This is a genomic window from Thermomicrobium sp., from assembly GCF_053493975.1.
In genome coordinates this window covers 1-56,998 of record NZ_JBRBZA010000073.1, presented here as the reverse complement: position 1 = coordinate 56,998, position 56,998 = coordinate 1, and the positions used below count along the sequence as shown (strand labels likewise).

Sequence of the window (56,998 nt, the reverse complement as noted above, 5' to 3'; positions counted from 1 at the left end):
ATTCCCGGCCCGGCCGACAGCGACGATGCGACCGTCCTTGATGCCGATGTTGCTCTTGAAGATGCCGAGAACTGGGTCCATCACGATGACGTTGGTGATGACGAGATCGAGCTTGCTGGGGCCGTGGTCGCGCCCAGCCAGCATGCCGTCGCGAACTGGACGACCGAAACCGACGAGCGGCTCGAAGCCGGGCAGGGTGTCGTCCCGCTCGATACGCGCGTACAGGTTGGTGTCGGCGAGCCGGATACGGTCGCCTGCAGTAGGGCCATACCAACGAACATAGTGTCGGCGTTCGATCCGGATCGGCATGACAGTCGTCACTCCTCCGGTTCGTGACAAAAGCCGCGCGCGATCATCTGTTCGATCAGTGCCTCCAGGTCGACCTCGTCGAGGGGACCATCGACCAAACCGTGAAAACCGCGCACGATCCGCTGGCCGCCGATCGGTACGACCGGGACTTCGACGGTTTCGCCTGGTTCGATGCGTACCGACCAACCGACTGGGAGGTCCGGTCGCATACCGAACCCCTTACGGCGGTCGAAACAGAGTGTGGGGTTGGCCTCGAAAACGTGGAAGTGGGCCGTGAGGTGGACGGGAACGGTGCCGCGATTCGTGATACGCAGCCGGGTGACGGGAAGGCCGGCATCGATTTCGATCGGATCAGGACCAGGGATGATTCCGCCCGGCGGGACAGGATGCTCGATCATCGGATGGGATTCCTGAGGGTCACGAGGCGCGTCCCGTCGGGGAAGAGCGCGTCGATGTAGAGAACGGTGAGCATTTCCGGAACACCAGGGAGAACGTCATCGCGGGTGAGAAGGGAACTGGCATGCGCGACGACCTCCTCGTAGGAGCGACCAGCGCGTGCTTCTTCATAAACTTCGTCGCAGAGAAGGGCAGCAGCCTCTGCATAATTGAGCTTGATCCCGCGTGCGCGGTGACGACGGGCGAGTTCGGCCAAGGTGAACACGGTCAACCGGTCGAGCTCTTTCGGGGTCACGTACATGGCTCGTGCTCCCGCGACGAACGCGCGATTCGGTAGGAGCTGTCTTGCGGGGATGAGGCATCGGTCAGCACTTCCAAGCGAGTTCGATAGGGAATACGGTATTGTCGCATCAGGTTGGCGACATTGACTCGGCGGTAACCGGACGGCAGCAAGGGGACGCGGTGACGGGAAAGAGCGAGCTTGGTCGGGAGGAAACGACCGAGTTTCCCTCGTCGGATGGCTTCCGCGAGAAGATCGAGGTCGGCCCGTCCCGGCACGTCCTCGATAGCAATGTCCGGCGGCCCGGCTAGTGGATCACGCTCGAGCCAAATATAGAGTCGTCGTTCGGCCACGATATGCTCCATCTACCCCGGCACGACGAGAGAGGGCGCGGGTCAGGAGGTGAAGGGAATCCAGGACTCCGCTTTAGGAAGCGGGAGATCGTCGCTCTGTCCGGCAGCAGGCTGCAAGCGAAGCAATGCCTCGATGTCGCTGCGGCGGTACAGACGTTCGCGCCGAATCCCGCGCCGGTAGCTCCGCAGACGACCACGACTCGCGTACGCGTAGAGCGTCTCGCGCTTGACGCCGAGCAGAGCTGCAGCCTCGTTTGCCGTGAGATACTCGACACCATCGATCTTGATCATCGATCGCTCCCGTCATTCCCCGCAGCAGTGCAGTATAGCCATGCTCGCTGTTCCTTGTCCATCGCGGGCTGGTCAAGGGTGTCGTTTCCGTGGGGCGCGGTGTTCCCTTTCGTCTCTGCCTTCTTCCATCCTGCGAGGAAGAATCGCTGGGCTGGACGGTGCTGGGGCGAACGGTGGGCTCGGAAACGGTGTGGACCGGTACCTGATGCAGCTGCCACGAGGTACATGAAAACGAGCGGAGTCGACGGCTCCCGTTTCTCGCGGGATCGGTCAGTCACGCTGGCGCGTTACCCCCTTCTCCTGCATTCTCGGGAGCGGACTCGGGTTGGTGCCGTCCGTGCAGGGCGATACCGAGACCAATGCTCCGTCTGGTGCGTCGAACTCGCGAGAGGGGGACTGTACCTCGACCGTCCACGTCGACCGAGAGTACGCGATGTCGCCGGAGCTACGTGGATCGGCTGGTACCGAGTGAGGTCGGCGTGGAGCAGCTGACGGTCTCGCTTCCCTGCATGCCATCGGGCTGATCGAGCTGTACGTGAGGGCAGCTCTGTGGTAGACTGAGGTAGTGTGCCGGTACGGAATTGCCGTACCAATCCAGTTGCACCGAAGGGGTGTGAGGTCAGGTGGCGAAGTCGGTTCATGTCGAGCTGCGCGAGAACGAGAGCTTCGACGCTCTCCTGAAGCGGTTCACCAAGGAACTGCAGAAGGCCGGGGTGCTCCGTGATTACCGAGCCAAGCGGCATTATGTGAGCAAGTCGGAGCAGCGTCGGGCCAAGATCCGTAAGGCCGAGCACCGGCGGCGGCGCAAGCTCGCGAAGCTCGCCAAGAAGGGCCAACTCGGGCTCTGAGTGTGGAGCGATCTCAGCGAGGCGTGCACTCGCAACCGAGGGGTTCGGCTTGGGAAGGTTTGGTACGCCAGACGTGGCTGTTGCCGTTGGCGACAGTCACGTTTTTCCTTTTCATTGCCGGGTCTATCGCCGCGGTGACGATGTGGTCCGCTGCACCATGGATCATCCCGCTACTGGCGGTCCCATCCCTCATCGTGACGTGGTTGGCACTCGCTGTCGCGCTCGCCGACCTGATGAAGCGTCCGGCTCACCGTTTTCCCGGGGGACGATGGTTTTGGATTCTGCTCGTCGCCTTACTGAACGTCGTGGTCTTCTTGCCGTACTGGCTCCTCGTCGCCCGTCGACCAGCAGACGAGGGCTGATCGCGAGGTCGCCGCGCTTGCCCGGAACGCTGGGAACCGAAGAACGGCATCTGTCGCTGGACGATTGACAGCAGTAACCGCCGAGCTGTGAAGAGTCGCGCTTCCAGCGACGGCGATCGAGTCACGTGCCTTGCGGACGCTTTGCTAGGTTCGATCTTTGCGACCCTGCGCCCATTGAGACGCAGTCTCCGTCCTCGAGCGAGCGAGAACGCGAGAGGCTCACACTGGCCAACCCTCCAAGCGCCAGGCAGCGTCCCAGAACATCCACTCGTAGCGCGCAGTCGTGACGAAGTGAGTCCGGATGGGTTGCCGGCGCGACTCCGGGAGGTCGGTCACCACCTGGTCAGCGACATCCAGTACCGCTTGTACGACAGCTGCGTACTCTTCCGACGCATAGGTGTCGATCCACTTCTGATACAGCGGGTTCGGTGAACCGGATCGTTCCAAGTGCTTGCCCACTTCCCAGTAGATCCAGTAACAGGGGAGCAGTGCACCGATGACCTCCTCGAACGGTCGCTCATAAGCGACCCGCAAAAGGTAGGACGTGTACGCGAGGTTCGTCGGCGCGTACGGCGTGCGTGCGATCTCGTCGGGAGTAAGTCCCCATGCAGCGAAGAAACTCTCATGCAAGGCGCGCTCCACGACCAGCGCCACTTTGGCATGGTCGGCAAAGAGCTCGCACCATGTGTCGCGCGGTGCCTTGGCAGCAGCCAGCGCGAGACAGCGCGCATAGTCTTGAAGATACAGTGCGTCCTGCACGACATAAAAGCGAAAGGCTTCTTCGGGTAAGGTGCCCTCGGTCAGACCGACGAGGAAGGGGTGAACGAGGATCGCCTGGTAGATCGAATCGATCGAGCGCCAGAGTTCCTGGGTGAAAGCGACCATTATCCGCTCCTTTCGCTAGATGGGCCAAGTGGTGCCCGTATAGACCATGTCCCAAAAGAGGTACTCGTAGCGAGCAGTGGTCACGAAGGCAGCCCGAATAGACGGTCGGTCTTGGGTGGTGGCCCGCGCCGCGAGCTGCTCACCGAGCCAGTCGACCCAGGTCGCGAATTGTGGACTCGTCCAGTTTTCGATCCAGCGCGCATAGGTCGGCGCGAGGCCGAGTCGAGCCCTGACCATGGACCAGGCGTCGTAATACGCCTTCTCCGCGCCCCAGAGAACAGCGAGAGATTCGAGCAACGATCCTGTTGCCGCGGTGGCCAGGAGAAAGGACGTGTAGCCGAGACACACCGGCGTCGGCTCGACAGCGAGCGAGAGACCGTGCTGGTGCGCGTACTCTTCGAAAATGGTCAGCTCATTGCGAAAGGCGACGGCTGCGTCGAGCAATCCGCGCCGAAGATCCTCATCCGGCGCGCGAGCGATCAGGAGGGCCAGGAAGCGGATGCCGTCCTGGACGAAGCGGTAATCCTGCTGAACCCAGAAATGGAATCGCTCGCGAGACAGTGTTCCGTTCGCGAGTTCGTGCAGGAAGGGATGCTCGATCATCGCTTGCCAAATCGGTCGTGCTTCGGCGAGCAGTTCGTCGAGCAAGGTGCTGGGCATGGGATACCTCCTGAGCGTGCTGTGTCTTATCTCGTGACCCTGGGGGAATCAGACGGAGCGGGAGCCTCCCTTCGCTGGCGTTACCCAGATCAGGTCGGTGCCGGTCGGTGGCGGAATCCTGAGCCACCCTCTCAGCCCGGTTCACCCGAGCTCCCGGGGCGTCTTGCGCGAAGTGTACCGTATCGTGCTGAGCGGACCGTGTCAAGCGGTCGAGTGCACGATGTGCTTGGTGCCGAGGAGCAGGTGCTGCCAGTGTGTCGTCGCGATCCGGTTGTCGTCAGCCTGGTGGCGTCGCTCACTTGCCCGGACACGGGACGACTGCGCGTTCGAGCGCGACCGGTCGGCGTTTCTCCGCACGAGACATGATGCAGCTCGGAAAGCAGTAATCACCGTCAGCACTCGACAGTGCTACAGGTGGCGAGTGCGTGCCCGCGTCACGACGACTCATCTCGTACCTTCCTTCGGTACACGGATCAGCCGAGTGACCGCCGAGCGCGGAAGAAGCGCCGAACTGGTCGCTATACTAAGGCCGAGGTGCTGTGCCCACCGGCACAGGAAGACGGCGACAGGGGGGATCATGAAGGGGGTCGTTCTCGCGGGAGGACTCGGGACGCGGCTCTACCCGCTGACCTTCGCGACCAACAAGCACCTCCTGCCGGTTTACGACCAGCCGATGATCTACTATCCGATTCAGACGTTGGTGAAGGCTGGCATCGACGAGATCATGGTCGTGACTGGTGGTCCCCATGCGGGTGACTTCTTGCGCGTGCTGCGGAATGGCCGGCATCTCGGTGTGCGGCATCTCGAGTACGCGTATCAGGAAGAAGAACGAGGGATCGCGGATGCGCTCAGTCTCTGCGAGGAATTCGCTGATGGTGAGCATATCTGCGTGATCTTGGGCGATAACACGACGGACGCCGATATTCGTCCTGCAGTCGAGAGTTTCACGGGCGGGGCACTGATTTTCCTCGCGCGCGTGCCCGACCCGCACCGCTTCGGCTGCCCGGTCTTCGATCCGATGGACCCGACGCGGATACTTCGGATCGAAGAAAAACCGCAGGAACCGAAGAGCCCGTACGCGGTGACCGGGCTCTACCTCTATGACAGTCGTGTCTTCGAGTTCATCCGCGAGCTAGAACCTTCCCCTCGCGGAGAACTCGAGATCACCGATGTCAACAACCGCTATCTCGAACTCGGCCTCTTGCGCTGGGTGGAACTCCAGGGCTTTTGGAGCGACGCGGGGACGTTCGAGAGTTTGCATCGTGCGAACCGATACTGGGCTGAGCGCCGCGGCTATCGTGACCCGGATCCTATTCTGCCGTCAGCGAGTCCTGCTGGGCGCAGCACGCAGTGACGTGGAGGAACGATGTTCAAACGCGAGGCAGCACGGGCGGCGGAGCTGATCAACGCAGAACTGGAGGCACTCGGTTACGGTCGTCGGACCTTGGAAATGCGCCCGATTCCGTTTCCTGGCGTCTGGGGAACGTCGACGACCGTCTGTTATCAAATCGCGAACGAACAGTTGGCCGAAGAAGTGGAGCGAGTCGCCGCTGGTCTTTCCAAGAAGGAAGCGAAGCGGCTGGTGCAAGAACGTGTGCGCGAACGGGCGCAGGCGATCGCCGAAGAGTTGGCGCGGCGCTTATCGAGGCATGCCGGATTCGCTCGGGTCGAAGCGATCAACGGCTACCTCAATATCGTTTATGACTCGAACCGCTTCGCGAACGATGTCTTGCGCACCGTCCTCTCCGAGGGCAGCGAGTTCGGGCGTGGCGAGGCTCGCGGCGAACGTGTGATGGTGGAATACTCACAACCGAACACGCATAAGGCTTTCCACGTCGGTCACTTGCGCAACGTGTGCCTGGGTAATGCACTGAGTCGCATTTTGCGCTTCGCGGGGTTCGACGTGTTGGAGGCCAACTACATTGGCGATATCGGTCTGCATGTGATCAAATGCCTTTGGTGCTATCTGCGATTTCACCAAGGAGAAGAACCGCCTCGCGAACGACGTGGGCGATGGCTCGGCGAAATTTATGCGGAGGCTGACCGGCGCCTGAGCTATCGGCAAGATGTCGTCGAACTCTTGAACGAGTTGGCGCGCGAGGATCAGGCCTTCGTGCAAGCCATCGATCGTATGCTCAAGGAGCTCTGGCGGGAACATAAGGTCGGCGAGGACATCGCGTACTTGTTGGGCCAGATCGCGCACGGACGCGAAATCAAGCCCGAGGCATTCTATGACGACCAAACGATCGTCAAGTTCTGGCCCATCGTGGGTCGTCAGCTGGAACAGGAACTGGCCGAGGCGCGCGCGAGCGACGAGGGGGAGAAGGCTGCGGAGCGCATCCACCGATTGGAAGAATGGTACGACCGCTGGCGCCGATTGGCCGCGACGCTCGACTGGTGGCCGCATGTCCCGCAATGGGAGCGCGAGGTCCGGGAGACTTTTCAACGTTGGGAGCGCAAGGATCCGGAATTCGTCCGGCTCTGGGAAGAAACGCGCGCCTGGAGTATGGAGGAGTTCTACCGGATTTACGAGGAACTCGATGTCCACTTCGACGTCTGGTTCTTCGAGAGCGAGGTCGAGGAGGAGGGGCGGCAGATCGTCCGCGAGCTTCTGGAACGGGGTATCGCGGAGATCAGTGACGGTTTGCCAGTCGTCAAGATCGACGAAAAGCTGGGGCTCGAGAAGGAGACGTACCGCACGCTTCCTATCTTGCGGTCGGACGGGACGACTCTGTACTCCACGAAAGACCTGGCCTTGACGAAGCGCAAATTCGAGCAGTACCACGTCGACCGTGCGATTTGGGTGGTGGACGTGCGGCAGACCCTGTATCTGCAGCAGATCTTCAAAGTGATGGAGCTGTGGGGCTTCCAGCAGGCAGCGAAGTGTTATCACCTGGCCTACGAAACGGTCATGCTGCCGAGTGGCGCCATGAGCAGCCGGCTCGGGAATGTGGTGCTGTACGAGGATGTGGCGCGCCAGGTGCTGGAGCGTGCGCTGGAAATCATCGAAGAGAAGAATCCGACCTTGCCACCGGAGGCAAAGGCAGCGGTCGCGCGACAGGTCGGGTTGGGTAGCCTCAAGTACGGAATGCTCTCGCGGGACAACAATCGCGTGATCGTTTTCGATATCGAGGAAGCCCTTTCCTTCGAGGGGCATGCGGCCCCCTATATCCAGTATGCCCACGCACGGGCCTGCCGGATTCTCGAAAAGGTCGATGCGTTGCCGGAGGGACCGTACGCGCTCGATGCTCTGACCCGCGAGGAGATCGATCTCATCGAGCAGATCGCGCTCTTCCCGGACGAAGTGCAGCGCGCTGCGGACGAATACAAGCCGCTCGTCATCGCCAACTACGTGTACGAACTGGCCAAGCGATTCAACGAGTTTTACCGCGTCTGCCCAGTCCTCCAAGCACCGGAGCCACAGCGGTCGGCACGATTGGCGATGGTCGCTGCGGCGCGGCACACACTGGCCAATGGCTTGCGGCTGCTCGGCATCGCTGCACCTGAGGTGATGTGATCCTCGTTGGTCGAGCCATTCAGGGTGTTGGAGTGGCTTCCGGCAGAGGAGTCGCCTGGGGCGGGGTCGATTCCGCGGTCGGCACCACCGTCGGTACTGGTGTGGGCGTCTCGTACGGAGTGGGGGTTACGGGCGGCGGAGTCAGGGCAGATTGGCCCCCTGGGGTCGGCGTGGTTGGAGTCGGTTCGGTCTCGACCGGTGCAGTCTCGGTCGGTTGCGGCGCGGTCGGTGCCTGTACTTCCGGTGGGGGTGTCTGCACGGGCTCAGCGAGATCAGGCGCTACTGGCTGAGCTGGTGGAGCGACCGTGGTGGAACGAACACGCGGTCGTGGCTGGCCCTCGCGGGGCGGGAACATCTCGTCGAGTATCGCCTGGATCGCTGGCCAGTTGGGGATGAGGTAGAAGGGCTGGCCAGGTTCCCAGTAACTGGTCGTCGCCTGGAGCAGCGTGAAGGAGCGGATGCGCTCGCGCGGAATTTCGCTGCCGAGTTTGGCCAGGGCGAGCACTTGCTGGGGGCTCAGATCGGTGCGGACCGTCTCGGCGAGCGCATCGACCAGCTGCGGGGCCTTGCGGAGCAGGTCGAGCCGTAGTCCCTGCTCGCGGAGTGCGCGAAGCACTTGCTGCTGCCGGTAACCGCGCGAGAAATCGTTGTCGTCGTGCCTCGTTCGCACATAGCGGAGCGCTGTCCGGCCATCCATGTGCTGGAGACCGGGAGCGAAGTAGATGCGAGTGTAGGTGTAGTCTTCACCAGGATACTCATCGTCCTTGATCGGTGCGGGAACATCCACGACGACGCCACCGAGCGTGTCCACGATGCGGACGAAGCCCTCGAAGTCGACCTCTGCGTAATAGTGAATCGGAATGCCGAAGTTGTACTCGATCGTTGCCCGGAGCAGACCAGGTCCGGTGAGGGACGAACTCATCCCGAGCGGATAGGCGGCATTGATCTTCTCTTGTCCATAACCAGGGATGGTCACGAGGAGGTCCCTCGGGATGGAGAGCAGCCCGACGTCCTTGGTGAGTGGATCGATCGTCACCACGATGATGGTATCGGCTCGGGGAACGTCTTCTGCTTCGCGGCGATCGACTCCGAGGAGAAGCACGTTGATACGATCTTTCTTGTCCCAATCGGGCAACTGAATCGCTGGGTCGTCTGGTGAGACCAGAACGACTTCCGGTGTCCCTTGGGCGTTGACGATGACGTTGGCACGCGGGACGGGTGTCGTGAACACGCGCTGATAGGCTCGCCAACTAGCCCAGGCGAGCGGGGCGAGGTAGGCACCGATGCCAGCGACGAAAACGAGAAGCAGAGTAGCTGCAAGGGCGGAGAGGGAGACGCGCCGGCGAGATGGTCGCGGCGGGACGCTTACCGGAGCCTCGCCCGGCTCGAAGGATCCCTGTCGAGCAGCGCGCAGTTGCCGAGCCGTGAATCGGGTCGGTGGCAGCGAACCATCAGGTGGACGATCGCTGGTCATGACTTCCCTCGGTTCTCAGCGAGCGCCGTTGCGCCGGGCAGCAGTATAGCAGCCGTCCGGAAACGGGTTCCGGTTGACGCGGTCGCCGTTCCGCACCATACTCGTGTCCGTACGATGACCGTCGCGGTCGCCGAGCATCGAACGGGGGAGACAGATGATCCTGTCGGATCGGGATATCATCGCCGCACTCAAGAGCGGCCGGATCAAGATCACTCCCGAGCCGGACTTGGAGACGCAACTCGGAGCGTGCTCGATCGACCTGCATCTCGGCAATACCTTCATGGTGTTCGAGCATTCGCGCTTCTCCTACATCGACCCGCGGCAACCGCAGTCGATCGGAGACGCGATGCGGACGATCGTGGTACCGGACGGCGAGCCGTTCATCATGCAGGCTGGGGACTTCGCGCTGGCCTCGACGCGAGAGTACATCGAACTCGCTGACGATCTCGTGGGGCGGCTCGAGGGACGGTCGAGCATCGCTCGGCTCGGCATCACGGTGCACAGCACGGCCGCGCTGTTCGAGCCCGGGTGGGCGGGAACCGCTACCATGGAGCTGTCCAATTTGGGACGCATGGCGGTCGCGCTCTATCCGGGTATGCGGATTTGCTCGTTTACGTTCGAGCAGCTGAGCTCGCCGGCAATGGTTCCGTACCGGATGAAACGCGGGAACAAGTACGCTGGGCAAAAGGATCCCAAGCCCAGCCGCCTCGCCGAGGAACTCAGCCTCGAGCAGCTGCGTGGTCGATGATTCCCTTCACGGCTCCTTGGCTGGAGTCGGTGTCACACCAGCCCGGTGATCCTCGTACCGCGCGAGGACGAAGAGCAGCGAGGAGAGCCGGTTCAAATAGGCGAGCAGATGCTCGTTGTGGATGTCCCCGTCATGGTAGAGTCGGGCGACGAGTCGCTCTGCTCGTCGCACGACGGTGCGCGCAAAATCCAATGCCGCACCGGCTACCGTATCGCCAGGTAACACGAAGTGACGCCCGATCGGGACACGAGCGCCCAGCGCGTCGATCGTCTGCTCCAAACGTTGCACGTGCTCTGCGGTGATCCGGTATTTTTCCTGCTCGATCCCGGGGGCGAAAGCGAGTTCCGCCATCATCACATAAAGGTCACGTTGTACATGAACCAAAGTTTCTTTCGTTTCTCCGTCTTGGGCGAGAGCCCGGGCGAGGCCGATCGCACAGGTGGCTTCGTCCAATGTGCCGAACGTCTCGGGGCGCGGTGCATACTTCGGGACGCGCCCCCCCAAGAGGTCGGTATACCCCTGGTCCCCTTTACCGGTATAGAGCACGGTGTGTCCTCCTCTCAGTCCGGTCGAGCGAACTGGCGAGCCGCGACGGTGATGAGCACGAGTCCCAAGCCGAGCACGATGGCTGCATCAGTGACTGGATCGAGCGGGTGCCCGAAAAGCGTGGCACCGAGCTGATCGATGACTGGTTGGGGAACGCCAGATGAGGAGAGGACGACGCGCCTGATCGCATCGATACCGTACGTGACCGGATCGAGACGTGTCAGGATGAGCAACCAGGTTGGTAAGTCGTTGAGCGGGTAGAGCGCCCCCGACAAGAAGAGCAGTGGCGTGACCAGGAAGTTCATGATCAGGCCGAACCCTTCTGTCGAACGCATGCGCGCTGCGATCAACAGCCCGATACTGGAAAGCGAGAAGGCGAGAAGGAAAAGAAGAGGGATCAAGAGGAGGATCGCACCGAGCGAGAGTCTGACGCCGATCACGGGGGCCAAAATGAGCAGAAGGAGCCCTTGAAACATCGCGGTCGAGCTCCCACCGAGGGCCTTTCCGATGACGATCGACCAGCGCGGTATCGGTGCGACCAACAGTTCCTTGAGAAAACCGAACTCTCGATCCCAGACGACGGAAACTGCACTGAAGATCGACGAGAAGAGGACCGACATACCGATGATGCCGGGATAGAGAAACTGCAAGTAGTCCGGGCCGAGCGTCGTCCCGCCGAGGTTACCCATCCAGGGAGAAAGACCGGCACCGAAGATGGCCAAGAACAGCAGGGGTTGAGCGAGGCCGCCAACGATGCGCGCCCGGTCGCGCCAGAAGCGGAGGAGATCTCGTTGCCAGAGCGTGAGCACGCCGATCGAGGCGCGCAGAAGCGGCGAGTGTGGCCGGGCTCGCTCGGCGAGTTCGATCGATGCCATACCGTCGTATCCTTTCGCTTTTCAGCGCCTCGTTCGTATCCGCTCGCGCAGCTGGTCGAGGCTCGAGGCTTCTTCGTCGCGGATCTGTCTACCAGTCAAAGCGAGGAACACGTCATCCAAGCTCGGTCGTCGCAAGCTGATGGAGCGGATCGGTACCGAAAGTTGTCGTACCAACTCTGGAATGAACGTATCGCCCTGCTCCACTTCGATGCGGAGCGACCCATCGACGACGAGGGGTTGGAGAGCGAAACGCTCGCGCAGCTCCGCGGCGGCTCGCGCGTCGTCGGCTGTGACCAGGACGATGATGTCTCGGCCGACGCGTGCCTTGAGCCGGTCAGGCGTGTCCAAGGCGATGATGCGGCCATGATCGATGATCGCTACCCGGTCACATTGCTCCGCTTCTTCCAAGTAGTGCGTTGTCAGGAATAGGGTGACGCCAGTCTCGCGACGCAACGTTTCCAAGTAGGACCAAATTTGTCGGCGCGTCTGCGGATCCAACCCGAGCGTCGGTTCATCGAGAAAAAGGATCTCGGGACGATGAAGCAATCCGCGAACTAGTTCGAGCCGACGTTTCATCCCGCCAGAGAATGTGCGGACGAGCTGGTGGCGACGGTCCCACAGCTCGACCAGGCGAAGAAGCTGTTCTGCACGTTGCCGCCAGAGGGTACCCGGGACTCCATAGACGCGGGCATGCAAAGCGAGATTCTCCCACGCGGTCAACTGGGTGTCCAGACTGGGATCCTGGAAGATGATGCCTATACGTTGGCGAACGCGGTCGGGTTCACGAACGACATCATGGCTCGCGACACGCGCTCGGCCACCGGTTGGGCGGGCCAGCGTGCAGAGGATGTTGATCGTCGTCGTCTTGCCGGCTCCATTGGGACCGAGGAAGGCGAAAAATTCTCCGTGTGCGACCGTGAAGTCGATTCCTGCGACTGCTGTGACGTCTCCGTACCGCTTGACGAGTTCATGCACTTCGATCGCTGCTGTCATCGGCGGTCGCTCCCGGTGGATCGCTTGCACACGCGTCGAAGTGTACCGCCGGTCGATGACCGGATGAGGAAGCAGGTGGCTACTCGAATCGGGAGCGGCCGAGCCGGATTCCCGAACCGTCGGTCAGATTTTTCAGTGGAGAGGGTCCCTGCTTACGGTTGTGCACTGGCGCAAGGAGCGAAACGGTCCTCACGACTCGATCGGCAGTTGGGTTCCTTGGACACCCAGTCGTCGACACCGGGGTCGTGTGCTCCTGAAACCCGATAGCAGGGCGAGCGAATCGTCGGATCGAGCGAACGACTTCGCGCGGTGAGCGAGGAAAAGGCGCGGTAGAAAGCTGGCATGGAATGAAGCGAGTCGCTCGTCGCGAGCCGAAAGGAGAGCCAAGAGCGCGTCGCCAGTGCGCGGCCGGTGGCTGCGAGACGAGGTGGCAGGACAGCGCCGCACTGCAGGGTGGGGGCGCGTCAGCTTTGGCCAAGTTGAGCAGCGATGCATCGCGCTCGCGTCGGAGCAAGCTGGCGCCGGGCGCCCGGGCGGCGGCAATGCCGCCGCTCCGGATGCCGCAGTCGCAGCATCTGAGCGATGGGCTCGACGGCGATCGCCAGCGCGGTGACGTGGGTGTGCCAAAGAACCAGACGCGTGATCCTGTACGCTTCGGTGGACTGCGAGACCACTCGCGAGCAGCGACAGGGTAGGCTCGTAGATCGGGCCGCTCGATGGATCGTAATGATGAGGATTGGGAGCGCCTTGTTACGGGATTGTAACCCGTTTTGTCGACATGTAGGAGATTGTGTCGGTGGAGAACCGGTAGACTACCGGGGGAGGGTAGGATGCAGTGGCGAATCCTCATCGCCTGGCTCGCACTACTCGTCGTGGGCGGAGCCAGCGCGACGCTTTTCTGGTCGAGTTTCAATCGGGTGGTCGGTGGGTTCGGAACCGGGCGTGATTGGCTTGGACTGGTGGGCGGGCTCTTGGGTGTGCTGGTGAGCGCGGTCGTGGCTCGCTGGTATCTCCAGCGTAGCGGCGCCCTGGTCGATGAGGTGGAGAAGCGTACAGTGGGAGGCGTGGCAGGGAAAGGAACGGAAAGGAGGGGACAGCATGGCGGGCGGAGCCGGTCAGAAAGATGAGCGACCCGAGCAGCATCCGGTCGGAACGTTGTTTTTGACACTGCTCATGCTGATCGTGATCGTAGGCATCTGGCTCACCGTCTATTTCGACATGCTGGGACGGGGGTGAGGGATGCGGATCGAGGCGTACGAACGAATCTTCATGATCTTGGCTGGGCTGATGCTCGTGCTGGGCATCGTGGGGATCGGGATCGGTGCACTGGTCGCGGGGGTACACGTTCCGTCGCCGGCTGGGCGGATCGATCCGCGTGAGCTCTCTACGACACCGCCATTCGATCAGCCTGGTCTGCGTGACCTCGGTGGTGGCAAGTACGAAGCAGTGGTGATCGCCCGGGCTTGGCAGTTCCAACCCGCTGAGATTCAGGTTCCCGTCGGGGCGACGGTGACGTTCACGCTCGCCAGTCCCGATGTGATCCATGGTATCGTCCTCACCGGTACGAACGCGAATGTCATGGTGATTCCGGGTCAGATCTCCCAGGTCACGGCGCGTTTCGACCGGCCCGGTGAATATCTGTGGGTCTGCCATGAATATTGCGGCTTCGGGCATCACCAGATGTACGGGAAGGTGGTGGTGCGATGAGCGCGACAGCACGCGCGCGGAGTGTGGCGGGCGGGGGAGCGGTCACTCGCGAGGGAATCTTTCTTGCCGAACAGTTGTGGCCGATCAAGGGACAATTGGCACTCTCGCTGATAGGCCTCGCCATTGGCGGGTTCATGGGCTTGATGCAGGCACTGGACCGGGTGGGAATCGTCATCTACAAAGCGCTGCTCATGCAAACGTACTATCAAGGATTGACGATCCACGGGGTCTTGCTGGCCTTTCTCTTCACGTTCGCCTTCAATAACGCATTCGTGTCGTTGGTGGCGATCCGCGGATTCGAGCGTCCCCTGGCGAGCACATTCTTGGTCCAGGGAGCGTTTTGGACGATGCTGGTAGGGACGTTACTGGCCGCGTATGCGATCTTGACGAATCAAGCGACAGTCCTCTTCACCTTCTATGCACCGCTGCGTGCGAGCTCCCTCTTTTTCCTCGGCGCAGCGCTTCTGGTCATCTCGACGCTGCTCACTGCGCTCAACCTCGTGCTCACGCGCCGTGCCTGGCAGCGCGAGCATCCGGGGGAGCGGACACCGTTGCTGGGGTTCGTCAGCGTGGTGACGTACGTGATGTGGGCGCTCGCCTCGTTGGGTGTGGTGGTACTCGTCGTGTTCTTCCTTTTGCCGTGGTCGCTCGGCTGGCTCAAGACGACCGATCCGCAGTTCAACCGAATATTGTTCTGGTATACTGGCCATCCGATCGTCTATTTTTGGCTGATGCCGGCGTACATTTCGTGGTATCTGATGGTTCCCCGGCAGGTGGGTGGTCGCGTCTTCAGCGATAGCTTGGTGCGGATGGCTTTCATCCTTCTGCTCGTCTTCTCGGTTCCGACCGGGCTTCATCACCAGTATGTCGATCCTGGGATTCCCACGGCCATGAAGGTCGTCCATCTCTTCACGACGTTTTCGGTCGTTTTCCCGAGTCTGGTGACGGCATTCACGGTCATGGCTGCACTGGAGGATGGTGGGCGCGCGCGTGGCGGGACAGGGCTGCTCGGGTGGATCTGGAAGCTTCCCTGGGGTGATCCGAGCGTGGCTGCGCAACTCCTGGCGATGCTCGTCTTCGTCCTCGGTGGGGCCACCGGCATCGTGAATGCGAGTTACAACCTCAATAATGTCGTCCATAACACGTCGTTCGTGCCTGGACACTTTCACATGACGGTCGGCACGGCCGTTGCGCTCTCCTTCATCGGCATCAGTTACTGGCTCATTCCCTTCTTGACGGGTCGGGAACTGATGGGGCGCCGTCTTGCGCTGGCGCAGGCGTGGCTCTGGTTCGTCGGTGTCTTGCTTTTCGCTCGCGGGCAGATCGCCGCTGGTCTCCTCGGCGAACCCCGACGCTCCTCGATCGGCGAAGCTCCCTATCGTGATCTGATCAGTGCTGGTTTGGACAACTGGCTGACGGCGATCGGTGGTACCCTGATGGTGATCAGCGGCCTCCTGTACTTCATCGTCGTCCTGTGGACGGTCTTTGCTGGTCGGCGTCTCACTCAGCCTCTGGAGATCCCGGTTGCCGAGATGCGCTTCGGTGCGCACGAGACGTCACCGCGACTGGACCAACTCGGCTTTTGGTTCTTGATCGCCGTTATCCTGGTGGCGATCGCGTACATTCCGACTATTCTTCTCTATCTTCCCCTGCAGAGCGTTTCACCGCCGATCAAGGTGTATTGAGGTGCATTTGGGCGACGGATGAGGGGCGGCGAGTTGTTCACCGCCCCGTTCGTCATTTTCTCCTCCGTTCGCGCAGTGCGGGATCAGAAAAAAGTAGATCACCCACTCTCTGGGCTCGCGGCCGATCGCTCCCGGAGAGGGAGTCCTGTAGGTACTTTGCTGGATTTTGTCCTGCTTTGACGACGTGCCGCCGGTAGCTCAGTCAAGACATGTTCGAGTGCGGGTCACCTGCCGTGCGAGCGGACAAAATGAAAACACCAGTTCTCCGCGGTCTTCAAACACCAGTTCTCCGCGGTCTTCAAGAGCGCCGCCCGGCCATGACGATGCTCCAGATGCTCGGCATCTCGCCCACGGGAACCTCGATCAGGATGGGTCGGGGGTTCCGAACGGCATCGACGACGATCTCCTGGAGGGTTTCTGGAGAAGAGACGCGCACTCCCTCGATACCGAAGCTATGAGCGAGCGCGACGAAATCCGGATTGTACAGCTCCGATGCGATGTAGTGTCCACCGAATCGCTCCTTCTGGATCCGGCGGACGTTCCCAAAGGCGTTGTCGTTGAAAACGACCGTGATCACATCCAAGCGATGCTGCACCATGGTAGCGAGTTCGGGCAGGTTGTACAGAAATCCTCCGTCACCGTTCAGCGAGAGAACTGGTCGATCGGGGTTACCCGCTTTCGCCCCTAACGCTGTCGCGAAACCGAAGCCCAGAGTCCCCTGATATCCCGACGTGATGAAGGTTCGTGGTCGATAGACTGGGAATGCGTTCCACGTCCAGTAGCCGACCTGGGTACTCTCGCTCACCACGATGGCCTCTTCCGGAAGCGCCTCGCGGAGCGCCATCGCGAACGATGCTTGGGGTTGGACCTCCCAGAGCAGATCGAAGACTCGTTCCTTGAGTGCGCGCAGTTCCGCCCGGCGCGAGTCACGTTTTCGGTTGTAGAGCGGAACTCGCTCGAGGAGTGCCGAGAGAGCTCGTTTGGCGTCGGCGACGATACCGATCGTTGGAGGATGGTTCCGGCCGATCTCCTCGGGATCGATATCGATCTGAATGACCGCTTGGTCGCGGGGTCCCCAATCCGATGTGGCTGGCTGAAGGAAGCGGGAGCCGACGATGAGAATGACATCGGACGCCGGAACGAGTTCGCGGGCAGCGACGATGTTGTGGGCGAGGTCATGCCGGTCGTCGAGGGCGCCTTTCCCGTCCATCGTGAGAACGACTGGTGCTTCCAGGAGTTCCGCCAGCGCGCGGAGTTCGTCCCAGGCTTCAGCGGCGAGGACACCGCCACCCGCGAAGACGAGCGGTCGCTGGGCCTTACCCAGGAGTTGGGCGGCCTGTTCGATCAGCTCTGGGTCCCCGTCAGGTGGGATGGGGCGTGTCGCTGCAATCGTTTCCACCTCAGCAGTCGCCTGCAGCACATCGGGTGGAATCTCGAGCGCAACGGGCCGGGGGCGTCCGCTCCATAGCTGAACGATCGCCTCGTGGACGAGTGCGGGGATTTCGCCGGGATGCATCGCTCGGGCAGCCCATTTCGTGACCGACCGGAGCGCTTCGAGCTGACGAGGAATCTCGTGCAGAAACCCGCGCCCCTTTTCGATCTGTTCTGATGGGATTTGTCCAGTGACGCAGAAGACGCGCGAATTGCAGGCGTAGGCCGTGGCCAGCCCAGCCATTGCATTGAGCACGCCTGGACCAGGAACGACCAAGCACATGCCCACCTTGCCGGTGGTGCGAGCGTAGCCGTCGGCCATGTAGCTCGTGGCTTGTTCGTGTCGCGTGTGGATGACGCGGATCCGGTCGCGTGCCTCGTAGAGGGCATCGAAGGCCCAGTCGAGTTGGACACCGGGAAGTCCGAAGACGATCTCGATCCCTTCTTCGAGCAGTTGCGCGACCAGCGCCTGACCTCCGGTCAGCATGGGCATAGCGTGGCTCCTCTCGCACGTTGCAGTCGAGTCGAACGACAATGTTGCAGCGCTGCGTCGCGTCGTTCTGGCCGGCGGTGCCGCGAAACGCTGACGTGGCTGACTGCGCCACGCGCTCCATTCTAATGCACAGCGCAAGTGACTCGTTTCATCGTTTTCGGCACTCACTGGTACCGTCGTCGCGTGTACCGGTTCGCTCGTTGTCGGGGAAGGCTCGTTCGTCAGGCCGGAAAAGGTACCCACTCGACCGCGGAAAGGAAATCGACGAGGAGTTCGTTGAAGGCATCGGGGTTATCGACAGGCGCACCATGTCCGGCGCGCGGGATCTCAGCGATCTGCGCGTGGGGAAGCAAGTCAGCGAGGGAGAAGATTGTCCGGCGATAGCCTGGCTGGGTCTCGGCGCCATAGACAAGGAGTGTGGGACAATCGATCGTGGCGAGAGGAACTGGACCGGGATCGAAGGCGAGAACGGCATCGATCCAGGCTGGCGTACTGAAAATATTGCGCCGCCACTCCTCGAGCCGACGCTGACCAGCCTTCTCTGCCCAGTTCGGTCCCAGGCGCGGTTCGAGGAAATGCGCCAAGGCTTCCTCGATCTGGCCTGCTGCCAAGAGTGCGCGAACCAAAGCAGCCGTGCGCTGGAGCCGGTCACGCTCTTCTTCCCCGGCGAGTGCTGGGAGAGAAGGTTCCACGAGGACCAGCCCTTGAATACGGTGGGGGCGCATGAGTGCCAGCGCGAGCGCGATGGTCGCTCCCAGGGAGTTGCCGAGAACGACCGCACGATCGATCCGCTCGGCGAGCAAGACGGATTCCACGTCGAGGGCAGCTTCTTCGATGGTCTGATGTGGCATGGGGGGCGGGCTGTTCCCATGCCCACGCAGATGGGGGAGCAACCATCGAAACTGCGGAAGCCGAAGCACCTGGTGAATCCAGTTGGACGTGCCGACGAGAACGCCGTGAAGGGCGAGGATCGGTGGCCCCGCCGATCCGATCCGCCGCTCGTACGCGATCTTGGTGCCGTTCGGTGTGGTTGCCCACGCCAGTTCGGTGACGCTCATCGCCTTCAGCCTTCGAGCAGCAGGCGTTCCGGGTCCTCGATGAGTTCTTTGACGCGGACGAGGAAAAGCACCGCTTCCCGACCGTCCACGATCCGATGGTCATAGGTGAGGGCGACGTACATCATCGGGCGAATGACGATCTCGCCGTTGACCACGACTGGTCTTTCCTCGATCTTGTGCATACCGAGGATGCCGACCTGAGGGGGATTGAGTATCGGGGTCGAGAGGAGGGAGCCGAAAACGCCACCATTGGTGATCGTAAAGGTTCCACCGCTCAGTTCCTCGAGCGTCAGTCGTCGCTCTCGTGCCTTGCGGGCGAGTTCTTCGATCTCGCGCTCGATCTCCGCGAACGACTTGTGGTCCGCGTCGCGGACGACGGGCACGACGAGTCCTTCATCGGTCGCGACGGCGATTCCGATGTCGTAGTAGTATTTGACGACGATCTCGTCACCCTGGATCTCGGCGTTCAACAAGGGGAACGCTTTCAACGCGCCGATGACAGCCTTCGTGAAGAACGACATGAAGCCGAGGCTCACCCCGTAGCGTTCCCGGAACTGCTGTCGCCACCGGTTGCGAAGGGCGATCACGGCACTCATGTCGATCTCGTTGAAGGTCGTCAGCATCGCAGCGGTCTGCTGGGCCTCGACTAACCGACGGGCGATCGTCTTGCGTCGCTGGCTCATCCGAATGCGTTCTTCGCGTCGTCCTGTGGCAGGGAAGGGCAAGACAACCGGTGCCTCCGGTGGTGTGACACTCGGTGCCGGTGGGGCGGCTGGCGGTGGGGTCGCGGCGGCTGGCTGGGGAGCGATGCCGTCAGCTGGTCGGGCGGCTGCTCCACGCTGAGCAACGTAACGGAGTACGTCCTCCCGAGTGACCCGGCCACCTTCGCCGGAAGCAGGTACCTCGGCGAGGTCGATACCGTATTCCTCGGCGAGTCGCCTGACAGCTGGCGTGGCTCGAACTGCTGGTCCGCTGGCGGGTGGCGCCGGTTGCGGCGCTGCTGCCGTGGCGGCCTCCGGTATGGGCGCAGGCTCGGGTGCCTTGCCCGCTTCAGCAGGGGCTTCTCGGGCGGGAGTACCCACCAACGCGGTCTCCTCGATCATGGCGATAATCTCGCCGACGGTGACCGTTTCTCCCTCGCGCTTGAGGATGCGCTGGAGAACGCCCGCTCGATCGGCTGTCACCTCGACGTTGACCTTTTCGGTTTCCAACTCGACGAGCACGTCGCCTGGGTTGACCGGATCACCTTCGCGTTTTCGCCAGGCACCGATGACTGCCTCGACGATCGACTCGCCCATCTGCGGCACACGAATCTCGATAGCCATCGTCTACCCTCGCGTTCGGTTCATGCCGGAACAGCAGGTTCTGGTACGCCAGCGAATGCTTCGGCGATGATCCGTGCCTGCTCCTGCTCGTGCATCTCGGCGAATCCTTCTGCGGGGCTTGCCCGTTCTGGTCGGCCGATGTAACGCAATGTCTGCCCGTCGAGCAAAGATTGCAGACGCGGTTGCATGTACGTCCATGCTCCCATGTTCTTCGGTTCCTCTTGCAGCCAGACGACATCGCGTGCGTTGGGATACTGCCTGAGAATGGCTGCGAGTTCGTCACTCGGGAAGGGATAAAGTTCCTCGACGCGGACGATGGCTACATGGCTGGCGGTAGCAGCGAACTGACTCGTGACCAAATCGACGTACACTTTGCCGCTGCACAAGATCAGTCGCGTTACGTCATCCGGCCGTTGGCGGGCGATGGGGTCATCGAGAACGGGCTGGAATTGCCCCTCAGCGAGTTCGCGCATCGGCGACATGGCACGCGGGTGACGCAGGAGACTCTTCGGGGTCATCACGATGAGCGGACGCGGGTCCAGCGTGCGCAGGATGGCCTGGCGTCGAAGCAGATGGAAGTACTGTGCAGCCGTCGTGCAATTGGCGATTCGCACGTTATCCTCGGCAGCGAGCTGGAGGAAGCGCTCCAACCGCGCGCTCGAGTGCTCCGGGCCCTGGCCTTCGTAGCCGTGTGGCAACAGGAGGACGAGCGCGGAGCGCTGTCGCCACTTGGCCCATCCACTGACGATGAACTGGTCGATGATCACCTGCGCCACATTGGCGAAGTCGCCGAACTGCGCTTCCCAGAGCACGAGGGCATCTGGAGCCTGGACACTGTAGCCGTATTCGAACCCGAGCGGGCCAGCTTCGGACAGTGGACTGTTGTACACGGCGAAGCTCGCCCGAGCTGCCGGCATCTGCTGCAGCGGAATGACGCGTGCCCCTGTCTCGAAGTCGTAGAAGGCAACGTGGCGCTGGCTGAACGTGCCCCGAATGGTGTCCTGACCGGTCAGGCGAATGGGTATTCCCTCGGCCAAAAGCGAGGCAAAGGCGAGCAGTTCCGCGTGCGCCCAATCGACCGCCTCTTCGCGCTCGACGACCTCGAGCCGACGCTGCAACTGCCGACGCAGTTTCGGATTCACATTGAACCCTGCTGGGAGCGTGTGGGCTTGGCGATTGAGTTCCTTGAGCGTCTCCAACGGTACGGCGGTAGCGATCGTCGCACTGGTGGGAGTACGAGATCCGATGCTTCCGTTCACCTGGTCGGCTCGTTGTGCCCTGGCGAGGATCTCTTGTCGGAGATGCTGGAGCTTTCCGAACAGCTCCTGCTCGAGAGCAGCTGCCTCGTCTCGAGTGACGATTCCTTCGGCGACGAGGCGCTGGGCCCAGAGTTCACGAGTCGTTGGGTGTTCTGCGATCCGGCGATACATCACTGGCTGCGTGAAGGTCGGCTCGTCGCCTTCGTTGTGACCCCACCGACGATAGCCGATCAAGTCGATGAGGACATCCTTGTGGAATCGCTGGCGGTAGGCGAAAGCGAGTCGAGCGGCGGTCAGGCAGGCTTCCGGATCATCGGCGTTGACGTGAATGACTGGGATTTCGAAACCGCGGGCAGGATCGGATGCGTAGAAGGTCGAGCGGGCTTCTTGTGGTTCGGTGGTGTAGCCGAGCTGGTTGTTCACGATGATGTGAAGCGTTCCACCAGTCGTGTAACCAGGAATACCGCTCATGTTGAGCGTTTCGGCGACGATGCCCTCCCCTGGGAAAGCGGCGTCACCATGGATCAAGATAGGCAAGCAGGCGTCGACGTCCTGTTCGGGTGTACCCGGTCGGTCGCGTCGTTCCTGGAGAGCGCGTGCCATGCCTTCGACCACGGGATCGACGAACTCGAGGTGACTGGGGTTATGGGCGAGGATGACCTGGAGTTGGCCGGCGGCACGGATACCGCCCATGTGGTACTTGACGTCGCCCGTGTAGCCGAGGGTGCCGCCCTCGGTGAGAGCGACCGGTTCCCGGTGATCGAGGCCCATGAACTCGGCCAGAATCTGCTCGTACGGCTTGCCGAGTACGTGGGCCAGGACGTTCAGGCGGCCGCGATGCGCCATACCCATCGCGACTTTCGGGATACCCGCCTCGGCGACCTGGCGGAGGATCTCGTCGAGGATCGGCACGAGCGTATCGGTGCCCTCGATCGAGAAGCGCTTCTGCCCAACGAAGGTTCTATGGAGGAAGCGCTCGAACACCTCCACCGCGGTCAGCCGCTCGAGCAGCGCACGCTTCTCCGTTGGTGAGAGGCGAACGCGATAGCGCTCAGATTCGATCGCTTCCTCGAGCCACTCGCGCTCGGTGCGGTCCTGCAGATGGCCGTAATCGTAGCCGATCGTCCCACAGTAGATCTGACGCAGGCGCTCGATCGCTTCGGCTGCATTGCGGGCACCCTGTGCGGCAGGGCCACCGACTAGCGTTGCTGGGAGATTCTCGAGGTCCTGCGCTGTCAACCCATGGTAGGCTGGATCGAGTGCGGGATCACCTGGCGGCGGGCTCCCCAAGGGATCGAGGCGTGCAGCACGATGGCCGCGGTGACGGATCCGTTGCGCGAGCTGAACGACAGCGGCGATCTTCGTAAAATCGAATGCCGGCCCTGCGATCGCAGCGGCCGGCGGCGGGGCAGCGAGCTGCTCGAGGTGAGGTCCCCACTGTTCGAAGAATGCCCGCCACTCCGGCGTGACGGCTGTCGCATCTCGACGGTAGACCTCGTACAGTTCGAGAATGTACCCGAGGTTCAGACCGGTCAGCCGCTCGAGTGCCTCTTGCTGATTCACCATGGCACCCACCCACCTCGTCGCTTTCGCTTCGGCACCCAGACTCAGGACGCTGCGCCATGTTCTCGACCGCATCCCACCGAGTCCGTGGATGCCGCATACCAATGATACTCCTTGTTGCACCGCGCCGATGTTGGATCGTTCGATTTTTCTGGACGAGGCATAAGGATCGCTTTTAGGCCGGCTGAAGGGGTGGGATCACCGCACCGTTGGCGATGGACGTGACCCGCTCCGGTGTATAGACGGTCGCCGGATGAACCGCGTGTACCATGGCCGCGACACGTAAAGAGGCCAGGTCGGGATCCTCGCGCGTTCGTGCCTCGAACCGTTCCCAAATGTCATCGGGAAGCTGTCGCCGTAACTCGAACGTCGTGAAGGCGAACAGGGGAAGAAGATCATCGTCTCGTCGCCTCGCATAGCGAGCGAGTGCCTGCTGGAGATCGATGCCTTCGGTCTGCACCCGAGCGAGTTCCTCAGCGAGCAACCAGGCACTGCGCGCTGCATTGCCCATACCTTGCACGCTATGTGGATCTTGATGACAGCCAGCGTCGCCGACGAGCGCCCAGCCGGAGCCAGAAGCCTGACGGAGGAAATTCGGCAGGCGGCCCGTGCCGCGGATCGGTGCGACGCGGCGTGCCGAAGCGAACCGTTCCCAGACTTCAGGGATCCGGCGGAGTCCAGCAACGAAGTGCTGGGTGACATCGCGGCGAAACGCCGAGAAGGCCCGGTGCTCCACCCCGTACCCGACGAGCGTGAGACCGGCATCACAGGGGAAGAGGAAAGCAGCGGCGTACTCCGCTCCGATGTCCGGATAGTCGCCTCGATAGGCGAGTGCAGCCACGTCACCGTCCCAAGGTAGCCCGTCGACGTACGTGTAGTACCACGCGAAGAGGGGAGGAATGTACGCGAGAACAGGTGCTCTGACCTGACGGGCTACAGTCGAATCTCTTCCGTCGGCTCCGATCACGAGCGGTGCAGAGGTGAGCCATTCTCCGCTCGTCGTCGCGACGACGACATCCCATCTCCGATCGTCCACCTGACGGACGGCAGTCACCCGTGCACCAGTGAGTGCGGTCACGTTGGAAAGCGATCTGACAGCCTCGAACAGCAGAGTATCGAGTACCTCGCGACGAATGCACAGGGCGAAGTCGAAGCCTTTGGACGCTGGGAAGGGTGCAGCCACGTAAGGGAAACGAAGCCAGCGAATACGTGGAGCGCCGATACGGAGAATCGGCTCCAGGAGACCCGCTCGCTGTAAGGCATGCAGCGTGTCGCTGAAGAAGAGATGGGTCGAAAGCGTCGGGCGCGGAAACTGCGCTCGTTCGACGAGAAGGATCGACCACCCGCGCTGTGCTAGGGCAGCAGCAGTGACGCAGCCAGCGATCCGGGCTCCCACGATGATGGCATCGAATCGACCGATCTGCTTGGCCATGCTCCGCTCGTTGTCTCTGGAACCGAGCTGCTCCGGGCGAATATCGAAGAGAGGAGATTCGGCTCCATCGTGATATCGAGTATACCCTGAGCGCGAGTGTGAGGGCTGGAGAGACCCGTCGGTATCGAGCGTGGCAGAAATGCTCTCGATCGGTCGCTCCTTCTCGGGCTATTGCGACTCGTGGCGGCGTCGGGGGCGCTGATGATCGAGGGGACGCTGGTGCCGCACCAGCCCGAAGGGCACTGCGAGCTGCTTTGGCAAGGGTGTCCTGCAGGCGAGCACGACTATGCTCACCGAGTCACCCTGAAAGGTTGCGACCATTCGAGTCGAGGTGTCGCGCGGAGCTTCGTTGCCAGTTCGCAACTTGCAGCGTACACTGGGCTGGGCCAGACCAGTCGATTCTTGACTGGATCTGGGCATCGAGAACGGGACGGCAGAAGCGGTGGACGTGTCGAGTCCGAGTCGCCACTGCAACGAGTTCCCCGGCTGACCCCACATGGCGCCGACGCGACTCTCCGGGGTGGCCGGGTGAGACCAGCCACAACGGAGCAGATCGCTGGTGCGCCGAGTGTTCGCGCGGCCCCGAGGGTCTGACAACGCGAATGACGAGACGAGTCGGCTCGTGCTGCCGTTGAGCAGCAGGAGGCCCGAGAGTTGGACGAGCCTCCCGTACGGTGAGCTGCGGCGAGGTCTTCGGCGGAAGCTGGGAAAGGAGACCGCATGACGACGGAAATGGACATCCAGACGCGGCTCCGCGCGCTGCTCCAGCGCGGAGAACGCGAAGCGGTCGAGGACCTGTTGTGGGAACTCGTCGAGCGACGGCAGCTCTATCCTGTTCTCCGTGAGCTGGAGCCATTCGAGCTTGCGCGCCTCGCTGAGCTCCTCGGGGACGAGACGTTCGGGGAATTCCTGGCCGAGTTGGATCCGAGCGATGCGGCCGCTCTGCTCGAGCGCTTGAGTTCGCAAGAAGCAGCGGATGTCCTGGAGGCGATGGCCCCTGACGATGCGGCCGATGTCTTCGCTCGTCTCGATCCGGACGAGGCTCGTCAGATCCTGGTCGAGATGGAACCGCTCGAAGCGCAAGAGCTGCAGGAGCTTTTGAGCTACCCGCCGGAGACTGCCGGTGGGCGGATGACACCCTCGTACGTGGCTTTGCTGCCGGATGTCCGGGTTGACCAGGCGATCGCGGCGCTGCGCAAGGTGGCTGCGGAAGTCGAGACGATTTACTACGCCTACGTCGTCGACGAAGCAAATCACCTCTTGGGTGTCGTCTCCATGCGAGATCTCGTGTTGAGCCCGCCCTACCGGACCGTGGGCGAGATCATGACCCGTGACATCGTGAAAGTGCGTGCCACTGCCGATCAGGAGGAAGCCGCGCGTTTGCTCGTCGAAGAGGGACTTTTGGCCATACCGGTCGTGGATGATGAGGATCGCTTGCTCGGCATCATCACGGTCGATGACGTCGCGGACATTTTGGAACGCGAAGTGACGAAAGACATCGAGCGGTTGGGTGGTTCGCAACCGCTCGAGGTTCCGTATACTCGTGCGACGCCTTTCTATCTCTGGCGGCGACGGATCAGCTGGCTTCTCCTCCTATTCGTCGCGGCGATGTACACCGGGACCGTCATCCGACATTACGAAAAGGAACTCGAGGAAGCGATCGCTCTGGCCTTCTTCGTCCCGCTCTTGATCGGGACCGGTGGAAACGCTGGTTCGCAAGTGGTGACAACTCTAGTAAGGGCGATCGCAGTCGAAGGTATCACCATTCGCGACTTTTTCCGCATCTTTCCGAAGGAATTCACCGCTGGGCTGCTGACGGCTGCGGTAATGGGTACAGCAGGCTTTCTGCGCGCAGAACTTCTCGGTGTCGATCCGGCCATTTCTTTGACAGTGAGTATCGCGATCTTTTTCATCGTGCTCTGGGCAGTCACGATTGCGACGCTTCTGCCGCTTCTCTTGCGTCGCCTCGGAATCGATCCGGCGGTCGTGTCGTCGCCCCTCATCGCAACCCTGGTTGACGGGACAGGTCTGCTTATCTACTTCAACGTCGCGCGCGTCATCCTCTAGCATCCGCGCACGATGTGAGTGGCCGTGTATTGACAGCGGCTGAGGGCGGAGGGAGAGCTATGAATCTCGTGCGTGAAGTGGAACCTGGGTGGTATCTCGTCGATCTCCGATTCCAAGGTGTGGAGAACGTGATCGCCTCATACCTCTTCGTCGGTCGTCAAGGGGTAGCGATCGTCGATACTGGGCCGAGCACGACGATCGAGCGTCTCGTGGCGGCGCTCCGAGAACTGAACGTCACTCCCGAGGCGGTCCGGCATCTCGTTCTGACCCATATCCATTTGGACCATGGCGGAGCAGCTGGGCACCTGTTGGAGCGGTTTCCGAATGCTCGTGTCTATGTCCATCCGCTCGGTGCGCCGCACCTGATCGATCCCAGTCGCTTGTGGGCGAGCGCTGCCCGTATCTATGGCGATCGCATGGAACTCTTGTGGGGGTCGATTCGGCCGTGCGCTGCCGAGCGAGTAGTGGTCGTCGAGGACGGGGAGGCGATCGACCTGGGTGATGGGCGTCGATTGCGAGCATTGGCGACACCAGGACATGCGTCGCACCATCATGCCTGGCTAGATACCGCCACGGGTTCTGTCTTCGCTGGCGACATCGCTGGTATCCGTATCGGTGCGCTTCCCTTCGTCTTTCCACCGACCCCGCCGCCGGATGTCGATCTCGGACAGTGGCGCCGGAGTATCGAGCGCCTGCGCCGTCTCCAGCCGAGTCGTCTCTATCTCGGTCACTTTGGACCAGTCGACGATGTCGAATGGCACCTGGACGACCTTCTGGCGAGGCTTTTCCTCTGGGCAGGTTGGATCGGGGCACTGCTGGACCAGGGCCTCGACGCGGAAACGATCGCCGGGCGGTTGCAAGAACTCACGGATCGAGAGTTCCATCGTCTCCTCGGTGAGCAGGTGCCGGTTACCCAATACCAGTGGGCGTCCGGGAGCTTCCGCATGACGGTCGACGGGTACGTCCGGTATTTCCGGACGCATCGGCCATGGGCGAGTGGTTCGTGAGGACGCGCAGGACGATGAGCGCGCCGGCGTTGCAACGACGGGCCTACCGTTTGATCGTCCTTTTGGGTCTCGTCAGTCTTTTCGGTGATATCAGCTACGAAGGCGTTCGCGGTGTGACGGGGCCGTACCTGGCATTGCTCGGCGCGAGTGCAGTTGCGGTCGGGCTCGTAGCCGGTCTCGGCGAGTTCGCTGGCTACGCGCTGCGCACGGCATTTGGGTATCTCGCGGACCGGTTTCGCCTGCACTGGTTGTTGACAGTCATTGGTTACAGTTTGATCGCGACGCTACCGTTGCTGGCATTCGTTCACAGTTGGGAACTCGCTGCGACGCTGATCGTGCTCGAGCGGTTCGGTAAGGCGTTGCGGACACCAGCGCGCGATGCCATTCTCTCGCACGCAGCCAGTCAGGTCGGGCGTGGCAAGGGTTTTGGGATCCACGAGGCACTCGACCAACTTGGTGCATTGATCGGCCCGGTCATCTTCGCAGTCGCGCTCACTTTCGACGGTGAAGCCGGTTACCGGCTCGGGTTCGCGCTTCTCACGATTCCAGTGCTCCTCGCGATCGTCATTCTCGTCCTCGCGTGGAAGCAGGAACCGGAGCCGGAGTCACTCGAGAGCGCTGCTCCACGCCTGCATCGTCTGACGGGAGGCGACGGCTCCCGCCGGCTGGGCGGAGCGTTCTGGCGCTACACGCTCTTTACTGCGTTGACTACTCTGGGATTCGTCCCGTTCGCTCTCCTCTCGTATCATGTCGAACAGACCGGTCGGTTCGGTCCGCCGTTGATTCCACTGCTCTATGCAGTCGCGATGGGAGTGGACGGAGTGATCGCGTTGATCGCAGGCTGGGGATACGATCGTTTCGGTTTGCGCACCCTGGCAGCAGTACCGGTCTGCATCGCGTTGGGAACGGCGGCCGCGTTGCAATCGACCACCTTGTTCATTCTCGCGGGGGTCGTCGTTTGGGGAATCGCGATGGGACTGGTCGAAACGACGATGCGAGCGGCAGTCGGCGAACTCTCCGCTCCGTCCGCACGTGGTCTGGCCTATGGTGTCTTCAATACGGTATTCGGAACAGCCTGGCTGGCCGGTGGAGCTGTGCTCGGTTTGCTCTATGAGCGACTGGGTACACGAGGAACCATCGGTGCGACCCTGGTACTCGAGATCGCAGCATTGCTGCTTTTCTGGGGACTCGGGGTGGCTCACGCACACGCCTCCTCCAGTGTTCGGAGCCTTTCCTGATTCGATCGCTCCGCACTCGGTTCTCAGGATGGACGACGGTATGCCTCGGGACAGACCGAGCAGCGCCGAGCACAGACGCGCTGCCGGTCGGTCGTCGGAAGCACTCGGTTGGCAGTCAGCCCGTCCGCTCAGGTCCGGTGCGCAGGGGCTCCTCGGTGATGGTTCGCGAGCCAGGTACGGAGTTCCTCGAGTGACCGTGTATTGAGGACATGCCTGGGCTCCACCCAACCGCGACGCGCGGTTGCGACCGACCAGCGCATATTGTCCAGCTGACGTGTCGAGTGGGCATCACTGGTGCACGCGATCAGGATCCCCCGGTTGATCGCTCGTTGGACCCAAATGTCTGGGAGGTCGAGCCGATCGGGCTGGCCGTTGACTTCGATCGCGACTCCATAGTGAGCAGCGGCATCCAGCACGGCGTCGAGATCGATCTCGTACGGAAGTCGCGAGGTAAGCAGGCGTCCAGTGGGGTGACCGAGGATGTCGACATGGGGGTTCGCGAGCGCGCGAATGACGCGTTCCGTCATGCGTTCCTGCGGCATGTCGAACGTGCTGTGCACGGACACGATCACGAGATCGAGTTCGGCGAGAACCTCGTCCGGATAGTCGAGTGTCCCGTCTGACAAAATGTTGACTTCAGCGCCCTGCAGGATACGAAATGGTGCCAGCCGTTCGTTGAGTTCGCGGATCCACTCGCGTTGCTCGCGCAGACGCTCGACGGACAAGCCGCGGGCGACGGTGAGGGAAGGGGAGTGATCCGAAATCACGAGGTACTCGTAGCCGCGCGCGCGAGCAGCCTGGCACATCCGCTCGAGCGAATCGTGTCCGTCGCTCCAATCGGTGTGCACATGGAGGTCGCCGCGGATATCTCGCTGCTCGACGAGGATCGGCAAGCGATGCTCGCGAGCAGCCTCGATCTCACCGCGATTTTCACGTAGCTCAGGTGGAATCCAATCCATACCCAAAAGTGCATAGATCTCCTGTTCCGTTTCGCTCGCCAAAAGCTTACCGGTTTCGTCGAAGAGGCCATACTCGGAGAGTTTCCAGCCGCGCTCTTGGACGAAAGAGCGTAAGGCGATGTTGTGTTCTTTCGAACCGGTGAAATACAGAAGCGCCGAGCCGTACTCGTGCGGTCGCACCACACGGAGATCGACTTGGAGATCTTCGCGCGTGAGAATGGAGGGTCGTGTCGGTCCAACTGCAAGAACTTCTTTCGCGAACGGTAGATGAACGAAGGCATCGACGACTGCGGGGGGATCGTCACTGGCGACGAGGATGTCGATGTCTCCGATCGTCTCTTTCATACGGCGGAGGCTCCCGGCTGGATCGATCGCTCGGACGGCTGGAAGCGGTCGCAGGGCTGCCACCACCTCCTCGGCTACTGGTAGCGCGATGCCGAGGAGGAGACGCTTGCTCCGTTGCATGAGGCGTGCAGCTTCGCGCGCGATCCGCTCCTCGAGTTTTTCACCAAAACCCGGGAGCTTGCACAGCTTGTGTTCCTGCGCGGCCTGGAGCAGGTCCTGGATGGTCGTGATTCCGAGTTGTTCGTAGAGAAGGTGTGCCCGAGCAGGACCGATCCCTGGTACTTCGAGGAGATCGACAGCCTGCAAAGGCACCTCACGCTTGAGCTGCTCATAGTATTCCAGTCGACCCGTTCGCAAGTACTCTTCGATCTTGGCAGCAATCGCCTTGCCGACGCCAGGGATTTCGTCCAGTTTTCCTTGCCTGGCGAGTTCCTCGATATCGGCATCGAGTGCGCGGATGTTCTGTGCGGCCGTCGTGTAGGCGCGGATCCGGTAGGGGTTCTCGTTTTTGAGCATCAGGAGTTCAGCGATGTTGTCGAGCAGGAGAGCGACCTCCTCGTTCCGTCGCATGCCAGTCACTCCTTCGACCGAGTCGGTCGGGTGGTCGATTCCTCCAGCCACGCGCGGAGAAGTCGAGCCGTCGCATGAACGAGGGCCCGGACCTCATCCGGGAGCAAGCCAGTGACTGCGGCGATCTGCTCGTCGCTCCAACGATCCAGAGCTGAAAGGAGATAAATCTCGCGCCACTGCTCGGGTAGCCGATCCAGGAGCTGATCGAGCAGTCGACGGATCGCCGGATCAGCGAGGAGGTCGTCAGGCAAGGGGAGGTCCGGGTCTGCGAGGGCCGTGATCAGACGAGCTGCGGTCCCCTGCAATTCCACTGGCGGCGCTTCGGTGCGCTCGGTAAGCTCGCTTGCGGTGCCTCGATGCCGCTCAGCGTGGCGGGCCAGTGCCGCGCGATGAACCGTGTCGAGTGCGAGTCGACGGAGCCACGCGAAGCGATCGCGGGGAAGTTGCGGTCGTTCCAGTAGTTCGCTGCGGGCTCGCTGGTAGGTCGCGAAAGTCAGCTCTTCCGGGTCAAGTTCGCTCGGCTCGACGAGCCCAGCCTCGACTTCGCGGGCGATGGCGCGGAGTACGGTACGAAGAATGGGGAGGTAGAGATCGAGACCTTCGCGATAGAGCCATTTTTCGCGCTCGGCGATCTCGTCCGGTGTCAAGTGGGGTGGGCCCGGGAGACGAGGAGTCGTTTCGGCCAACCGCTCGGTCAATCGCCGGCGAGCCTCTTCGTAGGGTGCAGCCTGCAAACGACGGCGGAGGGCGTGGAAATACGGATCTTGGAAGACCACGTAGTCGCTCCTCACTCGATCTGCGATTCCGACCATTCCAGGATAGCGGATTCGCCCAGATCTGTCAGCTGATGACTTCGGCCGACATTCGAGACCATGAGGGCTCGTGTATCGATCGAAGAATGCTTTGTTGCTGCTCAAAGCCTCACCTGCTCGCTGAGCGAAAAGCAATCTTTTGACTTCGGCGAATCCACATCGGTGAGTGCGTCGAGTCCCGATGGCAGGTCAGGTATGCGCTACCCCTCGTACACGACGCCAAAGGAGGTGACGACCACTGTCGCCTGAGAGCGCCCAATCTCCCCGCACAACGCTGCAGTCGTTCAGGGAGTGAGCGGTGAACAGTCTCACCGGAGCCAGCCACGCGCAGCGAGGATTTCTGCACCGATCCGACCCAGCGAGACGGCTCGCTCCGGCTCGGCCTGTGGTCGGAGTTCCAGTCGGGCACGCTCGAAGTACTGCACGATCGTGCCGTCCGGAAGCACGGTCGGCTCACTGATGACCAGCCCCGTTATGAGGAGGGCGGCCTGATCAGGTGGCATGCTCGCGGTGACGCTCGATCCGATGTGTAACCAGGCATCGAGCAGCGGTCCGCACAGTTCGTGACCGGTCTCTGAAAAGGCGCGACAAGTCGTCATCGCTGCTCGGTCGGATGCGGGAGCGGGTGAGCGAAAGGCTCGTGCCGATGCGAGTCCGAGCTGATGTGCAAGTTCGACTCCGATGTGGTCGAGCACGACACCATCCCGGGCGATCGGTGACTCAGGAATCCACACGAAGCGGGCACGCTCGAAGTATTGGACCGTCCAGAACCGACCAGTATCCGGATCGTATTCGTCGAATTCTTCCGACAAGGGAAAGCCGAAGATGCTCGCTCCACCGAACTGTTCCCAAAAGTGCCGGAATCCGTTCGCCAGATAGTGACCGGTTTCCGGAAAGTAGCGCCAACCAGGCTCCTGGCGCTCGGGTTTCGCCCGGCGAGCCGTCGGCAAGAGGTCTGCGATCGCTGCGGCCCAAAGAGTGACGTCATCGGGTGGGTGCTCTTGGAACCAGACTAGCTGATCACCGCCGGCTGCCAGCCGCCTGACATGGGTCGCGTCAGGTACAGCGAGGAAACGACTCTTGCTCAGTGTGTCGTAGGCCACGATGGCTCGTCGTTCGGTATCCGGGGAGACTGAGTCGATCCAGAAGACAAATCGTCCGTCGGTCGTAACGGATTCCGGGGTACCCTCCCAAATGGGTACACTCGGATGGGATCCATCGAGGGAGACGACACGAATCGCGTGGTCGATCGTGATCAAGGCATCGTTGCTGAGGAGAATCGATGGCGGAGTTCCCTCCCCTTGGAGCACTGTCACCGGCTCGTCAGCGCTCGCGACTGGTTGTAGCCGGATGCGCCACTGCCCGGTTCTCGAGACTTCGACCCACGCCACGCGGCCAGCACGCAGTTGGAGATCGGTGATTTCGTGCTCTGGAGGGAGCACGGCGAGGATGCGCGGTGGATGGCGAGTGTTCTCGAGATCAGTGACGAAAAGACGATCGGTCCCGTTGCGCGTGACCCAAGCTGCCCAGCGGCCGTTTGCGCGTGGCGGGGAACGGACTCCGGTCTCGGCCAGCGTCCACGTTTCTCGCGTTGCGAGTCGAAGAGCTCGTATCCGACCGGAACAGTCGGCACAGGGGCGCTCCAGCCAGAGGACGGCTCCCTGCGCCAGAACGAGTTCAGGAACTTGGCCGGGTGTGCGAATGAGCGTGGCATGACGCTCGTTGCCGGAGAGCTCGAGCAGGAGCGTCGAGTCCGCTGTCTCCGGCATGGTAAGGAGGATGACTCGCCCGTCAGTGGCGAGAGTTCCTGCCGCAGCGAAGCGCCCGAGCAAGAGCGGAGCGGTGATCGCTCGGGAACGCTCGTTCCAGGTGACGAGGAGCGTGGAGAGTACCGCGGAGAGACCGAGGAGCGCGAGCAGCGGGTGAACGAGCCGATTGCAGAAGCGAGGCTTCCCGATCGCGCTCGCTGATGACCGCGGGACGGTGGTGACTCGTCCATTCGGCTGGAGTGGGCGAAGGATCGGGGTTTGCCCCAACTGCTGCTCCTTTCTCCTCCTGAGTATCGTCCGCTGACGCTGTCTCAGGAGAGACAAAAGGAACGAGCATCGTCGCTCATCTTGGTTAGCCGATCAGTCCCCCTCGACATGATATGCGGATCGGCCGGGTGGTCAGGGATCGGGAAGCACGTGCGTGCCGGCGCGTCCTTCGAGCGCATCGCGAGCTTGATCCAGCGCCGCGATGATCGCCCGTCGGGTCGACCCCCTACTCACGAAGCGCAGAGCCGCTTCCACTTTCGGACCCATGCTCCCGCTCGCAAAATGCCCTTCTGCTTGGTAGCGCCGCAATTGACTCGCGGGGACCTGTTCGAGTGGACGCGCCTGAGGCGTCCCGTAATGAAGCATGACGTTGGAGACATCGGTCAGAATGAGTAGGGCGTCTGCCCCTAACTCGTGGGCGAGCAGCGCGGCAGCCAGATCTTTATCGACCACCGCTTCGACACCTTCGTACCGCCCGTCCGGGCGCCGAACGACCGGGATACCGCCACCACCACAGGCGACGACCAGTGCGCCAGCCGCGAGCAACAGTTCGATCGCTGGCCGATCGACGATGGCGATCGGGTCCGGTGAGGGAACGACTCGCCGCCAGCCGCGCGTGCCCTGCGGCTTCCAGATTTGGCCGGTTTCAGCCATGATGGCGCGCGCCCGCTCTTCCGGGTAATAGAGGCCGATCGGCTTCGTGGGGTCGTGCCACGCTGGATCGTCCGGACTGACCTCGGTGCGCGTCACCAGCGTGGCGACGACCCGCTCGATGCCGCGTTGCCGCAGTTCTGCTCCCAAGGATTGCTGGATCATGAACCCGATCGTCGCTTGCGTCTGTGCAACGCACCAGTGGAGCGGGACGGGTGGGACGACCTCGCGAGCCAGCTCGTTCTTGACGAGGAGGTTTCCGACTTGCGGACCATTCCCGTGCGTAATGATGAGTTCGTATCCGGCAGCGACGAGTTCGGCCAACTGGCGACAGGTGAGATCGACATTGGCTTGCTGTTCTTCGGCTGTCCCGCGCTGTCCTGCCTGAATGATGGCGTTGCCGCCGAGCGCAACGACGACGCGCCTCATGCCATCCCCCTCGACTCGACTGTGGTGCTTCGACCGTGTCTTGCGAGATACGCATCCTCGAACGCCCGGTAGGCTTCGGTGAAGCAGCGCGTGGGGGGACGAACGATACCGGCTCCCACCTGTCCGATGCCAGGCTCGCGGTGGGCGATACCCGTATCGATGACCGGCAAGATACCGCTCCGCACGACCAGACGCAGATCGATACCGACGGGAGTACCGCGGAAGTCGAGTGCTGGAATACGGAACACCTCGTGCTCAGCGACGGTGATCTCGTACATTTCGAGTGTGGCCTGGACTGCGTCGGCCGGCGTGCCGCCGATGAACTGCACGATCGCCGGCGCGCCAGCGAGTGCGAAACCCCCGAAGCCGGCTGTCTCGGTGATCGCGCTGTCACCGATGTCGGGATTCGCGTCGTCAGGCCCGAAACCAGGAAAGTACAAGCCGCGCGGCACGTTGGCTGGCCCCGTGAACCAACGGTCACCCAGTCCGGAAACGCGGATACCGAACTCGGTACCGTTGCGCGAGAGAGTGGTGACGAGCGAGCTTCCCGGAATGCCGTGTGCGGCATCCGCCATCACCTTGGCTGCCACCATCGCGAGATTGACGAAAAAGTGGTCATTGGCATTGATGAACCGGAGGACGGCAGCGATGTCACTCGAGGGTGCCGCGCACTCGACGAGGTAGGGCGCGAGTTCACGATAGAACAGGGAGGTCGCAGCCTTGTTGCGATTGTGGCATTCGTCACCCATTTGTAAGGCCTGGGCGATGATATTGCGGAGATCGATGCCACCGCTCCGAGCCAGGGCTTGCCCAACCAGTGGTGCGAGGACGGTGCTGATCCAACGCAGTCGATCGATCACCTCCGGAGCATAGGCACCCATCCGCATCACCTTGCCGATGCCTTCGTTGAAGTTGGTGTAGGCGCGGTTCTCCCCGGCAGCATTGATCGCGATGTACACCGGCATGGAAGGGGAAATGACACCGGCCATCGGACCGACCGCGCTGTGCTCGTGATTCGGGGAAAGTTCGACATAGCCGGATTCCAGCTTCTGGATCGCTTCCTCCGGAGTCGCCGCGAAGCCCTCGAAGAGCATGGCGCCGATCAGGGCCCCGCGGAGCGGACCGGACGCGTGAGCCCAATCGATGGGAGGGCCGGCGTGGAGGAATGTCCGGTCGGTCATGCCGGGAATCACGTCACGGGCGCGCGCCACGCCGACGACGACCGGTTGAGCGCGGATCATTCGTGTCACCGCGTCGCGATTCGCCGCATCGATCGCTGGGTCATTGAAAAGCGGCAGCGCGAGTCGGCGCGGTTCGACCAGCGGTGGCTTCCATTCGACTGGATAGACTGCTCCGCCCTGATCCTGCACCGACCGGGCGAAGAGGTCGAGTCCGACGTTGATGACTGTTGGTGTCGTCTCGAGAAGCTTTTGCACGTTCTCGTGCATTCCGTCCATCGCTCGGCTCCTCCTGCATCGATCACGCGATCAATTCGGCGGCAAGCTCGGCTGCCAAAGCGTTGCTCGGAACGACGATCGCCCCAGCGTCCTCCAAGGTGCGACGCTGGCGCGCATAGTCCTGCGGATCGGACTGTGTCCCAACGAGTGCGACGATACACGGAAGAATGCGGCCGCTTCGCTCGGCCTCTGCTTGCGCCTCCCGAATAGCCGGTGCCAACTCGGCAGCGGGGTCGCTCGCTGCACCATAGCCGAGGACCAGATCGAGCACGATACCGGCAACCGTGGGGTCGGCCGCCTCCTGGCGGAAGCGCTCGAGGCGGACTGTCTGGTCGATCATAGGGTGCGGGCGGCCTACTGTGAACTCGTCGGAACCCAGGTCGACGAACGTGTGCTCCTGGCTGCAGCGCGGATCGGTTAGGCGGAGTTCCGGCTGCAACGGGATATTGGAGCGAATCGGGCCGATCCGGGGTTCGAGCATGACCATCGCTTCGTCGCAGAGCGTTCCCCCACTGTACAGCCCACGCAGATAGCGTTGCGTCGGGGCGAGGCGCGAACGCTCGGCGCGAACGCGCGCGAGCGCCTCTTGGCGACCTGGCAGGTCGAGTTCGTCGAGAGACTGGCCGGTTGCAAGATGCACGGCGAGACGTGCTGCTTCCGTGAGGTTCGTGGCCACATGAACGCCCTCCGCGACAGGTGGTGTCCGGCCGATAAACGTCGCGACGACAGGCTTTCCGCACGCAACAGCGAAGGCGAGAACTTTCTCCGCGACCTCGGGAGCTGGTGGTTTGGAGACGAGCACGATCACCTGTGTCGCCGGGTCACGAGCGAGTGCCCCGAGACCGGCCAGCATGGTGCGTCCGCCGACCCGGGCATCGAGGTCTCGTCCACCGGTTCCGATGCCGTGGCTGATGCCGGAGCCGAACCAATCGATCAGACTCGCGACCTGCTGCAACCCGGTTCCCGCTGCGGCAACGATACCGATCGGGCCGCGTCGCACCGCATTCATGAAGCCGAGACCGAGTCCGGCGATGAAGGCCGTCCCACAGTCCGGCCCCATGAGCAGCAAGCCGCGTTCCTGTGCTAAGGCTTTCAGGCGAACCTCTTCCTCGATCGGCACGTTGTCACTGAAGAGAAAGACGTGGCGATCAGCCCGCAGTGCCTCCTCGGCCTCGATCGGGGCATAGGAGCCGGGCACCGAAATCGCGACCACCCTGGCATGGGATACTTGCCGGAGTGCTGTCCGCAGAGTGCGCAGGGAGACCTTCGCTTCGCTCACCTGGCTGGCACGAGCGGACGAGCGGAGCCGGTTCACCGCTTCGTCGATCGCTCGCGCGGCCGCGGCATCGTCACTTGCGCGAACGGCGATCACCAGATCGTTGGGGGATACGGACAGGAGGCGCTCGTCCCACAGGCCTGAATCGCGGAGGAGTTCCAGGTTGGCACTGGTACCCATGAGGAGTGCGGCCAAGTCGACGCCGGGAAGGCGATTGACCACTGATGCGACGGCCATCAGAGCGACCGAGTCGAAGTACGAATTGGGCTCGACCTGAATCCGGACAACCATGTCACCTCCCCTTCCGGTGACGGACAGAAAAAGCGACCCGGCCAACCTGGTCTTCTGCCCAGGCTGGCCGTCCTCCTAAGGTCTGCTTGTCGGTCGACGTCCCCGACTCTCGATCGACGACCGCGCGTCGTTTCGGGCAACGTTGACAACTTCGACCGGCTCTGACTATACTCCCGACGTCGTCGGAAGGCAAGAGGAGCTCGGGGTGGGCTCCTCTCCGCTTTTTCGGCTCGGAACGAGGGGCGCGGTCACGAAGCCATCGGCGAAAGGTCGGTGGCATGGTTTCGTACTTTTTCTTGCTGGCCGGTCGGGGTAACGGAGTACCGGGATGTCCATCCGGCAAGCTCGGCGGTGCAGCGATTCCCCCTGGGTCGGTGGACCAACCGCTGCAGCGGTGCGCTGGCGAGTTAGGCTGGTCGGGGCATCGCGCCTTCGAGCGTGGCGATCAGGCCGAAGGTGACCCCCCAACCCGACGTGGCTCCGACCTGCATGACGCGTGCGATGAGGTGAGGGAGGCACGGGTGGTCGCCTCGGCAGAGCGCCTGTGCGACGAGGAGGAACTCTCGCGCGAACTCGCCGCGAGCGGCCTGCTGCAACCAGGCTGCACTCCGGGCGGTCGTCCGGCTCGCAGCCCGCAGACCGATCTCCTGTCGCAGCGCAGACCAGCGCTGCTCTCCCGTTCGCGCAGCCAGCAGAGTGAGTGCCAAGCAGCATCCCACCAGGAGATCGTCGCCGAGTGGGGTCAGACCTGGTCCCAGCCCAGCCAAGCGATCGACCTGTCGGGCGATGGAGGTGCGGTCAGCAAGGGCGCCGACCAGTTCGACCAGCAGCGCTTTGCTCCGATCGATCGTTGTGGCGAGGACGCGGTCCTGGCGTGGAGGATCGGTCAGTTCGTCGAGAAGGGCACGGAGCCTTCCACGCGACCACTGACACGGCCAGCGCGTCCGGAGAATCGGTTGCCACACGCGGGCCTGCTGGTCGATGGTCAATGGTGGCCCGTCCGGCAGCCGCAGTGCTCCCTGCCCGACGACGACCTGGCTGCCTGCGGGCAGAAGAGACACGAGTGGCGATTCTGTCCGCAGCTGCACGGCATCGGGTGGGAGGAGCGCTCCGGGTGTCACGACAGAGAGCCAGGTGGTGCCGTCGGTCGTGTACGCGGCGCGCGGGTACGCGGCGACAACGGTCAGCGTGCGATCGGGTCCTGTGAGCAGTGGAAGGATCGCGGAAGCCACGCGTTGAACCACGATCGACACGGTGTCTCGCCCTCGCTCGTCCTTGCCAGTGTACGCGATAGGCAAGTGGAACAGCGGCGAAATGACGCGTTGGCGCGGGCCGGTCGATCCGGGCTTGGAGAGTGAAAGGGGTTGGTATGAAGCCGCCGCGCTTTCAATATCACGCGCCGGAAAGTCTCGATGAGGCACTGGCGGTTTTGGCCGAGACCGGTGACGAGGCCAAACCGCTCGCTGGAGGGCAAAGCCTGATCCCGATGTTGAACATGCGTTTGGCGCGCCCCAGTCTACTCATCGATCTGAAGGGTCTCAGCGAACTCACCGGAATCGAACTCCGCGATGGTGTGCTGGTCGTCCGGGCCATGACCAGGCATCGAGCAGTCGAGCGTTCGCCACTGGTCGCTGCACACGTTCCACTCTTGGCCGAAGCTATCCCGTGGGTGGGACATCTGCCGATCCGAACTCGGGGAACGATCGGTGGCAGTGTCGCTCATGCTGACCCGGCCGCGGAAATTCCGGGAGTACTCGTCGCGCTCGACGGAGCGGTGCGCTTGGCCAGCCAGCGTGGTGAGCGGCTTGTTCCCGCCGACGAGTTTTTCGTGGATCTTCTCACCACGGCGGCGGAACCGGACGAATTGGTGACCGAAGTGCATTTCCCGCTGCTCGGACCACGCAGTGGCAGCGCCTGGCTGGAAGTTGCGCGACGACACGGTGACTACGCACTGGTCGGGGCGGGCGCGGTGGTCGTGCTGGCGAAAGATGAGCGAACGATCCAGGATGCACGGTTGAGCTTCATCGGGGTCGCTGGACGGCCCGTGCGAGCACGTCGGGCGGAGGCGATCCTGCGCGGGCAACCGAGCGGTGAGGAAGCGTGGAAGGCGGCGGCTGCAGCGGTACGCGAAGAACTCGACCCGCCCAGTGACGTACATGCGTCAGCCCAGTACCGGCGATCGGTAGCGGGAGTGCTCGCCGAACGGGCGCTCGCCCTCGCTGCAGCACGAGCACAGGGAGGAGTAGCCGCATGACGGCGGTCGGAAGCGAGCGGCGGTGTATCCGCGTGACGGTCAATGGTATTCCCTACGAACGTGAGGTGGAAGCACGGTTGTTGCTTTCTGACTTCTTGCGGCACGAACTCGGTCTGACGGGAACGCACGTCGGCTGCGAGCATGGCGTCTGTGGGGCGTGCACGGTCCTGCTCGATGGTGAGCCAGTGCGGAGCTGCCTCATGCTGGCGGTTCAAGCACACGGTCACGAAATCGAGACAGTCGAGGGACTGGCCCCGAGCGAACGGGAGCTGCATCCATTGCAGCAGGCTTTCTGGGAAAAGCACGGTCTCCAGTGTGGGTACTGTACGCCGGGGATACTGATGGTGCTCAAGGCGTTCCTGGCGGAAAACCCCGATCCGAGCGAGGAGGAGATCCGCGAGGCGATATCCGGGAATCTCTGCCGGTGCACGGGGTACCAGAACATCGTGGAAGCGGCTCGGTACGCCGCACAGTTGATGCGACAGCGCTGATCGCTGGAGGAGAGCGAGGATGCCGACGCGGATTTTCGGGGAGCCGGTCAAGCGAGCCGAAGACCCACGCCTCTTGACGGGCCATGGACGCTACGTCGCTGACATCGATCTTCCGGGGCAACTGCATGTCGCATTCCTGCGTAGTCCGCTGGCACACGCCCGTATTCGAGCGATCGATGTGCGCGCGGCGCAGGAGATGGCAGGGGTGGTTGCCGTCTGGACCTACCAGGACATCGGACCATGCCAACGGCGGATGCCGTTGCTCATTCCCCACCCGGACCTTACCCATCCGGCCACGCGGTACGCGTTGGCCAAGGACGAGGTCAACCATGTCGGTGAGCCGGTGGCCATGGTGATCGCTGAGAGCCGGTACGTCGCAGAGGACGCGGTGGAAGCGATCGCGGTCGAGTGGGACGAGTTGCCACCAGTCGTGGATATCGAGCGTGCCATCCAACCCGGCTCGCCGCTCGTGCACGAAGAGCTCGGGACCAATGTCGCCGCGCATTATGTCGGGATCGTCGGCGACCCGGAGGCGGCATTCGCTCGAGCTGCACACGTCTTCCGCGAGCGGTTGGTGATCGAGCGGAGTGCCGGCATGCCGCTCGAGACGCGTGCCGTGCTGGCGACCTGGGATCCGGTTCACGAGTTGCTCGAGGTCTGGGATACTACGCAGGCGCCGATCGTCATCCGCAACGCACTGGCAGCCTTGTTCGGACTCGCCCCCACACAGGTACGGGTGGTGGCACCGGACGTCGGCGGCGGCTTCGGCTGCAAGATCATGGTGTACCCAGAAGAAGTTCTCGTGCCGTATGCCGCGATGGTGCTCGGACGTCCTGTGAAGTGGACGGAAGATCGGTTGGAGCACTTCGTAGGGACGAATCACGAGCGACTGCAGATCCATGACGCGGAGATCGCCGTGGATGCCGATGGGCGAATCCTGGCTATCCGCGACCGCTTCCTGCACGATGCCGGGGCATATACGCCCTATGGCATCATCGTTCCCATCATCACGGCTTGTCAGTTGCCTGGCCCCTATAAGGTGCCGAACTATCACGTGGAGTTCCGTGCGGTCTACTCCAATACCGTTCCCGTGAGCCCCTATCGCGGAGCTGGGCGACCGCATGCCGCCTTCGTTATGGAGCGACTCCTCGATCGGGTGGCGGACGAGCTCGGACTCGACCGCGCCGAGGTACGGCGGCGCAATTTCATTCAGCCGCACGAGTTTCCCTACGATGTGGGTTTGATCTTCCAGGACGGTGCACCGACGCGCTACGACAGCGGGAACTACCCGGGTATGCTCGAACTGCTGCTCCGTCAGATGGACTACGACCGGCTGGTGCAGGAAGAACTGCCACGCCTCCGTGGCGAGGGGCGGTACGTCGGAGTCGGCATCGCGTGCTATGTCGAGGGTACCGGGATCGGACCCTACGAAGGAGCGACGGTTCGCGTCGAACCGACCGGGCAGGTGTACGTTGCGACGGGGATGCCCCAGCAAGGGCAGGCGCACAAGACGGTACTGGCGCAGATAGTGGCTGAGGAACTGCAGATTCCACTGGATGCCGTGCGGGTGTTCGAGGGCGACACCGCCCACTTCCAATTCGGGTCAGGGACGTATGCCAGCCGCAGCGCGGTGGTCTGCGGGAGTGCGGTTGCGCTCGCGGCGCGGAAGGTGCGGGAGCAGGGGCTGGCTCTTGCGGCGGAGGAACTCGAAGTGGCCGTGGAAGATCTGGTCGTCGAGGGTGGCCGGGTCTTCGTGCGCGGCGCGCCGGAACGCGGTTTTACCTGGGCGCAGCTCGCGCAGCTGGCGAATCCCTTGCGGTACGCCTATGCCGGTGACCTAGTGGTTCGCCCGCGACCATGGACTGGTCCCACCCTGCCGCCTGGTCGTCAGCCGGCCTTGGAAGCGACCGAATATTACTCGCCGCCGCATGCGACCTGGGCGAGTGGAGCGGTGGGGGCGCTGGTCGAGGTCGATATCGCGACTGGGATGGTGACGTTCCACAAATTGTGGGTCGTCCACGATTGCGGGAAGATGATCAATCCACTGGTCGTCGAAGGGCAGGTTCACGGCGGCATCGCGCAAGGAATCGGCGGTGCATTGTACGAGAAGTTGCACTACGACGAAAATGGCCAGCTGCTCAATGCGAGTTTCGCTGACTTTCTGATGCCGACTGCGATGGAGATCCCGCGGATGGAAGTCGCCCATCAGGAGACTCCCTCGCCTTTGAATCCACTGGGTGTCAAAGGGGTCGGCGAGGCCGGAGCGATCCCGTTGCCGGCACTCGTCGCAGCAGCGGTCGAAGATGCTCTCCGGCCGTTCGGGGTACGGATCACGCGCATGCCGCTCGATCCAGATACCATCTGGCGCATGACGCATCCGGAGGAGTCGGCGTGACCGCAGTGAGAGACGACTGAACAAGGCGGAGTGCTCGAAACTGGCGAAAGAGACAGCGCGTACGGAAGCAGTCGGGGCTGGTCGACGAGGAAGGGAAGGGATAGGAGCAATGGGCAAGGTAAAGTTGTACGATCTCTCGCAGCCACTCAATCAGGAGGTGTCATTCTGGCCATTCTATCCTCCTTTTGAGGTCAAGTACATCAAGCGTAAGGCCGAGCATGGGGTCAATGCGCAGTACATCATGACATCCAACCACATGGGAACCCATCTCGATGCCCCGCGTCACTTCATTACTAACGGAAAGACGATCGACCAGATCCCGCTGGAGTGGCTGTACGGTCCGGGCGTGATCGTCGACCTCTCGGACGTGCTGGACGAACTCGACATCTTCACGCCGGAGATGATCGAGCAACGCGTCGAGGTGCAGGAGGGAGACATCCTGTTCATCCACACCGGGTGGCATCGCTATGCCCAGTTCGGCGAAACGCCCGACGAGGAGAAGTACCTGCTCCGGCACCCGGGTCCGCATCCATCGATCGTCGATTGGCTGATCGCCAAGAAGATCAAGATCTGGGGCGTCGATATGGTGTCGACGGACCATCCGATGAATCTCCCGATCGGCCGATTCCTCGGTCGCGGTGGCCTGGAGCAGTGGAAGCGCGTGCGGGCGATCTGCGAGCGGAAGTTCGGCGAGAAACTGAATGAGCTTTTCCCGGAGGAACATTACCAGCTGACGCACAATGCACTGTTCCCACATGATTGCATCCACGTCGAAAATCTTGGAGGCGAGATCGGCCGCCGAGAGTTGCACAATCGTCGCTTGACGCTCGGGGTTTTCCCGTGGCTCTTCAAGGGAGGCGAGGCTGCCTTTTGCCGCGTGGTCGCCTTCGTCGAGGAAGCGTGATCTGGTCTTTGGGGCCAGCGAGAGCAGAGCATGACTGAGGAGTAGGGAGCGAATGGTCGTCGATTTGGCGCGCTGTCGCGTACTCGATCTGTCCCAAGACTGGGATATTCACACACCTGGATTTGCACTCTACGAGGGTCCGACGGTCAAGTGGATCAAGCGGGTTGCGTTCGAGCGAGCCGGAGGGCAGTGGATTTCCTCCACGCTCCACGTGGGGACGCACTTGGATGCACCCTTGCATTTCATCACGGGTGGTCAAGATATCGCATCGATCCCGTTGCACAAGCTGGTCGGTTGGGCTTGCATCGTCGATCTCACCCGCTACGGAATCGGCGATTACGATATCTACGGTCCGGAGCATTTCGAGCAGTGGGAGCAGGATACCGGTATCCGCATCCAGCCGGGGGACATTCTCGTCATCCATACGGGGTACCACCACTACTATCCGAGCGACTGGGCGACGGATCCAGCGCTGCGGCAGCCGGACGAGACGCGCTACTTCATCAAACATCCGGGCCCGACCCGAGCGTTCGCCGAGTGGGTCCTCCAGCGACAGATCTCGTGGCTGGCGGTCGATTGTGCCTCAGCCGATCACCCATTCAACACAGTGATCCGGAAGATTCGCGCCGACCTCGTGCCCGAGTTCGAGACCAAACATGGTCGATCGATCAGCGAACTTTTGCCGGACAGTGATTACCAGGTGATGCACTTTGCCCTCTTCCCGCATGGGGTAATTCATATCGAGAATGCGGGTGGTGAAATCGACAAGGTCCTCGACCGCCGGGTCATGGTGGGCTGTTTCCCCTGGCGGTTCAAGGGCGGAGAAGCAGCCTTCTGTCGTTTCGTGGCTTTCGTGCCGGAGGACGAACTCTGAGCATGCGGGCGATGGTGCTCCAACGACCGGGGCAACCCTTGGTTCTCCAGGAGCTTCCCGTCCCGGAGCCGGGTCCGGGCCAGGTGTTGCTCCGGATCCGTGCCTGTGGTGTCTGCCGGACTGACCTCCATATCGTCGATGGGGAGTTGCCGGATCCGAAGTTGCCGCTGGTTCTCGGGCATCAAATCGTCGGAGAGGTTGTCCGGGGCGGGCCAGGGGCCAATCGATTCTCACCCGGTCAGCGTGTCGGCGTGCCGTGGCTCGGCTGGACGTGCGGAGAGTGCCGATATTGCCGAAGCGGGCGCGAGAACCTCTGTGATCGTGCCCGCTTCACGGGCTACACGCTGGATGGCGGCTACGCTGAGTACACTGTCGCTGACGAGCGCTATTGCTTTCCGATTCCAGCGGGCTATCCGGATGAGCAGGCAGCACCGCTCCTCTGTGCCGGACTGATCGGCTATCGTGCGCTGCGTTTTGCGGGAGAGGCCCAACGAGTGGGTTTCTATGGCTTCGGTGCTGCGGCGCATATTCTCACGCAAATAGCCGTATGGCAGGGCCGAACCGTTTATGCCTTCACCCGGCCTGGTGATCTGGAGAGTCAGGTCTTTGCCCGAGAGCTCGGAGCTGCCTGGGCTGGAGGCTCGGACGCATCGCCGCCCGAACAACTGGAGGCAGCGCTCATCTTCGCGCCGGTCGGGGCGCTCGTTCTGCACGCGCTCCGCGCGGTCGAGAAAGGCGGCATCGTCATTTGCGCTGGCATCCACATGAGTGACATCCCATCGTTTCCATATGCCTGGTTGTGGGAGGAACGGGTGATTCGTTCCGTTGCCAACTTGACCCGGCAGGACGGAGAGGAGTTCTTGTCGCTCGCTCCACGTGTGCCGGTGCGGACAGAGGTCCAGCTGTACCGGTTGGAAGAGGCGAACCGGGCGCTGGACGATCTGCGGCACGGGCGCTTCCGCGGTGCAGCTGTCCTGCTCATCGACTGATCGTGGCTCGAGTCGGACGGGTCTCTCCGCGATGAGCTGAACAGGGGTTCCCAGAACGGCATGAGAAGGCGTGAGGATGCTTGGCGGTCGGGTGCTGGGCGTGAGCGATGCACCGATTCCTGCCCCAGCGAGGTCGTGCCACAGGGGGGCGTCTGTCGTGGCCGTGATGGCTGGAGAGCGTACGGGCTTGCCAGTCGATCGGTCGTCTCTGAGCGCTCAGACTGGAGGGGGATCGAAGGTTCACGAGCTCTGCCCTGGCAGCGATCCTGCGGGTGGACGCCGGGCGAGGTAGAGCCGGGGAAAGAAGGGCGACTCGTGTCAGTGCGACGGTCGGTCAGCCGAGTCGGCCACCGCTCTCTGGGCGTGGTTGCGAATGACACGGGCGATCGATCTCGCAGGCTCCTACTCGTCCTGTCGACGACTCGCGAGTCCTGGCGACGTGGTTCGGAGCGGGAGAGCCGGAGACTCGTTGCTGTTCCCTCGTAGGATGTCGGCGGTCTTTCGGGGCTTTTTCCGATTTCTGGGAAGGGGTAAGTCGGTGTGGTGTGTAAGGGCGTCCCGAATCTTACGGGGAATCGGCACTGCCCGCCGTGTGACCAGGTCGATGAATGCACAGAGCACGGATCCAGTGACCGCGGGCTTGTCGTCACCATGGCGCTGCAGGGAAAACGCGAGGTGAAGACTCGAGTACTGGACACCCTGAACTGAGAGCGTGCAGGTGCCGGTGTCGTGCAGTAGGAGCGGGCGGTGATAGTGCACCTCGATGCGGATACGCGGCTTACCGTAGCCGAGAGCGAGCAAGTCGGCGTCTGCCAAGCCGAGCGTTCGGAAGAGCGCTGACTCCGCTTGGGTGACGTAGCGGAAAATCGCCGGGTAGTATACGTAGCCGAGGGGATCGACATCGGCCCAGAGGATTTCGAATGGAATCGTTATCGACCGCATCACTGACCCTCCCTTGTCAATGCTACGGGGCAATGTCGGGTGCGGCAGTAGCGCCATGCACGAGGTGGATCAGTATTCGTTTGTGCGCCTCCCCAGTGATCGGCCAAGGTGGAACTCGATCGTCCACATTGGTGTGTCCTCTCGCTAAGGCAGAGCGTCGTTGCTGCGTGGCAACGGCGTGGTCCTGTCCCTGCCGCGAACAGCGTAGCAGCGAACGTGGTTCGGAATGTGACGGTGGCGTCACGCATGACACGGATGAGGAGCAGATCACGTATGTCGCGGCGGATTGGCTATGGGAGCAGATGTCCCGAGAAGAACGGTGATGCACACGATGCAGACGCTCGTCGGGCCGCGTGACGAGCGTGGTTGACCCCGCGCAGGATCAGTGGGGAGCGCGTGGTTGTCTCTTGGCTACGGAGGCGCGGAAGCAGTCGTTTGTGTGTTGATCGGCAGATTCGAAGCCCGTGTGGAGAACGAGATCTGCCAGCCCGAGACTGTGGAGCGGAAAGCGAGATCGCCATTGCACGACGGGAAGCAGTGAGATATACTGACCTGTGTCGAGCCTGGGCCCACGTAGCTCAGGAGGCAGAGCACAATCTTGGTAAGATTGAGGTCCCGGGTTCGAGTCCCGGCGTGGGCTCCAGAGGCCGGTGTAGCTCAGCGGTAGAGCAGCTGTTTCGTAAACAGCAGGTCGTCGGTTCGAATCCGACCACCGGCTCCCTCAAAAAGCGCATCACGATGCGGAATCGAGCGGGCCGTCGGTGTGCTGCGACTGGCCGCGCGGTGCGTCTACGGGGATCTTTACGGGAATCAGCACGCAGACAACGAGCGCTCTAGAGCGCGGAGCTAGCGCTGTACCGAGCGCGGGCCGTGTCCCTCGTCGGGTGACGCCGGGTCAACCGTGCCGAAGTCGGTTCAGTCGGTCGAGCGCCGTTTTGGCGAGTGCACCGGTGACGTGTCCGTAGTGGTCGGCAGTCACGCTGATTTGCGAGTAGACCAGAATCGTCGAGACGGTCTTCAGGTCGATGCCGGCATGCAGAAGCAAGGCCACTGCAGGATACCGTAAGTTGTGAAAGCGGATCGACGGGGCGCAAGCGTCGCGGCAGAGCTGGTGGAAGATGCGGGTGACGTTCCGTGCGCGCAGCGGCGTCCTGACGTGCGTGCTGAAGACAAGGCTCCAACAGCTCCCAGGTCACTCGCCCCGGGCCTGCTCGCGCCACGCCCGCTGTTGCTTAAGTTGATGCACCAGCGCCTCGCGGGCGAGCGGCGGCAAGGGGAGCATGCGGTGGGATTTGTTTTGATCGCGGTGGTATCCGCTCCCACTGCCCCTTGACTTGCTGGATCTGCCAGCTGATCACTACCAGCCCTTCGTCGAGGTGAGCGTCTTTCCACCTGAGCCCTCATATGTTCCCCTGGCGAAGCCCAGGAATGAGCGTGAGCGCAAAGAGTAAAAGTGCGCGAACCTAGTGTTCACTCGTGGAAACGGGGCTGCTGTGCCTCCTTGAAGGACCACGGGCGGGTGCTCGGTGACGGCACGCTCACTGGCCGGGCTTGGGCTGCGGCGTTGCACGCCACGAACCCCTCGCGTACGGTGTCTGGTAAGGAAAAAAGAAAGGGGTGGTTCCCTCTGGTCGTGTACGTACTTTCACGGAGGAACGATGTCGGAGGTGCGACTCTTCTTGGGGTCCTAGGAGAAGCTGCTGACCTGTGCGCGAAGATCTTTGCGACCACGGCGATGTCGGGATCAGGCAAGAGCCAGCGAGGGCGGATTCCTGCGCAATGGCTCGCCTCCCGGGAAGAGCTGAGTGAGGCACGCAGCGCCCAGTGTGGCGGCTCGTGTCATGCGCAGGCTTGTCAAGCCTCGCCCGAGCGAGCGTTCGTCGATAGCGCTCGCTGCAGAGAGTCGAAGACGAGAAGGCCGACCGTTTCTCGCGCTGAGCGATCGTCCCGCTGAGTAATTCCGGGACTGAGAGGTCGATCCGCCCCTGATGTTGATGGCGGAAGCATGTTGCTATCTTCGGATAGCGAGCGCGATGTTGGGCACGGGTGTGCGACGTGGGACGGCGATTCTTCGGTTCTCTTCGGCGTGCGCTCATTCTGGTTACCTGTCTCGTCGCGGTCGTGCTCGTACCGCTCTCCCCGTATCGAGTGCTGTTGCGGGGCGAGTCTTCCGCACGAGCACAGGGTGCTCGGCTCGTCGCCACAGCACCTTCATGGTGAGACGAGCGTGCCGCGCTGGGCAGGGCCGGCCGAAGATGCGCAGCTGAAAGCAGACTCTGACCTTCGAGTCATCACCGGCTTGCCGCTGGTCGCCGAGTTCCCTGAACCGCTCACCGCGCGACAGCGAGGTCGAGCACCCTGGGACGCAACGATAGATCATCCGGTCGGCGTGCAGCTGGATCCCGAGTCACCCCCGCCGCGCTCGTCTTTCGATTCCGTGTGACACGGGCCGTGGAGTTCGGTATTCGGCATGTGTGTGCCGCAAGGGGGTATTGCACTGCGTCGTTTGGTGCGGTTCGGCTGCTTGCTGGCGGCTATCCTCCTGGTCGCGTGTAGTGGTGGAGGAGGGACAGGGCAGAAAAGCACACCACCGCCGGTGAATGCAGAACTCGCTGTATGAGGGAAAGAACTCTTCAATAAATATGCGTGCAGCACTTGTCATAGCACGACGGGGCAAGCGGGGATCGGCCCGGCGCTGAACGGTATTTACGGCAAGAAGGTGCAGCTCGAGGATGGCTCGAGCGTCGTCGTTGATGACGCCTATCTGCGCGAATCGATACTGCGGCCGGATGCCAAAATCGTCAGGGGCTATCCGAAGGGCTCGATGGCGAATGTGATTCAGCCCTTCATGCCCGAACTCCAAAAGCCTGAGATTCTGGGTGCCCTCGTGGAGTACATCAAGAGCGTGCCGTGATCGTTCAGCACATTCGTAGATCGGTGCGGCGCCGGACGCTCTACCTCCTCCGCATACTTCCGCCCTCCCACAGCACGGGTGGCCAGCTCTTTCCGGCTGGCCACCCCACGAGTCCCGATACCAGGCGGGTCTCTCTCTGCGACCTCACTGGGTGTACCCCAGGGGGACGTGGGCGTGCTGATCCACTGTGCAGCCGTGCATGATCGAAGACGAAGTCGCGGCGAGAGGGTGTCGACCTTTCGGGGAGATGACAGCACGGGATCAGCGGTTGGTACGGGACATGTGCTCGAGTTCTGGATGGTTTTACCGTCCAGTCGACCGTTGACCGATGGTTCCCGACATGCCTCTTCGTGCGATGCATCAGCTGGGCCGCGACTTCGCGGAGCTGGGGGCGTTCGCCCCTCGCGATGAACCCGTGAGAAAGCTTGCGAGAGTAAAGGCTCTGCCCGTCGTGCTTCGTGTTCGGAATACTGAAGCGAGTTGGTCGGAGCTGGTGGTGCTCGACTATCCTGGGAAGAGGGAAAATGTGGGTCTCGAACGGTAGCGACTGTACCGAGGAGCAGTGCCTTGGTTGCGCCCGACTGGGACATTCCGCTTCTGGTGCTCCGCGAAGCGGTCTGCGCGTGGTTGCGCGAGGATTTGGGACATGGGGACCGCACCACTCTTGCGGTCGTGCCTCCGGGGGCGACCGGTACTGCGGAAATCGTGATGCGGCAACCAGGTGTCCTCTGCGGCATGCCCGTGATCGAAGCGGTCTTCGCCGAACTCGACACGCGCCTGAGGGTCACGACGATACGTCGGGATGGAGAGATGGTTCCGGAGGGCACCGTCGTCGGTCAAGTTATCGGACCGCTGCGCGGCATACTCGCTGGCGAACGACTGGCACTCAACCTCGTGCAGCGCCTTTCCGGTATCGCGACAGTGACTCGCCGCTTCGTCGATGCAGTGGCTGGGACGGGCGTGATGATCCTGGATACCCGCAAAACGACACCTGGGCTGCGGTTGCTCGAGAAGTACGCCGTACGCGTCGGTGGTGGTCGGAACCACCGGTTCGGTCTGTTCGATGGGGTTCTCATCAAGGACAACCACGTCCGGGTGGCAGGAAGTGTACGCGAAGCTGTGCGGCGGGTACGCAACGCGATTCCCCATACCATGATGGTCGAAGTCGAAGTGACGACGCTAGAGGAATTGGAAGAGGCGGTGGCCGCTGGTGCGGATTGGATTCTGCTCGACAACATGGATCTCGAGACGATGCGTGAGGCCGTGCGTCGCGTAGCTGGACGCGCCAAGGTGGAGGCATCCGGTGGTGTGACGCTCGAGCGCGTCCGGGCGGTCGCTGAGACAGGAGTGGATGCGATTTCGGTCGGCGCGCTGACGCACTCAGCACCTGCACTCGACATCTCCCTGGAGGTCGTGGCTATCGACGAACGCTGAAGGAGGGTAGTCGATCTGATGGAACAGCAGGAACTCGTTCGAGAGATTCTTCGGCTCAAGGAAGAGCGTTGTGCAGTCATCCTGGCACATAGCTACCAGCGGCCGGAGGTGCAGGATATCGCTGACTTCGTCGGTGATTCGCTCGGGTTGTCGCGCGAAGCGACGCGGACGGATGCCGAAGTCATCGTTTTCTGTGGCGTGCATTTCATGGCCGAGACCGCGGCGATTTTGAATCCCGAGAAAACAGTTCTCCTGCCTGATCTCGAGGCAGGCTGCTCGCTCGCCGAGACGATCAGCCCGGAGGACGTGCGGGCCTGGCGCGAGCAACACCCTGACGGAATCGTCGTGGCCTACGTAAATACCAGTGCAGCAGTGAAGGCCTTGGCCGATATCTGTTGCACGAGCGCAAACGCGGTGGAGGTGGTCGCGAGCCTGCCAGAAGATCGACCGATCTTCTTCGTCCCCGACATGTTCCTCGGTGCACATGTCGAGCGCGTGACGGGCCGCAAGTTGGATATCTGGCTCGGCGAGTGTCATGTCCATGCGGGGATTCGGAGTGAGGATCTTGCTGCGCAGCTCGCTGCGCATCCGGACGCGGAATTCCTCATCCACCCGGAGTGTGGTTGCAGCTCGACGTGTATCTTCCTTCGCCCGGATGCGAAGTTGCTCTCGACCGAAGGGATGGTCCGCTACGCTGCTCAGTCGGCAGCACGAGAATTCGTTGTGGCAACGGAAGTCGGTATCCTGCACCGGTTGCACAAGAAAGCCCCGGGAAAGCGCTTCATCCCGGTCCGCGAGGACGCGATCTGTCAATACATGAAGCGAGTGACGCTCGAAAAGGTGTACGAGTCGCTGCGCGATCTCAAGCATGTGATTACGGTTCCCGAGGAGATCGCGGTGCCGGCACGGCGTGCCTTAGAGGCGATGCTCGCTCTCGGGTGAAGCCGACGGATGCACGCGGCAGCGCCGGCGGAGCGATTGCGCCGTCGAGGGGATGCCCAATATCACCCGCCGGTCGGATGCGATCGGCGGTCGTTCGCGCGTCGTGAGCGTGCGGCTGCTCGGTCGGAACGGGCGAATTGCGCTCGTCGGGTGTACTGCTGTGTCGCTGGACCAATCGGTGAGCATCGGGCCGCGAGGATACGATGTCTCGTCTATGCGGACAGGCGCAGCGTGAGTGCCGCCCGGTTACTCGCGCGCTGCCTCCACGAACCGGTTCGTGAAGGCGAGCCGGGCATCCACGTCGCCGTGTAAGAGTCCACGAGAGCGCATCCAGGCGGCGTAGTCGGTCCAGCGGTTTTCCTCTTGCCAGCCGAAGATCGGTACTCCTTCCGTCCACAGCGGGGCTAGGAGGCGGATGCCACGTTCTTCGAGCGCCTGATTCGTTTCCGGATACGTGCGAACGAGAAGCTGGACTGCTCCGTCGAGATCAGCCGCGGCTTCACGATACCCTCGGATCATCGCGCGCACGAAGCGCTGGATGCGATCAGGTTGCTCGCGGACCTGTCGCTCGCTCGTCACCATGACGAGTTCGTAAAAATCGGGTACGCCCCACTGTTCGACGCGCAAAATGACGGGTCGTTCGCCTTGTTGCTCGATGAGAATCGACTCGTGAACCCAATATGCTCCGATCACAGCGTCGACCTGGCCACTCAGCAAGGCTCGCACGAGCTCGTAACCGACGTTCACCAGTGTCACGTCGTCGAGGCGTGCACCGTCGGTTTCCAACATGGTGGCCAGCAGGGCTTCGTCGCTGGGGAGACCAGGGTAACCGACCCGCTTACCGACGAGGTCGCGTGGTCGCGTGATACCGCTTCGCTCCAGCGCCATGACGGAATTCAACGGATGCTGGACGAGCGCTGCGATCGAGACGATCGGGATGCCTTCCGCGCGGGCGAGGAGGACGTCGGTCTGGTAGCTGATGCCGAACGTATTGCGTCCAGTGGCCACGAGTTTGAGCACGTCTTCCGGGTTGGCTGGCACGTCGAGGGTGACCTTGAGTCCCAGCTCGCGGAAGAAACCTCGCTCCTGCGCCATGAGCAGTCCGGTGTGATTGGACCAGGGGTACCAGTCCAAGGCGACGCTGACTCCTTCGAGTGAGCCGGATGCAGGCGTGGGGCCGAGCGGGGCTGGAGTCGATGCAGGGGGCGTCTCGGTCGGTGGCGACGCTGCTCCGCCACGACAGGCGGTGGCGAGAGCGATGGCACCGAGGGCGAGGAAACGTCGGCGGGTGTAGCGATCGGCCAAGATCATCGATGACCTCCTCTCAGGATTCCGTTCGCGGTCGGGTGCGCCAGGGAAGGGTCAGACGCTCGAGCCAGGTCACGCTGGCGAACAGTGCGATGCTGACGAGTGCACTCACGAGAACAGCAGCGAAGACGCGATCAGTGTGGAATTGCGAGGCTGCCCGGATCATGAGATAGCCGAGCCCAGCGGAAGCTCCTATCCATTCCCCGATGAGGGCACCGATCACGCTTACAGCAGCAGCGACGCGGAGTCCGGAGAAGAATGCTGGGAGAGCCGCCGGGAACCTCACCAGACGGAGAGTCTGCCATTTCGAGGCACCCAAACTGCGGACCATGTCGATCAGTTCGTGATCGACCCCGCGGAGGCCGTCGACCAGGTTGACGGCGATCGGGAAGAAGCAGATCAGTACGACGACGATTACCTTAGGTGTCAAGCCGTAGCCGAACCAAATCAGGAGGAGCGGGGCCAGCGCAACGATCGGGATCGCTTGGGAGGCGACCACGAGCGGATACACCGACCGTTCGATCACCCGCGAGGCGACGATACCGGTCGCCAGGACGATCGCCAGGACGATGGAAACGATGAGTCCTAACCCGATTTCCTGCATGGTGACACTGAGATGAAAGAGGAGAAGACGGTGATCGCGGAGCAGCGCGGCGAGGATCGCGCTCGGTGGAGGCAGAACCCAATCTGGGACCGCGAATGCGCTGCAGGACAGTTCCCAGGCGGAGAGAGCTGTCATCAGGAGAAGGCCCGGTAACACTCGGTCACGCATCATCGGTCACAACTCCCAGGGTTGGCTGGCGACGCAGCGTGGCGAGTAAGCGCGCTTTGAGGGAGACGAATGCGTGGTCGGTCACGACCGCGTACGTTCGGGGGCGCGGCAAATCGACACGAATGTCGGCCACGACCGTTCCCGGACGCTGGCTGAGAACGACGACGCGATCGCTGAGCAAGAGCGCTTCCTCAACGTCATGCGTGACGAGGATGACGGTGCGGTCGAGTTCCTCCCACAGCATGAGTAGCCACTCCTGCATGCTCGAGCGTGTCAAAGCATCGAGTGCACCGAATGGCTCGTCGAGCAGCATGAGCGGGCATTCGGTGAGCAGCGTACGCAAAAATGCCGCGCGCTGGCGCATCCCGCCCGAGAGCTGGGCTGGATAACTGGAAGCGAACTCGGCTAAGCCGAAACGAGTGAGCCACGGCATAGCTCGCTCGATGGCCTGGCGACGAGGAACGCGCTTCACCTCGAGGGGAAGGATCGCGTTCTCGAGTACCGTCCGCCAGGGGAGAAGCAAGTCGCGCTGATGCATGTAGGCGACCCTGCCGAGCCGATACGGGGCAGGAGCTCCGTCGAGCCAGATCTCACCGCTGGTCGGTTGCTCGAGACCGGCGATCATGTCGAGAAGCGTGCTCTTCCCGCATCCGGATGGCCCGATGATGCTGACGAACTCACCGTCGGCGACGCGCAGGTCGAGTGGGCCGAGAGCATGAACCTCCAGCTGGTCACGCTGGAAGATCTTGGTGACGCCGCGGAGTTCCAGGCGCCAGCCAGCATCGACGTGGCTCACTACAGACCTCCGCAGAAGGGCGTCCGGTGGAGCAGCAATGGCCTTCGCTCGTCGAGCGACTGGCACGTGGGCCTGCTGTAGTTCCGCGAAGAGCTGGCGAGCACCGTGTTGGATCGGGAGCGAGAGGAGGACGAGGATCGTCCGATGAGCGTCACGGCTTTCCCTCCGCTGGCATTACCCAGTTCAGGTTCCGCGGTCGGTGGCAGCGGACTCGCCACCCTCTCAGCCCGGTTACCCCCGAGCTCCCGCAGCCGCCTCGTTGTCGAAGGAATACCGTAACAAAGTGGACGATGTTCGGCAAGCGAGCCGTCTGCTGGATCCTCGCTTCATGGACGGTTGGCCCTAAGGTACCTCGCACGCTACCAGTTTGCGTGTGCGTGCTGATTCTCCGCGCGAGCAGAGCAGAGGCGCAGTCCGTCTCGCACGGGCAGGCCGGCTACAGGTGGAGTGCGTTCGCACTCGCCGACGGAAATGAAGTCGTCCGTCACAACGGGAACACCTCTGTTCCCGTCGTGCTGCGAACCTTCGTTGTGAAGGGTGGCGAAAACGGAGCAGGAAGGGGGGTCTCCGATGCGTGGTCGGTGGTTGTCTGCTTTCTGCACGCTCGTGATACTCGTCGCGGTCGCACCGCTGGCCAGTTTACGGGCTGAGGAGTTCGCGCACGACGAATTCAGTCGCACATGGGCAAGGACTGACTCGCCGGTGCGGAACGGTCGGGCAGCGCGGACTTGGATGTGGGGTCCTGGACCGATTACACCGGCACTGTGGGAGCGCTATCACGAGGCTGAGGGCGGAGCTCGATCCGTGCAGTATTTCGACAAGACGCGCATGGAGCTGAATGAACGAGAGCCGTACGACTCGCCCTGGCGTGTGACCAACGGTCTCCTGGCGAAGGAACTCGTGACTGGTCTGCGACAATACGGAGACAACAGCTTCGTCGAATACGGTCCTGCTGAAATCAACGTGGCCGGCGATCCTGACGATCCATCTGGTCCGACCTATGCGACATTCCGAAAATTGCTCGACGCCCCACCGTTACCCCTCGGCCAACTGGTCACGGCGACCCTCGACCGATCCGGTAACGTGGGCGACGATCCGTCACTCAGTCGCTACGGCGTCACTGCAGCGATCTTCGTTCCCGAAACGAAGCACACGGTTGCCTCGCCTTTCTGGGCATTCATGAACAGCCGCGGACCGATCGACGAATATGGGTTCATTCGCGAGGGTCCACTCTTCCCTAACCCGTTCTATGCCACGGGCTTTCCGATCACCGAGGCGTACTGGACGACCGTCCGTGTCGGTGGCGTAGCCAAGCGCGTGTTGGTTCAAGTGTTCGAGCGACGGGTCCTGACGTTTACGCCAGACAATCCTCCCGGATGGCAAGTGGAGGCAGGGAATGTCGGCCAGCACTATTTCCGGTGGCGCTACGAACTGGCTCCGGACCGTGGCAGCCGCAACAATCCGATCCCGCGAGGGGAATCGGCGTTCCTGTATGGCAACTGGGAGGTTCGAGTGGTCGCGGTGATCCCGAATGCGACGGACATCGTGCTGCGCGAGAATATGTTCAACGATCCGCCGAAACCGGGGTATCAGTATTTCATCGCGACCGTGGAAGCGACGTATCGGGGTCAAGGGTCAGCGTCTTTCTATGGAAGTTACCGATTGCGAGCACTCGGACCCTCGAACGTGTCCTACCGAACCTTCGAGGATAGTTGCGGGGTGATTCCGGATCGGATCAGCGATCGGGACGTGTTCAGTGGCGGGACGATCCGCGGCAACGTTTGCTGGCAAGTTCTCGCGAGCGATGCTGACAATTTGCTCATGTATGACGATCCCTTTCTGGCAGTTCGCTACGTGACGACCTTCTTCCGCTTGACACCCTGAGCAATGGACAACGTCGCCGAAACGACCCGCTCGAATTGCTCGATCGACGGAGGCACGTGGCTCGTGGAGTGTCATACTACATCCTATTGCGCGAGGAGAGGAGCCCCGTACCACGCGACGATTCTCATGCCGGACAGATCTCCTGGCACAGGGTGCGACATCGGAAGCGTCCTGTCTGGAGTGCGGCGAGCTGATCAGGTACCGACGTGCGGCGTTTTGTCCGTATTGTCGCGGGCGACCCGAGCTGTCTGTTGTGGGGAAAGGCACGTCTCGGATGCCAGTACTAGTCGCGCATAGCGACCGGTTGACGGCAATGCGGCCGAGTATGATCCGGCGCGGCGTCTTCTCTGGTTGGTCGCTGCGTTGACGGTCGAGACATTTGAACTGTACTGGTGCTGCCGGATCGGCAAGAGCTAGGTCGAGAAAAGACGGGAGCTCGCTGATCCCGAGAAGGATACTTCGGGCGTGCAT

Annotated in this window: 48 protein-coding genes, 2 tRNA genes, 2 pseudogenes and 1 riboswitch (1 of these 53 cut by a window edge); of the genes and pseudogenes, 24 read left to right on the top strand and 28 right to left on the bottom strand. The window is 62.3% G+C overall.

All coding sequences use genetic code 11. The features are described 5' to 3' along the window. The 5 genes in view from ACWIVK_RS12005 to ACWIVK_RS11985 are tightly spaced (at most 42 nt apart) and all read right to left on the bottom strand, a layout consistent with a single transcriptional unit that may run on beyond the window. Positions 1-309: the 5' portion of an urease subunit alpha gene (locus tag ACWIVK_RS12005; RefSeq protein WP_448576954.1), read on the bottom strand. It extends 1,392 nt beyond the left edge of the window; 309 of the gene's 1,701 nt are visible here — the first part of the coding sequence; the start codon lies at positions 307-309; its stop codon lies off the left edge, out of view. 8 nt (positions 310-317) lie between these two features. Beyond that, a complete protein-coding gene (locus ACWIVK_RS12000; RefSeq protein WP_448576953.1) occupies positions 318-707 on the bottom strand; it encodes an urease subunit beta in 390 nt (129 codons plus the stop codon). Next, a complete protein-coding gene (gene ureA, locus ACWIVK_RS11995) occupies positions 704-1,006 on the bottom strand; it encodes an urease subunit gamma (protein WP_448576952.1) in 303 nt (100 codons plus the stop codon). The genes ACWIVK_RS12000 and ureA overlap by 4 nt, the downstream gene beginning before the upstream one ends. Beyond that, positions 997-1,338: a hypothetical protein gene (locus ACWIVK_RS11990; protein ID WP_448576951.1), complete on the bottom strand. Its 342-nt coding sequence runs from the start codon at positions 1,336-1,338 to the stop codon at positions 997-999. The genes ureA and ACWIVK_RS11990 overlap by 10 nt, the downstream gene beginning before the upstream one ends. Positions 1,339-1,380: 42 nt before the next feature. Continuing rightward, the gene (locus ACWIVK_RS11985; RefSeq protein ID WP_448576950.1) at positions 1,381-1,629 is read right to left on the bottom strand and encodes a helix-turn-helix domain-containing protein; all 249 of its coding nucleotides are present in this window, start codon (positions 1,627-1,629) and stop codon (positions 1,381-1,383) included. Positions 1,630-2,252: 623 nt separating this feature from the next. On the opposite strand from ACWIVK_RS11985, the gene rpsU reads away from it, so the two are divergent. Next, positions 2,253-2,477: a 30S ribosomal protein S21 gene (gene rpsU, locus ACWIVK_RS11980; RefSeq protein WP_012641941.1), complete on the top strand. Its 225-nt coding sequence runs from the start codon at positions 2,253-2,255 to the stop codon at positions 2,475-2,477. 86 nt (positions 2,478-2,563) lie between these two features. After that, entirely contained in the window at positions 2,564-2,839 is a 276-nt protein-coding gene (locus tag ACWIVK_RS11975) for a hypothetical protein (RefSeq protein WP_448576948.1), read from the top strand. A 219-nt stretch (positions 2,840-3,058) separates the two neighbouring features. Here the strand turns inward: ACWIVK_RS11975 and tenA are convergent, their stop codons facing one another. Together tenA and ACWIVK_RS11965 are read right to left on the bottom strand one after the other, a co-directional pair. Then, positions 3,059-3,724 carry a thiaminase II gene (tenA, locus tag ACWIVK_RS11970; protein ID WP_448576947.1) on the bottom strand — a complete coding sequence of 222 codons (666 nt, stop codon included), beginning with the start codon at positions 3,722-3,724 and terminating at the stop codon, positions 3,059-3,061. Between the two features lie 15 nt (positions 3,725-3,739). Beyond that, the gene (locus tag ACWIVK_RS11965; RefSeq protein WP_448576946.1) at positions 3,740-4,384 is read right to left on the bottom strand and encodes a TenA family protein; all 645 of its coding nucleotides are present in this window, start codon (positions 4,382-4,384) and stop codon (positions 3,740-3,742) included. Between the two features lie 577 nt (positions 4,385-4,961). On the opposite strand from ACWIVK_RS11965, the gene ACWIVK_RS11960 reads away from it, so the two are divergent. Together ACWIVK_RS11960 and argS are read left to right on the top strand one after the other, a co-directional pair. After that, positions 4,962-5,738, top strand: coding sequence for a sugar phosphate nucleotidyltransferase (locus ACWIVK_RS11960; RefSeq protein WP_448576945.1), 777 nt, complete (start codon positions 4,962-4,964; stop codon positions 5,736-5,738). 12 nt (positions 5,739-5,750) lie between these two features. Next, complete coding sequence (gene argS, locus ACWIVK_RS11955) at positions 5,751-7,901, top strand: arginine--tRNA ligase (RefSeq protein WP_448576943.1); 2,151 nt, start codon at positions 5,751-5,753, stop codon at positions 7,899-7,901. A 19-nt stretch (positions 7,902-7,920) separates the two neighbouring features. On the opposite strand, the gene ACWIVK_RS11950 is transcribed toward argS, so the two are convergent. Then, on the bottom strand, positions 7,921-9,375 hold the full coding sequence (locus ACWIVK_RS11950) for an LCP family protein (protein WP_448576942.1): 1,455 nt from the start codon (positions 9,373-9,375) through the stop codon (positions 7,921-7,923). Positions 9,376-9,529: 154 nt separating this feature from the next. On the opposite strand from ACWIVK_RS11950, the gene dcd reads away from it, so the two are divergent. Next, positions 9,530-10,123: a dCTP deaminase gene (dcd, locus tag ACWIVK_RS11945; RefSeq protein WP_012641950.1), complete on the top strand. Its 594-nt coding sequence runs from the start codon at positions 9,530-9,532 to the stop codon at positions 10,121-10,123. A 6-nt stretch (positions 10,124-10,129) separates the two neighbouring features. On the opposite strand, the gene ACWIVK_RS11940 is transcribed toward dcd, so the two are convergent. The 3 genes from ACWIVK_RS11940 to ACWIVK_RS11930 are packed head-to-tail and all read right to left on the bottom strand — an operon-like array spanning position 10,130 to position 12,537. Next, entirely contained in the window at positions 10,130-10,669 is a 540-nt protein-coding gene (locus ACWIVK_RS11940; protein WP_448576941.1) for a cob(I)yrinic acid a,c-diamide adenosyltransferase, read from the bottom strand. A 14-nt stretch (positions 10,670-10,683) separates the two neighbouring features. Next, on the bottom strand, positions 10,684-11,544 hold the full coding sequence (locus tag ACWIVK_RS11935) for an ABC transporter permease (RefSeq protein WP_448576940.1): 861 nt from the start codon (positions 11,542-11,544) through the stop codon (positions 10,684-10,686). Positions 11,545-11,565: 21 nt separating this feature from the next. Then, positions 11,566-12,537: an ATP-binding cassette domain-containing protein gene (locus tag ACWIVK_RS11930; protein WP_448576939.1), complete on the bottom strand. Its 972-nt coding sequence runs from the start codon at positions 12,535-12,537 to the stop codon at positions 11,566-11,568. A gap of 830 nt (positions 12,538-13,367) precedes the next feature. On the opposite strand from ACWIVK_RS11930, the gene ACWIVK_RS11925 reads away from it, so the two are divergent. From ACWIVK_RS11925 to ACWIVK_RS11910, 4 genes are read left to right on the top strand one after another with little or no spacing between them, the layout of a single operon-like run. After that, a complete protein-coding gene (locus ACWIVK_RS11925; RefSeq protein ID WP_448576938.1) occupies positions 13,368-13,664 on the top strand; it encodes a hypothetical protein in 297 nt (98 codons plus the stop codon). After that, on the top strand, positions 13,636-13,773 hold the full coding sequence (locus tag ACWIVK_RS11920; RefSeq protein WP_448576937.1) for a hypothetical protein: 138 nt from the start codon (positions 13,636-13,638) through the stop codon (positions 13,771-13,773). Before ACWIVK_RS11925 ends, ACWIVK_RS11920 begins: the two co-directional genes overlap by 29 nt. Before the next feature lie 3 nt (positions 13,774-13,776). Then, positions 13,777-14,244 carry a cytochrome c oxidase subunit II gene (locus tag ACWIVK_RS11915; RefSeq protein WP_448576935.1) on the top strand — a complete coding sequence of 156 codons (468 nt, stop codon included), beginning with the start codon at positions 13,777-13,779 and terminating at the stop codon, positions 14,242-14,244. Then, positions 14,241-15,929, top strand: a complete 1,689-nt coding sequence (locus ACWIVK_RS11910) for a cbb3-type cytochrome c oxidase subunit I (protein WP_448576934.1) — start codon at positions 14,241-14,243, stop codon at positions 15,927-15,929. The genes ACWIVK_RS11915 and ACWIVK_RS11910 overlap by 4 nt, the downstream gene beginning before the upstream one ends. A 298-nt stretch (positions 15,930-16,227) precedes the next feature. On the opposite strand, the gene ACWIVK_RS11905 is transcribed toward ACWIVK_RS11910, so the two are convergent. From ACWIVK_RS11905 to ACWIVK_RS11885, 5 genes are all read right to left on the bottom strand, one after another. Beyond that, a complete protein-coding gene (locus ACWIVK_RS11905; protein ID WP_448576933.1) occupies positions 16,228-17,853 on the bottom strand; it encodes a thiamine pyrophosphate-dependent enzyme in 1,626 nt (541 codons plus the stop codon). Between the two features lie 221 nt (positions 17,854-18,074). Further along, positions 18,075-18,911, bottom strand: a complete 837-nt coding sequence (locus tag ACWIVK_RS11900) for an alpha/beta fold hydrolase (protein ID WP_448576932.1) — start codon at positions 18,909-18,911, stop codon at positions 18,075-18,077. Between the two features lie 5 nt (positions 18,912-18,916). Continuing rightward, on the bottom strand, positions 18,917-20,236 hold the full coding sequence (gene odhB, locus ACWIVK_RS11895) for a 2-oxoglutarate dehydrogenase complex dihydrolipoyllysine-residue succinyltransferase (protein WP_448576931.1): 1,320 nt from the start codon (positions 20,234-20,236) through the stop codon (positions 18,917-18,919). Positions 20,237-20,256: 20 nt separating this feature from the next. Then, positions 20,257-23,061, bottom strand: coding sequence for a 2-oxoglutarate dehydrogenase E1 component (locus tag ACWIVK_RS11890; protein ID WP_448576979.1), 2,805 nt, complete (start codon positions 23,059-23,061; stop codon positions 20,257-20,259). A 172-nt stretch (positions 23,062-23,233) separates the two neighbouring features. Beyond that, positions 23,234-24,490: an NAD(P)/FAD-dependent oxidoreductase gene (locus tag ACWIVK_RS11885; RefSeq protein WP_448576930.1), complete on the bottom strand. Its 1,257-nt coding sequence runs from the start codon at positions 24,488-24,490 to the stop codon at positions 23,234-23,236. 720 nt (positions 24,491-25,210) lie between these two features. On the opposite strand from ACWIVK_RS11885, the gene mgtE reads away from it, so the two are divergent. From mgtE to ACWIVK_RS11870, 3 genes are read left to right on the top strand one after another with little or no spacing between them, the layout of a single operon-like run. Then, a complete protein-coding gene (mgtE, locus tag ACWIVK_RS11880; RefSeq protein WP_448576929.1) occupies positions 25,211-26,557 on the top strand; it encodes a magnesium transporter in 1,347 nt (448 codons plus the stop codon). Between the two features lie 59 nt (positions 26,558-26,616). Next, positions 26,617-27,564, top strand: coding sequence for an MBL fold metallo-hydrolase (locus tag ACWIVK_RS11875; protein ID WP_448576928.1), 948 nt, complete (start codon positions 26,617-26,619; stop codon positions 27,562-27,564). 14 nt (positions 27,565-27,578) lie between these two features. After that, entirely contained in the window at positions 27,579-28,802 is a 1,224-nt protein-coding gene (locus tag ACWIVK_RS11870; protein WP_448576927.1) for an MFS transporter, read from the top strand. 128 nt (positions 28,803-28,930) lie between these two features. Here ACWIVK_RS11870 and polX read toward each other — a convergent pair whose 3' ends face one another. The 7 genes from polX to ACWIVK_RS11835 form a co-directional block, all read right to left on the bottom strand. Further along, positions 28,931-30,676: a DNA polymerase/3'-5' exonuclease PolX gene (gene polX / locus ACWIVK_RS11865; protein WP_448576925.1), complete on the bottom strand. Its 1,746-nt coding sequence runs from the start codon at positions 30,674-30,676 to the stop codon at positions 28,931-28,933. 5 nt (positions 30,677-30,681) lie between these two features. Then, positions 30,682-31,452, bottom strand: a complete 771-nt coding sequence (locus tag ACWIVK_RS11860; RefSeq protein ID WP_448576924.1) for a sigma factor-like helix-turn-helix DNA-binding protein — start codon at positions 31,450-31,452, stop codon at positions 30,682-30,684. 344 nt (positions 31,453-31,796) lie between these two features. After that, entirely contained in the window at positions 31,797-33,524 is a 1,728-nt protein-coding gene (locus ACWIVK_RS11855; RefSeq protein WP_448576923.1) for a hypothetical protein, read from the bottom strand. A gap of 132 nt (positions 33,525-33,656) precedes the next feature. Further along, complete coding sequence (arcC, locus tag ACWIVK_RS11850) at positions 33,657-34,604, bottom strand: carbamate kinase (RefSeq protein ID WP_448576921.1); 948 nt, start codon at positions 34,602-34,604, stop codon at positions 33,657-33,659. Continuing rightward, positions 34,601-36,061, bottom strand: a complete 1,461-nt coding sequence (locus ACWIVK_RS11845; protein WP_448576920.1) for a DUF1116 domain-containing protein — start codon at positions 36,059-36,061, stop codon at positions 34,601-34,603. Before ACWIVK_RS11845 ends, arcC begins: the two co-directional genes overlap by 4 nt. A 22-nt stretch (positions 36,062-36,083) precedes the next feature. Continuing rightward, positions 36,084-37,628: an acyl-CoA synthetase FdrA gene (gene fdrA / locus ACWIVK_RS11840; RefSeq protein WP_448576919.1), complete on the bottom strand. Its 1,545-nt coding sequence runs from the start codon at positions 37,626-37,628 to the stop codon at positions 36,084-36,086. A 407-nt stretch (positions 37,629-38,035) separates the two neighbouring features. After that, a complete protein-coding gene (locus ACWIVK_RS11835; protein ID WP_448576918.1) occupies positions 38,036-38,881 on the bottom strand; it encodes an oxamate carbamoyltransferase subunit AllH family protein in 846 nt (281 codons plus the stop codon). Positions 38,882-38,997: 116 nt separating this feature from the next. Between ACWIVK_RS11835 and ACWIVK_RS11830 the strand changes: the two genes are divergently transcribed. The 6 genes from ACWIVK_RS11830 to ACWIVK_RS11805 all read left to right on the top strand — a co-directional run bounded on the left by ACWIVK_RS11830 (position 38,998) and on the right by ACWIVK_RS11805 (position 45,535). Further along, positions 38,998-39,882, top strand: coding sequence for an FAD binding domain-containing protein (locus tag ACWIVK_RS11830; RefSeq protein WP_448576917.1), 885 nt, complete (start codon positions 38,998-39,000; stop codon positions 39,880-39,882). Next, complete coding sequence (locus ACWIVK_RS11825) at positions 39,879-40,373, top strand: (2Fe-2S)-binding protein (protein ID WP_448576916.1); 495 nt, start codon at positions 39,879-39,881, stop codon at positions 40,371-40,373. Before ACWIVK_RS11830 ends, ACWIVK_RS11825 begins: the two co-directional genes overlap by 4 nt. A gap of 19 nt (positions 40,374-40,392) precedes the next feature. Then, positions 40,393-42,768: an aerobic carbon-monoxide dehydrogenase large subunit gene (gene cutA, locus ACWIVK_RS11820; RefSeq protein WP_448576915.1), complete on the top strand. Its 2,376-nt coding sequence runs from the start codon at positions 40,393-40,395 to the stop codon at positions 42,766-42,768. Positions 42,769-42,877: 109 nt separating this feature from the next. Beyond that, on the top strand, positions 42,878-43,672 hold the full coding sequence (locus tag ACWIVK_RS11815; RefSeq protein WP_448576914.1) for a cyclase family protein: 795 nt from the start codon (positions 42,878-42,880) through the stop codon (positions 43,670-43,672). Between the two features lie 52 nt (positions 43,673-43,724). Next, a complete protein-coding gene (locus ACWIVK_RS11810; RefSeq protein WP_448576913.1) occupies positions 43,725-44,546 on the top strand; it encodes a cyclase family protein in 822 nt (273 codons plus the stop codon). Positions 44,547-44,548: 2 nt separating this feature from the next. Then, entirely contained in the window at positions 44,549-45,535 is a 987-nt protein-coding gene (locus tag ACWIVK_RS11805; RefSeq protein ID WP_448576912.1) for a zinc-dependent alcohol dehydrogenase family protein, read from the top strand. A 402-nt stretch (positions 45,536-45,937) separates the two neighbouring features. Here the strand turns inward: ACWIVK_RS11805 and ACWIVK_RS11800 are convergent, their stop codons facing one another. Further along, positions 45,938-46,477: an acyl-CoA thioesterase gene (locus ACWIVK_RS11800; protein WP_448576911.1), complete on the bottom strand. Its 540-nt coding sequence runs from the start codon at positions 46,475-46,477 to the stop codon at positions 45,938-45,940. Between the two features lie 567 nt (positions 46,478-47,044). Here ACWIVK_RS11800 and ACWIVK_RS11795 point away from each other — a divergent pair. Together ACWIVK_RS11795 and ACWIVK_RS11790 are read left to right on the top strand one after the other, a co-directional pair. Continuing rightward, a tRNA-Thr gene (locus tag ACWIVK_RS11795) sits at positions 47,045-47,120 on the top strand. A 3-nt stretch (positions 47,121-47,123) separates the two neighbouring features. Further along, positions 47,124-47,195: transfer RNA gene (locus ACWIVK_RS11790), tRNA-Thr, on the top strand. Positions 47,196-47,372: 177 nt separating this feature from the next. On the opposite strand, the pseudogene ACWIVK_RS11785 reads toward ACWIVK_RS11790, so the two are convergent. Beyond that, a pseudogene (locus ACWIVK_RS11785) lies at positions 47,373-47,639 on the bottom strand (tyrosine-type recombinase/integrase); the annotation flags it as partial. 1,470 nt (positions 47,640-49,109) lie between these two features. On the opposite strand from ACWIVK_RS11785, the pseudogene ACWIVK_RS11780 reads away from it, so the two are divergent. From ACWIVK_RS11780 to nadA, 3 genes and pseudogenes are all read left to right on the top strand, one after another. Next, a pseudogene (locus tag ACWIVK_RS11780) lies at positions 49,110-49,391 on the top strand (c-type cytochrome); the annotation flags it as partial. Positions 49,392-49,958: 567 nt separating this feature from the next. After that, complete coding sequence (gene nadC / locus ACWIVK_RS11775; protein ID WP_448576910.1) at positions 49,959-50,825, top strand: carboxylating nicotinate-nucleotide diphosphorylase; 867 nt, start codon at positions 49,959-49,961, stop codon at positions 50,823-50,825. Between the two features lie 18 nt (positions 50,826-50,843). Then, positions 50,844-51,767: a quinolinate synthase NadA gene (gene nadA, locus ACWIVK_RS11770; RefSeq protein WP_448576909.1), complete on the top strand. Its 924-nt coding sequence runs from the start codon at positions 50,844-50,846 to the stop codon at positions 51,765-51,767. A 246-nt stretch (positions 51,768-52,013) separates the two neighbouring features. Here the strand turns inward: nadA and ACWIVK_RS11765 are convergent, their stop codons facing one another. From ACWIVK_RS11765 to ACWIVK_RS11755, 3 genes are read right to left on the bottom strand one after another with little or no spacing between them, the layout of a single operon-like run. Further along, positions 52,014-53,078, bottom strand: a complete 1,065-nt coding sequence (locus ACWIVK_RS11765; RefSeq protein WP_448576908.1) for an ABC transporter substrate-binding protein — start codon at positions 53,076-53,078, stop codon at positions 52,014-52,016. Between the two features lie 13 nt (positions 53,079-53,091). After that, a complete protein-coding gene (locus tag ACWIVK_RS11760; RefSeq protein WP_448576907.1) occupies positions 53,092-53,850 on the bottom strand; it encodes an ABC transporter permease in 759 nt (252 codons plus the stop codon). Further along, positions 53,840-54,643: an ABC transporter ATP-binding protein gene (locus tag ACWIVK_RS11755; RefSeq protein ID WP_448576906.1), complete on the bottom strand. Its 804-nt coding sequence runs from the start codon at positions 54,641-54,643 to the stop codon at positions 53,840-53,842. Before ACWIVK_RS11755 ends, ACWIVK_RS11760 begins: the two co-directional genes overlap by 11 nt. A gap of 142 nt (positions 54,644-54,785) precedes the next feature. Further along, positions 54,786-54,902: riboswitch (TPP riboswitch) on the bottom strand. A gap of 311 nt (positions 54,903-55,213) precedes the next feature. Here ACWIVK_RS11755 and ACWIVK_RS11750 point away from each other — a divergent pair. Beyond that, entirely contained in the window at positions 55,214-56,527 is a 1,314-nt protein-coding gene (locus tag ACWIVK_RS11750) for a hypothetical protein (protein ID WP_448576905.1), read from the top strand. The last annotated feature ends 471 nt before the right edge of the window (positions 56,528-56,998 follow it).

What these genes read in the sequence shown, in the direction of transcription:
- ACWIVK_RS12000 (WP_448576953.1), bottom strand. Translation starts at nt 707, where the DNA reads ATGATCGAGCATCCTGTCCCGCCGGGCGGAATCATCCCTGGTCCTGAT.
- ureA (WP_448576952.1), bottom strand. Translation starts at nt 1,006, where the DNA reads ATGTACGTGACCCCGAAAGAGCTCGACCGGTTGACCGTGTTCACCTTG.
- ACWIVK_RS11985 (WP_448576950.1), bottom strand. Translation starts at nt 1,629, where the DNA reads ATGATCAAGATCGATGGTGTCGAGTATCTCACGGCAAACGAGGCTGCA.
- tenA (WP_448576947.1), bottom strand. Translation starts at nt 3,724, where the DNA reads ATGGTCGCTTTCACCCAGGAACTCTGGCGCTCGATCGATTCGATCTAC.
- ACWIVK_RS11965 (WP_448576946.1), bottom strand. Translation starts at nt 4,384, where the DNA reads ATGCCCAGCACCTTGCTCGACGAACTGCTCGCCGAAGCACGACCGATT.
- ACWIVK_RS11960 (WP_448576945.1), top strand. Translation starts at nt 4,962, where the DNA reads ATGAAGGGGGTCGTTCTCGCGGGAGGACTCGGGACGCGGCTCTACCCG.
- argS (WP_448576943.1), top strand. Translation starts at nt 5,751, where the DNA reads ATGTTCAAACGCGAGGCAGCACGGGCGGCGGAGCTGATCAACGCAGAA.
- ACWIVK_RS11950 (WP_448576942.1), bottom strand. Translation starts at nt 9,375, where the DNA reads ATGACCAGCGATCGTCCACCTGATGGTTCGCTGCCACCGACCCGATTC.
- dcd (WP_012641950.1), top strand. Translation starts at nt 9,530, where the DNA reads ATGATCCTGTCGGATCGGGATATCATCGCCGCACTCAAGAGCGGCCGG.
- ACWIVK_RS11935 (WP_448576940.1), bottom strand. Translation starts at nt 11,544, where the DNA reads ATGGCATCGATCGAACTCGCCGAGCGAGCCCGGCCACACTCGCCGCTT.
- ACWIVK_RS11930 (WP_448576939.1), bottom strand. Translation starts at nt 12,537, where the DNA reads ATGACAGCAGCGATCGAAGTGCATGAACTCGTCAAGCGGTACGGAGAC.
- ACWIVK_RS11925 (WP_448576938.1), top strand. Translation starts at nt 13,368, where the DNA reads ATGCAGTGGCGAATCCTCATCGCCTGGCTCGCACTACTCGTCGTGGGC.
- ACWIVK_RS11920 (WP_448576937.1), top strand. Translation starts at nt 13,636, where the DNA reads ATGGCGGGCGGAGCCGGTCAGAAAGATGAGCGACCCGAGCAGCATCCG.
- ACWIVK_RS11915 (WP_448576935.1), top strand. Translation starts at nt 13,777, where the DNA reads ATGCGGATCGAGGCGTACGAACGAATCTTCATGATCTTGGCTGGGCTG.
- ACWIVK_RS11910 (WP_448576934.1), top strand. Translation starts at nt 14,241, where the DNA reads ATGAGCGCGACAGCACGCGCGCGGAGTGTGGCGGGCGGGGGAGCGGTC.
- ACWIVK_RS11905 (WP_448576933.1), bottom strand. Translation starts at nt 17,853, where the DNA reads ATGCCCATGCTGACCGGAGGTCAGGCGCTGGTCGCGCAACTGCTCGAA.
- ACWIVK_RS11900 (WP_448576932.1), bottom strand. Translation starts at nt 18,911, where the DNA reads ATGAGCGTCACCGAACTGGCGTGGGCAACCACACCGAACGGCACCAAG.
- odhB (WP_448576931.1), bottom strand. Translation starts at nt 20,236, where the DNA reads ATGGCTATCGAGATTCGTGTGCCGCAGATGGGCGAGTCGATCGTCGAG.
- ACWIVK_RS11890 (WP_448576979.1), bottom strand. Translation starts at nt 23,061, where the DNA reads ATGGTGAATCAGCAAGAGGCACTCGAGCGGCTGACCGGTCTGAACCTC.
- ACWIVK_RS11885 (WP_448576930.1), bottom strand. Translation starts at nt 24,490, where the DNA reads ATGGCCAAGCAGATCGGTCGATTCGATGCCATCATCGTGGGAGCCCGG.
- mgtE (WP_448576929.1), top strand. Translation starts at nt 25,211, where the DNA reads ATGACGACGGAAATGGACATCCAGACGCGGCTCCGCGCGCTGCTCCAG.
- ACWIVK_RS11875 (WP_448576928.1), top strand. Translation starts at nt 26,617, where the DNA reads ATGAATCTCGTGCGTGAAGTGGAACCTGGGTGGTATCTCGTCGATCTC.
- ACWIVK_RS11870 (WP_448576927.1), top strand. Translation starts at nt 27,579, where the DNA reads ATGAGCGCGCCGGCGTTGCAACGACGGGCCTACCGTTTGATCGTCCTT.
- polX (WP_448576925.1), bottom strand. Translation starts at nt 30,676, where the DNA reads ATGCGACGGAACGAGGAGGTCGCTCTCCTGCTCGACAACATCGCTGAA.
- arcC (WP_448576921.1), bottom strand. Translation starts at nt 34,604, where the DNA reads ATGAGGCGCGTCGTCGTTGCGCTCGGCGGCAACGCCATCATTCAGGCA.
- ACWIVK_RS11845 (WP_448576920.1), bottom strand. Translation starts at nt 36,061, where the DNA reads ATGGACGGAATGCACGAGAACGTGCAAAAGCTTCTCGAGACGACACCA.
- fdrA (WP_448576919.1), bottom strand. Translation starts at nt 37,628, where the DNA reads ATGGTTGTCCGGATTCAGGTCGAGCCCAATTCGTACTTCGACTCGGTC.
- ACWIVK_RS11830 (WP_448576917.1), top strand. Translation starts at nt 38,998, where the DNA reads ATGAAGCCGCCGCGCTTTCAATATCACGCGCCGGAAAGTCTCGATGAG.
- ACWIVK_RS11825 (WP_448576916.1), top strand. Translation starts at nt 39,879, where the DNA reads ATGACGGCGGTCGGAAGCGAGCGGCGGTGTATCCGCGTGACGGTCAAT.
- cutA (WP_448576915.1), top strand. Translation starts at nt 40,393, where the DNA reads ATGCCGACGCGGATTTTCGGGGAGCCGGTCAAGCGAGCCGAAGACCCA.
- ACWIVK_RS11815 (WP_448576914.1), top strand. Translation starts at nt 42,878, where the DNA reads ATGGGCAAGGTAAAGTTGTACGATCTCTCGCAGCCACTCAATCAGGAG.
- ACWIVK_RS11810 (WP_448576913.1), top strand. Translation starts at nt 43,725, where the DNA reads ATGGTCGTCGATTTGGCGCGCTGTCGCGTACTCGATCTGTCCCAAGAC.
- ACWIVK_RS11805 (WP_448576912.1), top strand. Translation starts at nt 44,549, where the DNA reads ATGCGGGCGATGGTGCTCCAACGACCGGGGCAACCCTTGGTTCTCCAG.
- ACWIVK_RS11800 (WP_448576911.1), bottom strand. Translation starts at nt 46,477, where the DNA reads ATGCGGTCGATAACGATTCCATTCGAAATCCTCTGGGCCGATGTCGAT.
- nadA (WP_448576909.1), top strand. Translation starts at nt 50,844, where the DNA reads ATGGAACAGCAGGAACTCGTTCGAGAGATTCTTCGGCTCAAGGAAGAG.
- ACWIVK_RS11765 (WP_448576908.1), bottom strand. Translation starts at nt 53,078, where the DNA reads ATGATCTTGGCCGATCGCTACACCCGCCGACGTTTCCTCGCCCTCGGT.
- ACWIVK_RS11760 (WP_448576907.1), bottom strand. Translation starts at nt 53,850, where the DNA reads ATGATGCGTGACCGAGTGTTACCGGGCCTTCTCCTGATGACAGCTCTC.
- ACWIVK_RS11750 (WP_448576905.1), top strand. Translation starts at nt 55,214, where the DNA reads ATGCGTGGTCGGTGGTTGTCTGCTTTCTGCACGCTCGTGATACTCGTC.